Source organism: Nocardioides sp. (assembly GCF_030149505.1).
Taxonomy (GTDB): Bacteria; Actinomycetota; Actinomycetes; order Propionibacteriales; family Nocardioidaceae; genus Nocardioides.
The window spans coordinates 1-57,671 of the sequence record NZ_JASBRN010000067.1 but is presented as its reverse complement, the minus strand read 5'-3'; the positions used below and the strand labels follow the sequence as shown (position 1 = coordinate 57,671).

Annotated in this window: 53 protein-coding genes and 2 pseudogenes (1 of these 55 running past the window's edge); 13 read left to right on the top strand and 42 right to left on the bottom strand. The window is 68.8% G+C overall.

What is annotated here, in order from left to right; genetic code table 11:
* The 6 genes in view from Q1V71_RS14795 to Q1V71_RS14770 are tightly spaced (at most 57 nt apart) and all read right to left on the bottom strand, a layout consistent with a single transcriptional unit that may run on beyond the window.
* On the bottom strand, positions 1-124 hold the start of the coding sequence (locus Q1V71_RS14795; protein ID WP_300644714.1) for a DUF3322 and DUF2220 domain-containing protein. Its footprint begins 1,064 nt before the window's first position; only the first 124 of its 1,188 coding nucleotides appear in the window; it begins with the start codon at positions 122-124; its stop codon lies off the left edge, out of view.
* Positions 117-3,485: an ATP-binding protein gene (locus tag Q1V71_RS14790; protein WP_300644713.1), complete on the bottom strand. Its 3,369-nt coding sequence runs from the start codon at positions 3,483-3,485 to the stop codon at positions 117-119. The genes Q1V71_RS14795 and Q1V71_RS14790 overlap by 8 nt, the downstream gene beginning before the upstream one ends.
* Positions 3,478-4,059 carry a DUF4194 domain-containing protein gene (locus Q1V71_RS14785; protein ID WP_300644712.1) on the bottom strand — a complete coding sequence of 194 codons (582 nt, stop codon included), beginning with the start codon at positions 4,057-4,059 and terminating at the stop codon, positions 3,478-3,480. Before Q1V71_RS14785 ends, Q1V71_RS14790 begins: the two co-directional genes overlap by 8 nt.
* 25 nt (positions 4,060-4,084) lie before the next feature.
* On the bottom strand, positions 4,085-5,515 hold the full coding sequence (locus Q1V71_RS14780; protein WP_300644711.1) for a DUF3375 domain-containing protein: 1,431 nt from the start codon (positions 5,513-5,515) through the stop codon (positions 4,085-4,087).
* A gap of 57 nt (positions 5,516-5,572) precedes the next feature.
* Positions 5,573-5,980 carry a Fic family protein gene (locus Q1V71_RS14775; RefSeq protein WP_300644710.1) on the bottom strand — a complete coding sequence of 136 codons (408 nt, stop codon included), beginning with the start codon at positions 5,978-5,980 and terminating at the stop codon, positions 5,573-5,575.
* Positions 5,977-6,162 (bottom strand): hypothetical protein, encoded by a 186-nt coding sequence (locus tag Q1V71_RS14770; protein WP_300644709.1) that lies wholly within the window; start codon positions 6,160-6,162, stop codon positions 5,977-5,979. The genes Q1V71_RS14775 and Q1V71_RS14770 overlap by 4 nt, the downstream gene beginning before the upstream one ends.
* A gap of 47 nt (positions 6,163-6,209) precedes the next feature.
* Between Q1V71_RS14770 and Q1V71_RS14765 the strand changes: the two genes are divergently transcribed.
* Entirely contained in the window at positions 6,210-7,226 is a 1,017-nt protein-coding gene (locus Q1V71_RS14765) for a TIGR03617 family F420-dependent LLM class oxidoreductase (RefSeq protein ID WP_300644707.1), read from the top strand.
* A gap of 102 nt (positions 7,227-7,328) precedes the next feature.
* Positions 7,329-7,937, top strand: coding sequence for a Fic family protein (locus tag Q1V71_RS14760; protein ID WP_367280154.1), 609 nt, complete (start codon positions 7,329-7,331; stop codon positions 7,935-7,937).
* A gap of 54 nt (positions 7,938-7,991) precedes the next feature.
* Here the strand turns inward: Q1V71_RS14760 and Q1V71_RS14755 are convergent, their stop codons facing one another.
* The 12 genes from Q1V71_RS14755 to Q1V71_RS14700 form a co-directional block, all read right to left on the bottom strand.
* The gene (locus Q1V71_RS14755; protein WP_300644706.1) at positions 7,992-8,237 is read right to left on the bottom strand and encodes a hypothetical protein; all 246 of its coding nucleotides are present in this window, start codon (positions 8,235-8,237) and stop codon (positions 7,992-7,994) included.
* 92 nt (positions 8,238-8,329) lie between these two features.
* Complete coding sequence (locus Q1V71_RS14750) at positions 8,330-8,782, bottom strand: hypothetical protein (protein WP_179532147.1); 453 nt, start codon at positions 8,780-8,782, stop codon at positions 8,330-8,332.
* Positions 8,783-8,877: 95 nt separating this feature from the next.
* On the bottom strand, positions 8,878-9,333 hold the full coding sequence (locus tag Q1V71_RS14745; protein ID WP_300644705.1) for a hypothetical protein: 456 nt from the start codon (positions 9,331-9,333) through the stop codon (positions 8,878-8,880).
* A 38-nt stretch (positions 9,334-9,371) separates the two neighbouring features.
* A complete protein-coding gene (locus Q1V71_RS14740) occupies positions 9,372-10,775 on the bottom strand; it encodes an MCE family protein (protein ID WP_300644704.1) in 1,404 nt (467 codons plus the stop codon).
* Positions 10,772-11,923 (bottom strand): MCE family protein, encoded by a 1,152-nt coding sequence (locus Q1V71_RS14735; protein ID WP_300644729.1) that lies wholly within the window; start codon positions 11,921-11,923, stop codon positions 10,772-10,774. Before Q1V71_RS14735 ends, Q1V71_RS14740 begins: the two co-directional genes overlap by 4 nt.
* An 11-nt stretch (positions 11,924-11,934) precedes the next feature.
* Complete coding sequence (locus Q1V71_RS14730; protein WP_300644728.1) at positions 11,935-13,083, bottom strand: MCE family protein; 1,149 nt, start codon at positions 13,081-13,083, stop codon at positions 11,935-11,937.
* Positions 13,084-13,085: 2 nt separating this feature from the next.
* Positions 13,086-14,063, bottom strand: coding sequence for an MCE family protein (locus Q1V71_RS14725; protein ID WP_300387679.1), 978 nt, complete (start codon positions 14,061-14,063; stop codon positions 13,086-13,088).
* A complete protein-coding gene (locus Q1V71_RS14720) occupies positions 14,060-15,064 on the bottom strand; it encodes an MCE family protein (protein WP_300387663.1) in 1,005 nt (334 codons plus the stop codon). The genes Q1V71_RS14725 and Q1V71_RS14720 overlap by 4 nt, the downstream gene beginning before the upstream one ends.
* Positions 15,065-15,096: 32 nt before the next feature.
* Entirely contained in the window at positions 15,097-16,473 is a 1,377-nt protein-coding gene (locus Q1V71_RS14715; RefSeq protein WP_300387661.1) for an MCE family protein, read from the bottom strand.
* A complete protein-coding gene (locus tag Q1V71_RS14710; protein ID WP_300387659.1) occupies positions 16,470-17,324 on the bottom strand; it encodes an ABC transporter permease in 855 nt (284 codons plus the stop codon). Before Q1V71_RS14710 ends, Q1V71_RS14715 begins: the two co-directional genes overlap by 4 nt.
* Before the next feature lie 3 nt (positions 17,325-17,327).
* Entirely contained in the window at positions 17,328-18,050 is a 723-nt protein-coding gene (locus Q1V71_RS14705) for an ABC transporter permease (protein ID WP_179533243.1), read from the bottom strand.
* 180 nt (positions 18,051-18,230) lie between these two features.
* Entirely contained in the window at positions 18,231-19,274 is a 1,044-nt protein-coding gene (locus Q1V71_RS14700) for an alpha/beta hydrolase (RefSeq protein WP_300644703.1), read from the bottom strand.
* A gap of 259 nt (positions 19,275-19,533) precedes the next feature.
* On the opposite strand from Q1V71_RS14700, the gene Q1V71_RS14695 reads away from it, so the two are divergent.
* Positions 19,534-20,532 (top strand): diiron oxygenase, encoded by a 999-nt coding sequence (locus Q1V71_RS14695; protein WP_179532157.1) that lies wholly within the window; start codon positions 19,534-19,536, stop codon positions 20,530-20,532.
* A gap of 4 nt (positions 20,533-20,536) precedes the next feature.
* Positions 20,537-22,126 carry an FAD-dependent oxidoreductase gene (locus Q1V71_RS14690; protein ID WP_300387655.1) on the top strand — a complete coding sequence of 530 codons (1,590 nt, stop codon included), beginning with the start codon at positions 20,537-20,539 and terminating at the stop codon, positions 22,124-22,126.
* Positions 22,127-22,269: 143 nt separating this feature from the next.
* On the opposite strand, the gene Q1V71_RS14685 is transcribed toward Q1V71_RS14690, so the two are convergent.
* The 3 genes from Q1V71_RS14685 to Q1V71_RS14675 all read right to left on the bottom strand — a co-directional run bounded on the left by Q1V71_RS14685 (position 22,270) and on the right by Q1V71_RS14675 (position 25,592).
* Complete coding sequence (locus tag Q1V71_RS14685) at positions 22,270-23,055, bottom strand: MerR family transcriptional regulator (RefSeq protein WP_300387653.1); 786 nt, start codon at positions 23,053-23,055, stop codon at positions 22,270-22,272.
* 147 nt (positions 23,056-23,202) lie between these two features.
* Positions 23,203-24,045 carry an SDR family oxidoreductase gene (locus tag Q1V71_RS14680; RefSeq protein ID WP_300387651.1) on the bottom strand — a complete coding sequence of 281 codons (843 nt, stop codon included), beginning with the start codon at positions 24,043-24,045 and terminating at the stop codon, positions 23,203-23,205.
* 44 nt (positions 24,046-24,089) lie between these two features.
* On the bottom strand, positions 24,090-25,592 hold the full coding sequence (locus Q1V71_RS14675) for an NAD(P)/FAD-dependent oxidoreductase (RefSeq protein ID WP_300387649.1): 1,503 nt from the start codon (positions 25,590-25,592) through the stop codon (positions 24,090-24,092).
* 167 nt (positions 25,593-25,759) lie between these two features.
* On the opposite strand from Q1V71_RS14675, the gene Q1V71_RS14670 reads away from it, so the two are divergent.
* Positions 25,760-26,761 carry a TIGR03617 family F420-dependent LLM class oxidoreductase gene (locus tag Q1V71_RS14670; RefSeq protein WP_300644702.1) on the top strand — a complete coding sequence of 334 codons (1,002 nt, stop codon included), beginning with the start codon at positions 25,760-25,762 and terminating at the stop codon, positions 26,759-26,761.
* Positions 26,762-26,930: 169 nt separating this feature from the next.
* Positions 26,931-29,462 carry a cytochrome P450/oxidoreductase gene (locus Q1V71_RS14665; protein WP_300644701.1) on the top strand — a complete coding sequence of 844 codons (2,532 nt, stop codon included), beginning with the start codon at positions 26,931-26,933 and terminating at the stop codon, positions 29,460-29,462.
* A 157-nt stretch (positions 29,463-29,619) separates the two neighbouring features.
* On the opposite strand, the gene Q1V71_RS14660 is transcribed toward Q1V71_RS14665, so the two are convergent.
* From Q1V71_RS14660 to Q1V71_RS14650, 3 genes are all read right to left on the bottom strand, one after another.
* The gene (locus Q1V71_RS14660) at positions 29,620-30,180 is read right to left on the bottom strand and encodes a TetR family transcriptional regulator (RefSeq protein ID WP_300644700.1); all 561 of its coding nucleotides are present in this window, start codon (positions 30,178-30,180) and stop codon (positions 29,620-29,622) included.
* A 183-nt stretch (positions 30,181-30,363) separates the two neighbouring features.
* Positions 30,364-30,747 (bottom strand): type II toxin-antitoxin system VapC family toxin, encoded by a 384-nt coding sequence (locus Q1V71_RS14655; RefSeq protein WP_300644699.1) that lies wholly within the window; start codon positions 30,745-30,747, stop codon positions 30,364-30,366.
* Positions 30,744-30,992, bottom strand: coding sequence for a type II toxin-antitoxin system Phd/YefM family antitoxin (locus tag Q1V71_RS14650; protein WP_300644698.1), 249 nt, complete (start codon positions 30,990-30,992; stop codon positions 30,744-30,746). The genes Q1V71_RS14655 and Q1V71_RS14650 overlap by 4 nt, the downstream gene beginning before the upstream one ends.
* A gap of 115 nt (positions 30,993-31,107) precedes the next feature.
* Here Q1V71_RS14650 and Q1V71_RS14645 point away from each other — a divergent pair, with 115 nt between their 5' ends.
* Both Q1V71_RS14645 and Q1V71_RS14640 read left to right on the top strand, forming a co-directional pair.
* The gene (locus tag Q1V71_RS14645) at positions 31,108-31,908 is read left to right on the top strand and encodes a pyrimidine reductase family protein (protein ID WP_300644726.1); all 801 of its coding nucleotides are present in this window, start codon (positions 31,108-31,110) and stop codon (positions 31,906-31,908) included.
* A complete protein-coding gene (locus Q1V71_RS14640) occupies positions 31,905-32,807 on the top strand; it encodes a dihydropteroate synthase (protein WP_300644697.1) in 903 nt (300 codons plus the stop codon). The genes Q1V71_RS14645 and Q1V71_RS14640 overlap by 4 nt, the downstream gene beginning before the upstream one ends.
* 128 nt (positions 32,808-32,935) lie before the next feature.
* Here Q1V71_RS14640 and Q1V71_RS14635 read toward each other — a convergent pair whose 3' ends face one another.
* The 3 genes from Q1V71_RS14635 to Q1V71_RS14625 all read right to left on the bottom strand — a co-directional run bounded on the left by Q1V71_RS14635 (position 32,936) and on the right by Q1V71_RS14625 (position 36,282).
* Positions 32,936-33,145: a hypothetical protein gene (locus Q1V71_RS14635; protein WP_300644696.1), complete on the bottom strand. Its 210-nt coding sequence runs from the start codon at positions 33,143-33,145 to the stop codon at positions 32,936-32,938.
* Positions 33,146-33,631: 486 nt separating this feature from the next.
* Positions 33,632-34,909 carry a hypothetical protein gene (locus tag Q1V71_RS14630; RefSeq protein WP_300644695.1) on the bottom strand — a complete coding sequence of 426 codons (1,278 nt, stop codon included), beginning with the start codon at positions 34,907-34,909 and terminating at the stop codon, positions 33,632-33,634.
* 302 nt (positions 34,910-35,211) lie between these two features.
* Entirely contained in the window at positions 35,212-36,282 is a 1,071-nt protein-coding gene (locus Q1V71_RS14625) for a DUF222 domain-containing protein (RefSeq protein ID WP_300644693.1), read from the bottom strand.
* A gap of 84 nt (positions 36,283-36,366) precedes the next feature.
* On the opposite strand from Q1V71_RS14625, the gene Q1V71_RS14620 reads away from it, so the two are divergent.
* Positions 36,367-37,902: a glycosyl hydrolase family 28-related protein gene (locus Q1V71_RS14620; RefSeq protein WP_300644692.1), complete on the top strand. Its 1,536-nt coding sequence runs from the start codon at positions 36,367-36,369 to the stop codon at positions 37,900-37,902.
* Between the two features lie 1,127 nt (positions 37,903-39,029).
* Here Q1V71_RS14620 and Q1V71_RS14615 read toward each other — a convergent pair.
* Both Q1V71_RS14615 and Q1V71_RS14610 read right to left on the bottom strand, forming a co-directional pair.
* Positions 39,030-39,170 (bottom strand): hypothetical protein, encoded by a 141-nt coding sequence (locus Q1V71_RS14615; RefSeq protein ID WP_300644690.1) that lies wholly within the window; start codon positions 39,168-39,170, stop codon positions 39,030-39,032.
* Positions 39,171-39,226: 56 nt separating this feature from the next.
* Positions 39,227-39,436 carry a hypothetical protein gene (locus Q1V71_RS14610; protein WP_300644688.1) on the bottom strand — a complete coding sequence of 70 codons (210 nt, stop codon included), beginning with the start codon at positions 39,434-39,436 and terminating at the stop codon, positions 39,227-39,229.
* 102 nt (positions 39,437-39,538) lie between these two features.
* Here Q1V71_RS14610 and Q1V71_RS14605 point away from each other — a divergent pair, with 102 nt between their 5' ends.
* Complete coding sequence (locus tag Q1V71_RS14605; RefSeq protein ID WP_300644687.1) at positions 39,539-40,903, top strand: metallophosphoesterase; 1,365 nt, start codon at positions 39,539-39,541, stop codon at positions 40,901-40,903.
* A 12-nt stretch (positions 40,904-40,915) separates the two neighbouring features.
* On the opposite strand, the gene Q1V71_RS14600 is transcribed toward Q1V71_RS14605, so the two are convergent.
* Complete coding sequence (locus Q1V71_RS14600; RefSeq protein ID WP_300644686.1) at positions 40,916-41,512, bottom strand: hypothetical protein; 597 nt, start codon at positions 41,510-41,512, stop codon at positions 40,916-40,918.
* A gap of 235 nt (positions 41,513-41,747) precedes the next feature.
* Here Q1V71_RS14600 and Q1V71_RS14595 point away from each other — a divergent pair, with 235 nt between their 5' ends.
* Complete coding sequence (locus Q1V71_RS14595; protein WP_300644684.1) at positions 41,748-42,578, top strand: SGNH/GDSL hydrolase family protein; 831 nt, start codon at positions 41,748-41,750, stop codon at positions 42,576-42,578.
* Positions 42,579-42,897: 319 nt separating this feature from the next.
* Here the strand turns inward: Q1V71_RS14595 and Q1V71_RS14590 are convergent, their stop codons facing one another.
* From Q1V71_RS14590 to Q1V71_RS14575, 4 genes are all read right to left on the bottom strand, one after another.
* Positions 42,898-43,425 carry an NUDIX hydrolase gene (locus Q1V71_RS14590; protein ID WP_300644683.1) on the bottom strand — a complete coding sequence of 176 codons (528 nt, stop codon included), beginning with the start codon at positions 43,423-43,425 and terminating at the stop codon, positions 42,898-42,900.
* Complete coding sequence (locus Q1V71_RS14585) at positions 43,422-44,570, bottom strand: hypothetical protein (protein ID WP_300644681.1); 1,149 nt, start codon at positions 44,568-44,570, stop codon at positions 43,422-43,424. The genes Q1V71_RS14590 and Q1V71_RS14585 overlap by 4 nt, the downstream gene beginning before the upstream one ends.
* A gap of 24 nt (positions 44,571-44,594) precedes the next feature.
* Positions 44,595-46,532 (bottom strand): reprolysin-like metallopeptidase, encoded by a 1,938-nt coding sequence (locus tag Q1V71_RS14580; RefSeq protein ID WP_300644680.1) that lies wholly within the window; start codon positions 46,530-46,532, stop codon positions 44,595-44,597.
* A gap of 575 nt (positions 46,533-47,107) precedes the next feature.
* Positions 47,108-47,794: a dihydrofolate reductase family protein gene (locus Q1V71_RS14575; protein WP_300644678.1), complete on the bottom strand. Its 687-nt coding sequence runs from the start codon at positions 47,792-47,794 to the stop codon at positions 47,108-47,110.
* A 168-nt stretch (positions 47,795-47,962) separates the two neighbouring features.
* Between Q1V71_RS14575 and Q1V71_RS14570 the strand changes: the two genes are divergently transcribed.
* Positions 47,963-49,549 carry a sugar transferase gene (locus Q1V71_RS14570; protein ID WP_300644677.1) on the top strand — a complete coding sequence of 529 codons (1,587 nt, stop codon included), beginning with the start codon at positions 47,963-47,965 and terminating at the stop codon, positions 49,547-49,549.
* A 122-nt stretch (positions 49,550-49,671) separates the two neighbouring features.
* A pseudogene (locus Q1V71_RS14565) lies at positions 49,672-49,865 on the top strand (ISL3 family transposase); the annotation flags it as partial.
* Between the two features lie 228 nt (positions 49,866-50,093).
* Here the strand turns inward: Q1V71_RS14565 and Q1V71_RS14560 are convergent.
* The 8 genes and pseudogenes from Q1V71_RS14560 to Q1V71_RS14525 all read right to left on the bottom strand — a co-directional run.
* On the bottom strand, positions 50,094-51,317 hold the full coding sequence (locus tag Q1V71_RS14560; RefSeq protein ID WP_300644676.1) for a polysaccharide pyruvyl transferase family protein: 1,224 nt from the start codon (positions 51,315-51,317) through the stop codon (positions 50,094-50,096).
* Complete coding sequence (locus tag Q1V71_RS14555) at positions 51,287-52,168, bottom strand: glycosyltransferase family 2 protein (RefSeq protein ID WP_300644675.1); 882 nt, start codon at positions 52,166-52,168, stop codon at positions 51,287-51,289. The genes Q1V71_RS14560 and Q1V71_RS14555 overlap by 31 nt, the downstream gene beginning before the upstream one ends.
* Positions 52,165-52,905 carry a WecB/TagA/CpsF family glycosyltransferase gene (locus tag Q1V71_RS14550; RefSeq protein WP_300644674.1) on the bottom strand — a complete coding sequence of 247 codons (741 nt, stop codon included), beginning with the start codon at positions 52,903-52,905 and terminating at the stop codon, positions 52,165-52,167. The genes Q1V71_RS14555 and Q1V71_RS14550 overlap by 4 nt, the downstream gene beginning before the upstream one ends.
* A complete protein-coding gene (locus Q1V71_RS14545) occupies positions 52,898-53,974 on the bottom strand; it encodes a hypothetical protein (protein WP_300644673.1) in 1,077 nt (358 codons plus the stop codon). Before Q1V71_RS14545 ends, Q1V71_RS14550 begins: the two co-directional genes overlap by 8 nt.
* 3 nt (positions 53,975-53,977) lie before the next feature.
* Entirely contained in the window at positions 53,978-55,435 is a 1,458-nt protein-coding gene (locus tag Q1V71_RS14540) for a lipopolysaccharide biosynthesis protein (RefSeq protein ID WP_300644672.1), read from the bottom strand.
* Entirely contained in the window at positions 55,425-56,219 is a 795-nt protein-coding gene (locus tag Q1V71_RS14535) for a glycosyltransferase (RefSeq protein WP_300644671.1), read from the bottom strand. The genes Q1V71_RS14540 and Q1V71_RS14535 overlap by 11 nt, the downstream gene beginning before the upstream one ends.
* Before the next feature lie 221 nt (positions 56,220-56,440).
* Entirely contained in the window at positions 56,441-57,070 is a 630-nt protein-coding gene (locus tag Q1V71_RS14530; protein ID WP_300644670.1) for a nitroreductase family protein, read from the bottom strand.
* A gap of 466 nt (positions 57,071-57,536) precedes the next feature.
* Positions 57,537-57,671 (bottom strand): annotated as a pseudogene (locus Q1V71_RS14525) (ISL3 family transposase); the annotation flags it as partial.

The following is a 57,671-nucleotide window of genomic DNA, read 5'->3' as shown; positions in this document are numbered from 1 at the left end:
CGTACGCCGTCAGCAGCGCGCCCGAGAGCCAACGCGGCCGGAGCCGGGCTGCGACGTCCTCGGCCGTCGACCACGCGCCCTCCCCCCGCGCACCGACCGGGCGGACGGCTCCCCGCTCACCCATGGGCGGCAGCCCGCTGGGCGCGGTACTCCTCGATCGTCAACGTCTGGACCCGTGAGTCCCGCCCGTCACGGTTGTCGACGAACCCGATCGCCGCGACGTAGGGCTCGATCACGTGCACCTTCTGCAACGGCGTGACGATCAGTAGCTGCAGCCCCAGCCGGGCGAACAACGACAGCGCATAGCGGGTGGAGAGGTCCGAGCCGCGGCCGAACGCCTCGTCGATCACGGCGAACCGGAAGTCGCGGGAAGCCGTCGTGCCCCACTCGAGCTTGAACTGGTAGGCCAGGGAGGCCGCCAGGATCGTGTAGGCCAGCTTCTCCTTCTGCCCCCCGGACTTCCCGTCGGAGTCGCGGTAGTGCTCGTGCTCCTCGCCGGTCTCGCGGTCCAGCTCGGCGGCGGAGAAGGTGTGCCACGTGCGGACGTCGGTGACTCGGCGGGTCCAGGCACGGTCGGCCTCGGTGTGTCCGTCACGACCGCGGAAGCGGTCGACGATCCGCTTGACCTCGAGGAACCGCTGCTCGGAGTACTGGTCGGCGTCACCGTCCAGCGCACCGCGCGTCACCGCGCGCAGGGCGTCGCGGAACTGGCGCACGTCGGAGTTGGTCGTCGGCTCCACCACCAGCCGGATGAACCGGCCCGGCGAGTAGTCGATGGCACCCAGCGACTCGTTGATCCGCTCCACGCGGTCACGGATGTCGTCTGCCTCCCGGCGCAGCCACGCGCTCAGCCCGGCGAGGTCGCGGATCGCGTTGGTGTTGAGCTGCTGCTTGAACTCGGCCTCGAAACGAGGCAGGTCATCGCGGCGTACCCGATCGTGGAGAGCGCGGAACTCCCCAGCGGCAGCGATCGAGGCGTCCATCTCGGTCGTCACCGCCGGCCACTGTGCCTTGATCGCCGTCATCTGGAGCTGGGCGGTGGTCGCCACCCCGTTCATCTGCTGCTGCAGGCGCTCCATCGTCGAGGTCAGGTCACCGGCCAGCTCGGCGGCCAGGCGGTCGCACGACTCGGGGTCGGTCACGTCCCCCGCCCGCACCGCGAGCGCGTCGTACTCCTCACGGGCCAGCCCCACCAGCTCCTCACCGGCAGCGGCCAGCACCTCGCGAGCCGCCGCCACTCCCCGGTCCGCGCGGTCGATCTCGGACTCCGTCACGCGGATCCGGCCGTCGGCGTCCGAGCGGGCCTCCTCGAGCGCGACGATCTCCCGCGCCAGGTCGGACAGCGCGCGGTCCAGCTCGGCCAACCTGGAGGACCCGTCGAGGAGCCGCTGCCGCTCCTCGGCCGCCTCCTCGGCCTGCCGACTCGGCGTGAGGACGTCGAGGTCGGTCCAGGTGTCGAACTGGGCCAGGTTGCTCAAGGCTTGAGCACGGCGGCGTACGCCGTCGCGCTCGACCTCCACCTCGTCGACCGCTCGCTCGGCGACAACGACCTCGCTCCGCAGCCGTTCGAGCTCGGCTTCGAGGGCTTCGACCTTGCGGGCGTTGGAGCGGCCGAGGATCCACGACCGCGGGTCGTCGACCCGGCTGCGATCGTCCTTCTCGTGTCGGCTCCCCGCGCGCACCTGTCCCTCGCGGGTGACGGCTCGGTCGGCCTCCACCAGCTCCGCCACGGTCTCGACGCAGCGGTGGTCGGCTCGCCGACCGAGCTCGCCGGCGAGGAACGTCGCGAACGGCCCCGGCTCGACGACCAGGGTGTCCCGCAGTCGCAGGTGCTCTTCTCCGGCGTCGGGCTGCAACCGGACCTGGCGCTCCGGGACCCGGTGGTAGACCACCCTGGCTCGCAGGTGGTGCTCGTTCACCCAGCGCGCCACCTCGCGGTAGTGCCGCTGCGGCACGAGCAACGAGAGCCCGAAGCCGCGCAGCACCCGCTCGGCCGCACCCCGCCAGGCCGCATGCTCCTCGGCGACGTCGACCAGCTCACCGACGAACGGCACCTCGTCCTCGTCCAGGCCGAGCCCGGCACAGAGTCGGGCGCGCAGGGCCAGGCTCTCCCGAGGCAGGCTGGTGCGGCGTCCCGCGAGGCTGGCGAGGTCGGCGTCGAGCTCGTCGGCCTGCTCGTGCAGGCGGGAGCGGTGCCCCATCGCCTCGGCGAACGCGGCGTCCAGCTCGCGCTGGCGAGGCGTGGTCCGGTCGTAAGCGGCGCGCGCCTGGACCGACCGGGCGTGGAACCCGTCGGCGTCGGCCACCGGCTCGAGCCCGGCCTCGGCCAGCAGCGCGGCGTACCGCTCCAGACGGGTCCGGCGCTGCTCGACCAGCCCCTGGAGCTCCTTGACCTGCTGCTCGAGGTCGGCGACCCGGTCGCCGCCGGCGGCAGCGCGTTCGCCGATCAACCGCTCCTGGCGGGCGCGAGCTGCGCCTAGCCCCTCGACGGTCCCGGCCCGCTCGGCGCGCACGGACTCCAGGTCCGCGGCCAGGGCGGCGCGCAGCGCCTCGAGCAGGGTCAGCCGGCGTTCGGTGAAGAACAGCCCCACGGCGTCACGTTGCCGCCGGGTCGCCTCGCGCTCGGCTGCCAGGGCGGCGTGCTTGTCGCAGTTGACCAGCAGCGGCTCCAGGGCAGCGAGCTGGTCGCGAGCACGACGCACCGCGTCGTGGGCCCGAGTGAGGTCCTCGACATGGGCAACGATCCCGGCGATCCGCTCACCGGGGTCCGAAGGCTCGAGCATGTGGGTGCGGACGAAGTCGTTGAGGTTGCCGACCGACTTCATCGACACCGTCTGGTGGAACAGCTCCATCGCCTGCTCGGAGGCGATGCCGAGCAGGCGTCGGACCTGGGTGCCGTACGCCGGGAAGTCCTTGTCGACGCGAGCGCCCGACTCCCGCAGCCGCTTGCGCAGCGCGGTGAGGTCGGAGCCGAAGCCCGCGAAGTCGGTCTCGATGCCCAGCTCACGCTCGGCGGTGACGAAGAACCGCTCCGGCTGCCCCGCCCGGTCCCGCTGGGTGAAGACCTGGGCCAGGGTGACGGGCTCGTCCACGTCGTCGTTGGCGAAGACGCCGAGGATGACGGAGTAGGAGCGGTGGTCGCGCAGCCCGACCGGCCGGGAGGTCCCGCTGCTCTCGATCCGCTCGGACTTGTAGTGGCCCTCGACGTAGGAGCGCAGCGAGCGCTCCTTGGACTCCGCGCCCGCGGCCTTGTTGTAAGCGATGCGGTGGGCCGGCAGCAGCAGCGTGGTCACCGCGTCCACGAGCGTGGACTTGCCGCTGCCGATGTCGCCGGTGAGCAACGTGTTCTCCCCGTCGAGGCGCAGCGTCCAGACCCGGCCGTGGAAGGTTCCCCAGTTGAGCACCTCCACCCGGTGCAGGCGCCATCCCACGCGCGCCGCCGAGGAACCACCGAGCTCCAGGGCGGAGAACAGCGCGTCACTCATCGCGACCCGCCCCCGCGGACGCGCGGTAGTCCTCGAGTCGCCCCGCGAAGTCGGCCAACGTCTGCGCGTCGACGTAGGCCTTGAGGATGCGGCGCACCTCGAAGGTGTCGCGCTGTCCCCGCAGCCGCCTCAGGAACCCCAGGTCGACGACCTTGGTGATGGTGGCGTCGACCTGGTCGAGCTGCCGGGCCTGGTTGGAGGAGTCGGCGAGGAAGAGCGAGACCATCTCGGCGATCTGCTCGCGGGTCAGGATCAGTCGCGCCTCCTGGCCGGTGGACTCCCACTCGACCATCCGCTTGCGCAGCAGGACGAGCATCAGGCTGACGGGGTAGGAGAGGCTGCGCCGGTTGACCAACCGTGGCAACCCGTCGTCCTCGTCGCGCGCCCGCAGGTAGGCGTAGCCCTCGGTCTCGTCGACCACGACGTCGACACCGATGGTGTCGAAGTGGTCGCGGACCGGCGCACCGTGACGCAGCAGCGTCTGCCAGGCGGCCTCGTGGGTCTCGCGGTACACGACGCCGCGCATCAGCGTGATCACCGCGACCGAGGTGGCGGTCTCCTGCTCCGACCTCATGCGGCACCTCCTCCTGACTCGCGACTCACGAGCGGCTCACCGTCGCCTCCGGCATCCGCACCGTCCGCTCTCCCAGTCGCGGGTCCTGCCACGACACCATCACCGTGCGGGACTCGTCGAGGTCGACGCGCAGGTCCTCCTCGCTGAGCGCGAGGTAGCCGACGAGCTCGGCCAGCCCGTCGCGCAACGGGTAGAGCTCGACGACCTCGTGCAACAGTGCGGAGCTGCGCGGGGGCACGACGGTGCGGACCTGCTCGGCCAGCCGTGCGGTGTCGACGAAGGTCTGGGCGAACAGGCCGCTGGTGTCGAGGTCGCTGACGTCCCCGGAGGTGACGGTGGAGTCGACAGCGCTGGGCGGCCGTACGTCGTAGAGCGGCCGCTCGAAGGGCAGGTTGACCGCCACGCGGGTCTCGTCCAGCTCCAGCCCGCTGCTCGGTGGAGCGCCGCGGACGGCCAGGGCGGCCGTCTCGATCTGGCGCACGATCTCGAGGACCCGCCGGTTCTCGACCCAGACCTGGTCGTCGAGGAAGCGCCGCAGCTGCTCCGACAGCGACCGCACGACCGTTTGCGTGCGCTCGGCGGCGTCGTACCAGTCGTGGTGCACCCGCCGGACCCGCGGGTCGACAGTGATCTCCTCCAACGCGCGCACCTGCTCCAGCAGGTCGGCGAGCTCCTCCTGGCGGTCCTGGGAGAGCAGGAAGTCGTAGAACGCCTGGAAGCTGCGGCCCTGGTCGGAGCCGGCGATGTCGGCCCGGTCGGTGACCAGGCTGGCCAACAGCTCGCCCTTGCCGGCGTCCCAGGTCGCGATCCGCTCCCGGGCGGCGCGGTCGAGCGCCCGGAAGTTCTCCTCCACCTCGCGGAAGTCGGCGAGCAGCTCACGGGCGGTGCTGGAGAAGAACTGGTACCGCTCGCGCAGAGCGGCGCCCTCCATCACCTGCACGCGGCCGGCCTCGACATCGGCGATCTGGGCGTCGATCTCCTCGCGGCGGCGGCGCAGCTCGGCGAGTCGGGTCTCGGGGTCGGCCTCGGCACCGTGGACCATCTGACGTAGCAGGTCGACCAGCAGGTGCAGCCGGGACTCGGTGCCGATGCTGGGACGGGCGCGCAGGGTGCTGACCCAGGCATAGGCCTTCTCCAGGGCGGGCGTGGCGTCGTAGTGCACCTCGTCGCTGCCGGCGGGATAGAACCGTCGCAGCCAGGCGGAGTCCGGCGCGGCCCAGTCGTCGAGGTAGGTGACCGGCGCGGCGGCGTACCCCTCACCCTCGGGCAGCCGGGCGTTGACGACGTGCAGCAGCTCGTCGCGGGCCTCGACGAGCTCGGACTGCGATCGGGCGCCCGCGTTGTCCTCGACGAAGTGGCGTCCCAGGAAGGCCAGCACCAGTGGGGCGTTGCGGGCCCGGAGCAGACGCCAGGCAGGGCTCGTATCAGCCAGCATCCGGATCTCGTCGAGCTCCACGCGCACCTCCTGTTCGCGCACGAGGGTAGTGCCGGCCTCCGACAGGCCCGGGGCCCGTCAGCCTGTCCGCCCGCGCCCCAGCTCGTAGGTCACCTCGAACCACTCCGCGACGTCCGCGATCTCGAGGCTGTGGTCCAGCCCGACTGCCCGGACGAACATGTTCGCGTGCACCGTCGGCACGTAGCCGAGGTCCACGCCGTTGAAGTCGAGGAAGGCGACGGCGGCAGCCCACGCGGTGCGCTTGTTGCCGTTCTCGAAGACCTGCCTCGCGGCCATCCCGTGCAGCAGCGACGCTGCCTTGTCGAAGATGCGGGGGAACGCCTCGAAGTCGCCGTACCCCGACCAGGGCCGCTCCAGAGCTGCGTCGAGACCTGCCGCGTCGAGCAGCGCGTGGTTCTCGCCGGTGTCGGCGCAGAGCACCTTGTTGTACTCGACGACGAGTCCGGCGGTCAGCCGCCGACTCACCGGGCCAGGCGCTCGAGGAGCTCGGCGTCCCGCTTACGGATCTTGTCCAGCGCAGCCATCGCCGTGGCGTGATCGACGTCCACGACCTCGTCGCGCTCCTGGCGCGCCTGGTCGCGGACCTCGTCGTCGCTCGCCCGGTGGCTCATGCCCTCCACGGTACGCCGCAGCAGGACGAGCAGCATCCGGCTTTCCACAGCCCCATCCGTCGCCCCTCTGCCACCATCACCCCGTGCTCCTCGACATCCAGCTCGATGCCCGCCCCGACGCCGCCGCCGCCCGCGCGGCCGAGCTCGCCACGACGGGGGTGGAGGGCCTGTTCACCTTCGAGGGCCCCCACGATGTCTTCTTCCCCCTGGTCGCGGCCGCGACGGCGGGCGTCGACGTCGACCTGATGACCAACGTGGCGATCGCGACGCCGCGCAGCCCGATGCACCTGGCGCACGCGGCGTACGACCTCCAGCTGCTCAGCAAGGGGCGGTTCCGGCTGGGGCTCGGCAGCCAGATCAAGCCGCACGTGGAGAACCGGTACGGCGCCACCTGGTCGCGCCCGGCGGCGCGGATGCGCGAGGCGGTGCTGGCGACCAAGGCGATCCTCACGGCGTGGCAGGACGGCACGCGGCTGGACTTCCGCGGGGAGTTCACCAAGCACACGCTGATGCCCCCCACCTTCGTCCCCGGGCCGAACCCGCACGGCGTCCCGCCCGTGCTCATGGGCGCGCTCGGCCCGCTGATGACGCGCACCGCCGCGCAGGTCGCCGACGGGCTGCTGGTCATGCCGTTCCACTCCCACACCCACATCCGGCAGAACACCCTGCCCGCGGTCGAGGAGGGCCTGCGCGAGCGCGAGACCCCGAGCGAGCTCGCGATCTACCCCCAGGCGATCCTCGCGATGGGCCGCACGCCCGAGGAGCAGGAGCGCGCCGACCTCGGGGTGCGCGGGCTGCTGGCCTTCTACGGCTCGACCCCGGCGTACCGGCCCGTCCTCGACGCCGAGGGCTGGGGCGACCTCCAGCCCGAGCTCAACGCCCTGTCGAAGACCGGCGCGATCATGGAGATGATCGCCAAGGTCGACGAGCGGATGCTCGAGACCCTCGCGGTGCGCGGCACCCCCGAGGAGTGCGCGGCCGAGCTGCACCGGCGCTTCGGCGACCTCACCGACCGGGTCTGCACCTACTTCCCCGGCTACGACCCGGGCGTCGAGCAGGTCCGCGACCTGGTTACTGCTCTGGGCACGGTCACGGCGTGAGCATGATGTGTCACGTCACGTGACACATCCCCAGGACGCGTTAAGTTTTCTCGCGCTTTCTAACACGATGAGGGAAGGCGTCGAGGGAGCCAGGGCGCCGACCTGATCCGCGAGAAGCTGGCGGAGTGGGAGCGGTTCGTCCACGCCGACGACGACCTCGACCCGTTGGTGCGCATGGCCGTCGCGCACCACCAGTTCGAAGCCATCCACCCGTTCTATGACGGCAACGGACGCACGGGCCGCGTCATCAACATCCTCATGCTCATCGAGGCCGGCCTGCTCGAGGACCCCATCCTCTACCTCTCACGCGCCATCATCGCCCGCAAGAACGACTACTGCCGATTGTTCAGGGCCGTCACAGCAGACGGTGCCTGGATCGAGTGGATCCTGTACATGCTCGATGTTGTGCACGACGCCGCCACGTCGACCACCCGGAAGATCTCCGCCATCCGCACCTGTCAGGACGACATCGCCGAGCGGGCCAGGACTGCAACACCGGGCGGCCGCGACGCTCAGTTCCTGGCGGTGCTGTTCGAACAGCCCTACTGCCGCATCAACACCGTCGCCGAGCGCTGCGACGTCTCGCGACAGACGGCCTCGACCTGGCTGCACGCCCTGGTGACCGCCGGCCTGCTTCGTGACACCAAGGTCGGCAGGGAGCTCCTGTTCGTCAACCACGAGCTGCTGGACGTCCTCACTAGACCCGACTGAGTTCGCCTGAGCACAGGACGCGCCGGTGACGCGCACCACCTCTGCGACAAACTGCTAGGGATTGTCGTCAGCGACGACGTCTGTTCTCCTTCCGTCGTACCCGCTCCCTCTCTCTCGGCGTAGGTGGTCGTCGTGCGCATCCTCGACACGGTCGTCGACGCCGTCGTCAGGCCCGCCGTCCAGCCCGCCGTCCAGCAGGCGCAGGTCTCGGTCCCCATGCAGCGCCAGGTCCAGGCGCTGCACCTCTACCAGCGCGGTCACCATCGCGAGCATCTGGGTCGTCGCCATCGTCGGCGCCATCGCCCTCGACCTCCGCCCACCCGACGGTCGAGCGGGCGAGCGCACCCGTGACACCACCCGCGAGTCGTCCCGGCTGAGTCTGTCGCCGTGGCTCAGATCGGTTCCACACCTGCCACGAGCCACTGTCCGTCGGTCCAGACGAGTCTGATCTCGACCGTGCTGACGTCCAGCCTGGGCGCCACCAGCTGCGAGCTGCGAGTCGTCTGGTTGAGATAGAGAAGGACCGTGGCCTCCTCGCCCTCGATCGTCTCCAGCCCGGAGGCCAGTACCTCGGTCGTGAGCACGGCGCGGTACCTCCTGGCCCTCGGTTCGACTGTCGACCCGGTGTACTCGGCGTACTCCCGAGCGAAGCTCGGCGTGAGAAAGGCCCGGGCTGCTTCGACGTCCTCGTCCAGCCGGGCGTGGTCATAGCTCAAGATCGCCGCGGCAGCCTGCTCCGCGACCTCCAGAGCGTCCTGGCGTCGGTCCTCGCGCGTGGACGCCTCGACGGCAGTCCGCGCCAGGAGACCGGTGCCGACGCACGCCAGAGCCAGCAGGAGTGTCACCACCACTCGCCACGTGGACAGGACCTGAGCCTGTCTGGGCCCCGGGCCGGGCATGTCGCGGACCTCCTTCTCGGAGTCGTGCTGAGCCACTCGCTTCACGTGACCGTCGCAATCTCGTCCAGGAGCCACTCGCCCTCGATGCGCTGCAAGGCGAGCCGCAGCCTGAACCGGCGTTCCTCACCCTGCTGTGCCGAACGGTTGTCCACCCTGACGTCCATCGCCACCAGCACCATCACGGAGTCGTCACCAGTGGAGTCGCCGAGCGCTGTCGCCACGACCTCGCCGGCCGACCGCGCCTTCTCACGCCTGATGATGGGTCGCAGCTGCTTCACCGCTTCGCCGAAGCTCGAACGGAAGTTCTCGGTTCCCAGGGCCAGCAGAGCGTCGAAGCTGCCGTCGAGCTCTCGGTAGTCGTACGTGGTGAAGGTCTGGGCAGCCCTGCGGGCAGCCTCGAGCGCGGCGTCACGGTCGTCGGAGTCGTGGGTGGAGGAACGCAGGCTGAGGCCACTCCACGCTGCGACGACCATGCAGGACCCCACCACCAGCACCACCAGGACCACCAGCGGTCGAGCACGCAGCCTGGGCGACCTCACGAGGACCCCCGCCGGGACAGGGAGCCGACCAACAGGTCCTGCCAGCTGACGGCCTGGCTCTCCGGTGCATCCATCCTCCCCAGGACGAGCAGGGGACCGTCGGGACCGCTGACGACCCCCGTCCGCTGGTTGAGCACCACGGACCCGGGGAGAGAGGCGTAGGTGCTCTTCTCCGAGCGGCCACCGTCCTCGTAGGACCGAGTCGGTACGTCGTCGGGGCCGAGCTTGCCCAGGCGTGGGTTGTCCACCTTCTGGGTTGCCGGGTCGTAGGTGTCGCCGGGGAGCTTCGGGACGTTCTGCGATCCACGCACCGTGGTGCTGCTGCCAGGCGGCTCGGCACAGTAGGCGTTCAGGTTCGCGCGCTTGTCCGGGTTGCCCAGCTGCTCGACCGGCTCGGCCTGCACGGACTTGACCGTGCCGGAGTACCCCTCCGAGGTGCACACGCCGCTGGAGTAGTCCAAGGCCACGTCGAAGTGCACGAAGCCGTCGCCCTGCACCACGTTGAAGGTGTCCTGGATGAGCCGGGGAAAGGCGACGAGGAAGACCCGCACGCCGTCCAGGCGCGCCTCGACGATGTCGCCGACGGTCAGCAGGTCCTGCATGAGCAACGGTAGCTGCTGGTCGTTGTCCTTCACCAGGTCGATGACGTCGGGGAGGGTGGCCGACGTCTCCCGGATGAGTGACCGGACCGAGTCATCGGCGGCTGCGACCTCGTCGGTCACCAGCTCCAGGTCCCGGGCCCACGCCTCGAGGGCGCGTGAGGTGTCTCGTTGGGTACCGAGGACGGTGCGGCCGTTACTGAGGACCTCACGCGTGTCAGGCAGCGCGATGGTGAGGTCTTCGACGATGTTGTCGGTCTCCTCCACGATGGTCCTGAGCTCTGGGCCGAGCCCGCCCAGACCCTTGCCGACCTCGGCCACCACCGTCCGCAGCGCCCGCCTGTCCACCGACTCGACGAGCTCCTGCACGCTGAGCAGGACCCCGTCGAGACGCGGCGGGATGTCGGTCTCCCCACGCTCGATGACATCGCCGTCGGCCAGGAACGGTTCGCCGACCTGGTTCGGCTGCAGGTCGACGTACTGCTCCCCGATCGCGGAGCGGTTCTCCACCACGGCTCGCACATCGCGGGGGACCTCGCTGTCCGGCTCGAGCGCCATCACGATCGAGACCCCGTCGTCGGTCAGCTCCACAGCGTCCACCCGGCCGACCGCCACGCCCCGGTAGGTCACCTCCGCGTTGGGGAAGATGCCTCCGGCGTGGGCGGTGGTGGCCCGCACCTGGATGGGACGGTTCCACAGGTAGCGATCCAGCCCGACGTACTGGACGCCCACGATGGTGGTACCGAGCGAGGCGATCACCAGGAACACCAGGAGACGCAGGCGGTAACGACCATGGCTCATCGCCCCAGACCTCCAAGCCCTTCGAGCAGCTCGCGCCCGCCCATGACGTCGGGAGGCGGACTCGACTGCTTCGTGCGACCCGCTGATTCGGGTACCGGAGTGAGGGGTCCCCGCACACAGTTGGGGCCGAACTGGCCGCACTGGATGCGTGGCTCAGGGTCACCCAGCGCTGGTCCGGGCCCGAAGCCATCGCGCAGCAGCGCGGCGAGGTCGATCTCCAGCTCGCCCGACAGTTGCACGTAGTCCCCGGCGATCCCGCCGTAGATGTTGCGGGCGAACGGGTAGGTCAACAACGTGTCCAGGGTGTCGAAGAACGACGGTGCTGCCTTGGCGATCTCAGTGAGGATCGGGTCCAGCAGGCGCAGGTTGGCCACCGTGTCGGCCTTCGTGCGCCCGATGACCCGGCTCGCCACCTGACCGAGGCCGTCGAGCTCGGCGAGGGCTTGGGTCAGGGCGCGCCGCTGTCCCGCCAGCGCCTCGATGCCCGAGGGCAGCTCATCGAGGGCGCTCTCGACCACCACGCGGTCGGCGGCCACGGTCCTGCTGAACTGGTCCAGTCCGTCGATGGCGCGCACGATGTCGCCCCGGCGGCGGTTGAGGGTGGCCACCACGGCGTCCAGGTCGCGCAGCCCGGTCCGCACCGTCTTCTCGCGGCCTTGCAGCGCCAAGTTCAGCTCGCGGGTCACGACCTCCAGCTGGCCGATCCCGCCGCCGTTGAGTAGGGCCGATGCCCCGCTGAGAAGTGTCTCCACCTCCACCCCGGCGCCCGTCCTGGACAGAGGAATGACCTCCCCCTCCCTCATCGCATCTGGCGGACCGTCTCCAGGACTCTCGAGCTCGATGTACTTCTCGCCCAACAGGCTGGTCTGCTCGATGCTGGCCGTGGCCTGTCGAGGGATCTCCGCGTCCGGTTCGATCGTCAGGACCGCTCGGGCGGCGTAGTCATCGGCGAGCTCGACGGAGCTGACCACTCCCACCTTGACGCCGTCGAGCTTCACCGTCGCCAGCGGGACCAGGTCCAGGACGTCGTCGAAGACCGCGGAGATCTCGTAGCCGTCCTGGACCCGCGACCCCGGTAGCCCCACGTCCTGGAGCTGGGGGGCCCGTGAGCATCCGCTGGTGGTCAGCGCGGCCACGACGGCGACCATCAGCCATCGTCTCATCGTCGTCCTCCCGAGCCTTCGACGACTCCGTCACCGAGCTCGGCGCCCTCACCGAGGGGCTGGGGCAGCCCCTGGAGCAACGGTTCCACCGGATCGACGAGCGTGTTGACGATGGGGCACAGCCGACCCAGGCCGTTGCTGGAGATGAGCTGGCAGAGCACCAGGCTCGGGTCCGTCGTCAGGGTGCCGTTGACGGCGATGCGCGCGGTGAGCGCGGACGTCTGCGGGTCAAAGGTCCCGATGAAGTTCTGCAGTGTCACCGGCGCGAGGTTGAGTGTCTCGCGCAGGGCCTGCTCCTCCTTGAGAATGGTGCGGGTGACATCCAGGAGACCAGCCGTGTTGCGCGTCAGCGCCGGACCGCTGTCCCGCACGAGCGAGCGGACCTCCTGCATCGCGACGGCAAGTCCATCCACCGTTCCCACCAGAGCGTCACGTTGCGCCGCCAGGCTGCCGGAGACTGCCTCCAGCGTGGAGGCCAGTCGGCGCACCGGGGCATCACTGGCTGCCAACGCCCGGGTCAGTTGAGCAAGATTGGTGAGGGTCGAGGCGAGGTCATCGCCGGTCCCCGAGGCAGTCTCGACGGCGCGGCTGAACTCGGTCACGGTGTCGTTGAGTCGCGAACCGTTGCCCTTCAACGTCCGTGAACCCGCCTGGAGGAGATCGTTGAGGGCTCCGTCCCGGTTCGCCCCACGCGGGCCGAGTGCTGTGGACAGGTCCTGCACCTCTTGCAGGACCTCGTCGACCTCCACCGGGACAGCAGTGCGTTCCAAGGGGATCTCGCTGTCCGGCTCGAGCGCCGGGCCACCGCTGTAGACGGGCGTCAGCTCCAGCCGACGGTCGCTGACCAGCGTGGGGGCGACCACGACCGCCCGGGCCTGGGCCGGGATACGCAGGTCGTCGTCGACGGTGAAGCTCACCTGGACCGCAGTCCCTTGGGGCTCGAGGCCGGTGATCTCGCCGACCTTGACCCCCAGCACACTCACCTGGCTGCCCACGTACAGGCCGACGGTCCGTGGGAAGACGGCTCGGTACTCGGCGCCGCTGCCGGTGACGGCGGGGGCGGCTGCCACAGCTCCGGCGGTCGCGAGAACACCCACGACCAGCCACACGGCGATCCTGCGGCCTCGCGCCCACCGCTCCTCCATGCTCACCGGACGGCTCCATCCTGCTGGGGGGGGTCGGGGACGACCTGGGGGGTCAGGCCGAAGAGGGCGGCGTCGAACCAGCGACCGTTGCCCAGCACGGTCGTGTAGTAGCGCAACAGCGGGGCGTACAAACGCACGCTCTCCTCCAGGTCGCCCTTGTTGCGTCGCAGCGTGGCAACCGTGGTCTGCAGCTCCTGCAGCGCAGGGCTGAGGTCTTCACGGGTGGCCCTCACCGTGGCTGTGATCTCCTGGGCAAGGCGCTGCGTGGCGTCGAGGAGTCTCTCGATGGCCAGGCGTCGCTGCTCCAAGACCGACAAGAAGGCGCCGGCGTCGCGGACCAAGGCGCTGATGGTCTGCGAGCGATCCGCCAAGATCCGGGTGACGGAAGCAGACTTGCGTACGAGGTTCTGCAGCTCCTGGTCGCGCCGTGAGACCACGCGGGACAACGACGCCACACCGTCGAGCGCCTGCCGGGTCTGGGGCGAGGCCCCATTCAGCACCTCGGTGACGGCACGGAACGAGGATGCAAGGGCATCAGTGTCGATGTCCTGCACGCGCCGGGTGAGTCCACCGAGAACGGCTTGGAGGTCGAAGGGCACCTCGGTGCGCTCGATCGGCACCCTGTCGCCCTCGAGCTCGCCGGTTCCTGCGGACGTCAAGGCGATGTACTCGGTGCCCAGCAGCGTCTCGACCTTCAGGGCAGCGCGGGTGGCGCCGCCCAGCTCGACGCCGTCGTCGACCTCGAGCGAGACGGCCACCACCTCGTCGGCGAGAGCGAGGTCCTTGACCGTTCCAACCTTCACCCCGGAGATCCTGACGGGGTCGCCTGTCTTCAATCCGGCAGCATGAGCCAGCTCCACGACGATCTCTCTCTTCCCGAAGAGACCATTGATCCGGCCAGCCGACAGACCAGCACCCACCATGAGGGCGAGCGCCATGATGCCGACCAGACCGAACAGCGGCAGGCTCCTTCTCCTCATGGCCGACACAGCGCTTCGTTGTTGCGGAGTCCAGGGGCTGTGATGGACGGCGTGTTCGGCAGTGTCAAGGTGATGTCCAGTTGGCAGACGAAGAAGTTGAGGTAGCCGCCGTAGCTCGCGGCCCGCGTGAACGAGTTGAGCTTGATCGGGAGCAGGTCCACCAGCTCCTGCAATTGGTCCTTGGTGTCGGCGAAGGCCGATGCTGCCGCACGCAGCGACGCGATGTCTCGAGTGAGGGGAGGACGTGCCTCTTGGAGCAGGTCCGCAGTGGACGTGCTCAGGTCCGCGATCCCGTCGAGGACCCCCCCGATCACGACGCGGTCCTCTGCGAGGCCGGAGGACAATCGGCCCAGCTGGTCGACCAGGGCACGCAGGCCGTCACCGCGATCGTCCACGGTGTCCAGCACCACGTTCAGGTTGTCGATCACGCGGCCGATCACCACGTCGCGCTCAGCGAGATCTTGGGTCAGGGTGGCTGTGTTGGCGACCAGCGACGCGACGGTTCCGCCCTCACCCTGCAGCGTGCGCACCACCTGGAGGGCCAACTGGTTCACCTGCTCCGGGTCGAGGACGTTGAAGATCGGTCGGAAACCGTCGAGCAGGACGGTCAGGTCGAGGGCCGCCTTGGTCCTGCCCAGCGGGATGGTCCCGCCCGGCTGCAGCAGGTCGTCAGCCGCGGTGCCTGGCGTGACGACCAGGCTCAGGTATCGGGCTCCGACCAGATCGCGGTAGCGCAGCTCGGCGCGCGTCTGCAGGGGCAACTGCACTGATTCATCGACCGTGAACTCGACCACGGCACGTTGGTCGGCGTCGAGCACCACGTCGTGGACCCGGCCCACCCGGACGCCGGACATCCTCACCTCGTCGCCGGGAACCACCCGGGTGGCGTCGGCGAACACGGCACGGTAGGGAACTGGGTCTCTCGGATTGGTGCCGGCGATGGTGGAGAACAGGATGCCCGTCGTCCCCAAGGTCAGGGCGAGGAAGCCGATCAGTCCCAAGGTCGATGCCGGCGGTCTCCGGAAGCGGGGTCTCACTGGTCCTCCTTCGTCCTCAGGCCGGAGGTGACGTTCGCCACCATGTCGAAGAAGGGCGAGAGCAGGCCGTCGCTGGTCTCTGCGCTGCTCTCGGGCAGTGGGAGGTCGAGGCTGTCGAGAAGGCCTTGAGGAAGATCGAGCCCGGGGAGAGGATCGCGCTCGCCGTCCTGCTCCTGCTCCTGCTCCTGCTGCTGCCCCGTATCAAGCGGAGTAGCGGGGAGTCCGAGCAGTCCGCGATAGGAACCGATCAACGCCAACGCCGGCGCGGGGATGTCCGCGTTGGGTGTGCCCCCGATCGCCTCGTCGGTCACGACCGGACACGATGGCCCGAAGGCCTTGAGCTCCTCCAGCAGCTTGGCCTGCAGGGGCTCGTTGGGAGCGAAGCCTCGGGGATACACGCCGCGGGTCTGGCCGAGACGCAGCCGTCCGCGGATGACGAACGGGCCGTCGTCACCCCCGAAGACGTCGTAGATGCGCTGGATGGCCAGCTTGGCGCCGTTGAAGACGCAGTCGAACTCCGGGGAGTACTCCTCCAGCAGCGCCAACGTCGGACGAAGACTCTCCATCAGACCTACCAGCGTCTCCTCGTTCTCCTCCAGCAGGACCCGCACCCGCCCGGAGACGTCGCTGGTTCCGCGGAGCGCGGCCGCCACATCGCCGATCTCGTCCCGCACGGTGCTGATCGTGGTGACCGCGTCCCCGGTGATGCCGAGCAGACGCGGAGCCACTCGTGCGTAGACGGCCGCCACGTCAGCCAGCAGCGTGAGATCCGCCTCGAGATCGGGAAGGAACGTGCGGGCGCTGCCGGCGTACGCGGCCACCGAGTCCAGGGTCCTGCCCAGGTCGGCTCCGTTGCCGGCGAGGGCGAAGGCGAGGCTCGACGTCGCAGCGTTGAGATCCGCCGGCCTGACGGTGCGCAGGAGCGGGTCGAGGGAGTCGAACACCTCTTGGAGGCGGACCGAACGACGAGTCATGTCCTGGGCGATGACCGTGCCGGCGCGGATGGAGTCGTCGGCGCCCTGGGGCACGAGCTCGACGTACTTCTCACCGAACAGGGTCTTGGGCACCAGCCTGGCTGTGACGTCGGCGGGCACCTTCGCGGCGAGCTCCCGGTCGAGGGCGACGGACAGCAGGACATCACCCTCCGCGGTGGGTGACAGCTCCTTGACCTCGCCCACCCGAACGCCGTTGACCTTGACGTCCGCCTGCCGGTCCAGCTGCTCCTCGGCCCTCTCCAGTCGGACCTCCACCATGACGGTGTCGGCGAAGACCTTCTGGTAGCTGGCGAACGTCAGGCCGACTCCGGCGACACCCATGGACAGAGCCAGAAGTCCGAGCAGCGGGTAGCGGATCGAGCCTCGGGAGTTGCTCATCCGGCGATCCTGACGGTGGTCGTCGATCCCCAGATGGCCATGCTGAGAAGGAAGTCGAGCACGACGATGGCGACGATGGCGAAGCGGACCGAGCGTCCCACGGACATCCCCACGCCCGCAGGTCCACCTGAGGCGGTGAAGCCGTACCAACAGTGCACGAGGATGACCATCACCGCGAAGACCAGGACCTTAAAGACCGACCAGGCGATGTCCTCGGGCGGAAGGAACAGGTGGAAGTAGTGGTCATAGGTTCCCTCGGACTGGCCGTAGACCAGCGTCACCACCGATCGTGTGCTCAGGTACGACGCGAGGAGGCCAACAAAGTACAGCGGGACCACCGCCAGCATCCCGGCCCACACGCGGGAGGCGACGAGGAACGGGATCGGGGAGACTGCCATCACCTCGAGAGCGTCGATCTCCTCCGAGATCCTCATCGCTCCGAGCTGCGCGGTGAACCCGCAGCCCACCGTCGCCGAGAGTGCGACGCCGGCGACCAGCGGCGAGATCTCCCGGGTGTTGAAGTAGGCCGAGATGAAGCCCGTCAGGGCGGAGGCTCCGATCTGCTCCAGCCCCTCGTAGCCTTGGAGACCGACCTCGATGCCGGTGAAGAAGGACATCGCCACCACGACACCCACGCTCCCGCCCAGAGCCGCCAGAGCGCCTCTGCCCAGTGCGACGTCTCCCACCAGGCGGAGGGTCTCCATGCGATAGCGCGTGATGGAGAGGGGCATGGCACGCACGACCGCCCAGGTGAAGGATGTCAGTCTTCCCAGCTCGTCCAGTCCTCCGATCGCTCGGCGTGCGACTCGGGGGATGCCTGGTCTCGAGCGAGCAGGAGTAGCGCTGACCATGGGTCATCGACCTCTCGGGGGCACGATCTCGGTGTACACGGCTGTGATCAGGAAATTGACGGAGAACAGCAACAGGAAGGTCTGCACCACCGCGGCGTTGACCGCATCACCGACGCCCTGGGGCCCCCCACTGGCGGTGAGGCCCTTGTAGGAAGCCACCACACCCGCGATCAGGCCGAAGATCGCCGCCTTGAGAGCTCCGACGTAGAGGTCGCTGGACTGAGCCAGCGTGGCGAATCCGGCGAAGTACGAGCCTGCGCTGCTGCCCTGTAGTCCTACACTGAAGAAGTACCCGCCCACGATGCCGACGAAGGCAACGAAGCCGTTGAGCAGCACCGCCACCGTGATGGCCGCGAGCACCCGGGGCACCACCAGGCGTTGGACGGGGTCGATCCCGAGGACTTCGAGGGCATCGATCTCCTCTCGGACCCTTCGGGCTCCCAGGTCGGAGCAGATCGCGGTCCCGGCCGCACCGGCGACGAGGAGCGCGGTGGCGATCGGCGCCGCCTCCCGGATGATGGCCAATGCGGAGGCTGCACCGGTGTAGGACTGCGCCCCCAGCTGTCTGGTGAGGCTGCCCAGTTGCAGGGCGATGACCGCACCGAAGGGGATGGCCACCAAGGCGGTGGGCAGGGTGGTGACTCGCGCCACGAACCACGTCTGGTCGACGTACTCCCGTGCGGCGAAGGGGCGTCGGAAGGTGGCACGGGCGACGTCCACGAACATGGCGAACAGCCCTCCGGCGCCGGCGAGCGGCGCCAGCACGAGGTGCGTCACCGGTCCCACCGCGCCGGCTCGACGCCACGGAGCGTGGCAGTCATCGCCGCCGAGACCAGGCCAGGTCCCCCCACGGGGCCCGCCAGCAGCGGGACCGTCCCCCACCGGCGAGCGTCCATCGGCTCGCCGTCATCGCGCGACAAGGTGGTCACCGGCCTCGTCCGCCGCCGGCCTGCGGCTGACGTGTCGACAGATCGCGTCGGCCACCTCGTCGGCTCGCTCCAGGGTGAGCATGTGCCCCGCGCCCTCGAAGGTCGTCAGCTCGGCCTGGGGCAGTGCCTTCGCGATCCGCATGCTGTGGGACACCGGCGTCAGCCGGTCCTCGGTTCCGACCAGGATCGTGGTGGGGGTGTCCATCAGTGCGCGCAGACCGGGAGTGCCGTCATGCAGCGCCAACCCGGCGTAGAACGCCGAGACGACCCCGAGCGGAACGTCCTGGACCACCGCTAGCATCTCGTCCACGAGATGGGCAGGGGCTCCTCGTCCGAAGCACAGCGCTCGGATGGCGAGCCACAGCTCTGGGGCGAGAGCGTCGTGTCGTTCTGCCCAGGACTCGAGGCGACCGAGCATCGCCATGACACTGGGTCCCAGGACGCGTACGCCGACTCCCAAGGGGCCTGGGAGGCCGAAGTCCGACCTGGACAACTCCCCGGCGCTGGAGCTGACGATCACGACTCCGTCCACGCGCTCGGCCACGAGAGCAGGCCGTTGCTCAGCCAGGTGCATGAGGGTCATGCCCCCCATCGAGTGACCCGCGAGCACCAGCCGCCCCTCCGGCGCCACCGTGTCAACGACGGCGGCGAGATCCGCCCCGAGCTGGTCGAGCGTGCAACTCTCCGCGAGGCCACGGTCCGACCGGCCGTGGCCGCGATGGTCGTAGGCGACGACACGTGCATGCTGACTGAGCACGGCGATCTGTCGTGACCACAGGCGCGACGACAGGGTCCACCCGTGCAGCAGCACGACAGTGACGGGGGCGTGAGGATCACCCCACTCGTTGACCGCCAGCCGCGCTCCGTCGGGCGCGTGGACGAAGGACTGCCTCACAGGACGACCAGCGCCGTGGCTCACGAGATCCCTGTCCGGCTGCGTCCTGGCCCGGAGCACCTTGCCGCGCGCCGCACGATGTGCCACCGCGATCCCCAAGCCGGCGAGAGCCACCTGCGTCTTCACGTGTGCCGTCCCTTCCTTGCAACCTCGTGCGCCCGTCAGAACGTGACGACTTCTAGTGCGACGCCAAAAGGTGTCACACGCCTGGAGAGACGTCAATCACCTCCCACAAACTAGTCAGCATTGTGCGTGACAGTATTTAGCGGTACGTTCGAACACGTCATAGACCTGTCCCCAGAGGAGGAAGACCATGTCAACTCACGAGTTGGCCAACCACGCCCCCGGCTCTTCGTCACCTGAGAGCGGGCGCGGTCTCACGCCCATGAGTCTCAACGAGGCACTCAGCACTGAGGTCACCCAGGAGAACTACGAGGACGTGCTGCGCACGCTGAGCCAGGCCTCGGTGGACCGCCACTTCGATGCCTTCGCGGACATCCCGTGGGACGACGAGGACTTCCAGGTCAGGCAGGACGACGAGCGATGGGTCCTGCCTGCCGCGGTGGACCCGCTCGGCGGCCACGAGTGGTACCTCAAGCAGCCGCTGGAGCGGCAGATCGAGATCGGACTCTGGCGCCAGGCGAACATCCTCAAGGTCGGCCTTCAGTTCGAGAACGTGCTCATCCGGTCCATCATGCAGTACGTCTTCGCACTGCCCAACGGCTCGGTGGAGTACCGGTACCTGATGCACGAGGCCACCGAAGAGTGCCACCACACGCAGATGTTCCAAGAGGTCGTCAACCGCATCGGCGCCGACGTCGACGGCATGCCGTGGATCCTGCGGAAGCTGGCACCGGTCCTGCCGATGCTGGTCACGCGGTATCCGGTGGTCTTCTTCTTGGGCGTGCTTGCGGGCGAGGAGCCGATCGACCACACGCAGAAGTCGATCTTCAGGGCTGGCGCCGAGCTCCCGCCCGTCCTGTCACGCGTCATGGAGATCCATATCGCTGAGGAAGCCCGCCACATCTCCTTCGCTCACGAGGCCGTGCGCCTTCGTGCACCCCACCTCAGCCGGAAGGCGCGGCACATCACGGCGGCCCTTCTGCCGCTCATCATGCGGTTCCTCGGCGACGCCATCCTCGTCCCGCCCAAGGCTTTCCGGGATCGCTTCGACATCCCCGACCACGTGATGAAGGAGCTGTACTGGCAGGCGCCGGAGTCCCGGGAGCGACTGCGCGACCTCTTCGCCGACGTGCGGATGCTGGCCGAGGACAGTGGCCTCATGACGCCGGTGTCTCGCCGGTTGTGGCGCTGGTGCAAGATCGACGGCCGGCCGTCACGTTTCCGCAGCGAGCCTGCGGTCGTCTTCCGCCGAGCGGCGTGAGCCGGTGACCCACGTCATCACCCAGGCGTGCTGTGGAGATGCCGCTTGCGTCTTCGCCTGCCCGGTCAACGCCATCCAGCCGAACCCTGATGACGAGCTGTTCGAGTCGGCCGAGATGCTGTACATCGACCCCAAGACCTGTGTGGACTGCGGCGCGTGCGTCGCGGCGTGCCCGGTCGGAGCGATCACTCGCGACACCAGGCTCCCGGTCGACCAGTTGCCCTTCGTGGAGATCAACCGGCTCTTCCACGAGGTGCATCCGGCCACCCAGCGGCGAGTCCAAGCCATCGTCCCCACATTGATCCGGCTGAACCCCCCGAACAAGCCGTTGCGTGTGGCCATCGTGGGCTCTGGCCCCGCAGGTCTCTACGCTGCGGACGAGCTGCTCAAGCAGGAGGGGGTGGAGGTCGCCGTCTACGACCGTCTGAGCGTCCCCTACGGACTGGTCAGATCGGGGGTGGCACCGGATCACCAGATGACCAAGGCGGTCGACAAGCTCTTCCGCGACATCGAGGACCTGCCGGGGTTTCACTACGCCTTGGGCGTGGACGTGGGCACCTCGGTGCACCACGAGGAGTTGGCGGCGCGCTACTCCGCGGTCATCTACGCCACCGGGGCGTCGCAGGACCGTGTCCTGCAGGTACCCGGTGCCGATCTCCCGGGCGTGAGCAGCGCGACTCGCTTCGTCGCCTGGTACAACGGCCACCCTGACCATGGCGATGCCCACGTCGATCTGAGCCATCGCCGGGTGGTGATCGTCGGCAACGGCAACGTCGCGATCGATGCGGCGCGCATCCTCACGACCGATCCGGACGCGTTGGCCCGCACCGACATCGCTGACCATGCCTTGGCCGCCCTTCGCCAGAGCAAGGTCGAAGAGGTCGTGGTGCTGGGGCGCAGAGGGCCGGAGCACGCGGCGTTCACGCTGCCCGAGCTGGTGGGCCTCATGGCTCGACGCGATCTCGAGGTCGTCGTCGCCGGCGATATCCCGCCTGCCCCGGAGTGGGCCGACGTGCAGCTTCGCCACAAGCTTGACCTGCTGCGGAGCCTGCCGACCGAATATCAGGCCGCGCCGAGCTCCAGGCGGATCGTGCTTCGGTTCTGGTCCTCGCCGCACCGGTTCGTCGGCCAAGACCAGGTGGAGGAGGTCGAGATCCGCAGCGCCGGCCCCGGATCACCGCCCGGTGGCACATCCGATCACCTGCCCGCCGGTCTGGTCCTCTCCTCCATCGGCTACCAGGGCTCGCCGATCGCGAGTCTCCCCTTCGACCCGGACCGAGGCGTCGTGCCGCATGTGCGCGGCCGGGTCGAGGGTCTGCCAGGGGCCTACGTCGTCGGATGGATCAAGCGCGGACCTCGCGGGTTCATCGGCACCAACAAGACGTGTGCGCGCGAGACGGTCAACAGCGTGCTCGAGGATGCGACGTCAGGCGTTCTCGAACCCGTGTCGCCTGCAGGGGACTTGGGTCAGCTGCTCCGCCAGTGGCATCCCGACTCCGTGGATCTTCCGGCATGGCGTCGCATCGACGAGGCAGAGATCGCACACGGCCTGTCAGCAGGGCGGCCGCGTGTGAAGCTGACGAGCGCGATCTGAGCGGGATCGCGGGGACGACGGGCACGCTTCGGCAGCGCGCCCGTCGTCCCCGTCCCTGTCGTGGTCAGTCATAGGCGACAGAGCGAGGGGCTTCCCCCGTCCACAGTCGGTGCCGCCGACCGAGACCCGGAACCCCGGTTCTGCTAGTTGCTGGCGCCGAGATCGGCCCTCAGCAGCCGCTGCACCACATCGTGGGCACCCGACCCCAGCTCCTCGCTGAGCGCCGAGCTGACCTCCTGGGTCATCGCACCCTGGAAGGCGCTGAGGAAGGCCTGGACGGCCAGCGGCTGCAGCCGCGCGTGGATCCCGGTGATCCGATTCCAGTCCTCCTCGGGCATGCCAGCCTCGACGAACTGGCTCCAGACGCTGTCGCGGAACAGCTGGACGAAGCATGCCGCGACCTCGCGCGCTGAGTTGACGACGACTTCGCCGGCTGCGGCGACCCCCTGAGGCGTCAGGCCCACTTTCATTGCCTCGGCTGCGGCCGTCAGCAGCCCCGGGGCCGTGACCGTGACGTTCCCGTCGGGATCGAACTCCGCCCCGACCAGGTCCGCGAACTCGGTCAACGACTCGAGCGTGGCGCTGGCTCCGAACAGGCTCAGGATCTGTTCTGGGGTGTAGGTCGTCGTCGGCTCGGCATCCCAGGGAGCCAACAGCCCGCGAATGATGTGCAACATGGCCTCGCCGGCGTCATCGGGCACTCCGGAGAGGATCTGCTCGATGCTGGACAGGCTGAAGCCAGCGGACTGCATCTCCCTGATGAAGGTCAACCGTGCCAGATGTGACCCGTTGTAGTAGCCGACGCGGCCTTGCATGATCGGCGAGGGCAACAAGCCCCGGGAGGCGTGCGATCGGAGAGTCCGTACCGTCATGCCCGATGCGAGCGCCAATGCGTCGATGGTCATCAGGCCGTTGCTGCCACTCTTCACGTCAGCCATTGTAGGGACGGCGGAGATGTCCGGCCCACCGCGGGCCTGGCAGCGAGCGACACCGACTCCCCAGCAGACTGAGCGCCGGGGCTGACTGTCGCGCGCGGCACCGTGGTCGTCGCGAACCCGACATGCGGCTCCTCGCGATCACGTCAGCTCGCGCCGTGCTCCGAGCACGAGGGCTTGCTGGTAAAGCGGTGCGGGCAGCCGCGACAACAGATCGATCACCTTGGCGTCGGGGCCGACGGTGACCCTGCGGCGATCGCGTCGGACAGCCGTGAGGATGGCGCTCGCCGCCTTCTCGGGCGAGGTCATGGAGATGCTCTGGAACCGCCCATGCGTCGACTCCAGGTCAGCGGCGGCACCCAACGACTCGTGGAGGCGTGCATTCTTGACGATGTTCGTCTTGATGCCGCCAGGATGGACCGTGGTCGCCGATACGGGATGCCGCGCGACCTTCAGTTCCATGTACAACGCGTCGGTGAAGCCTCGGACGCCGAACTTGGCGGCGTTGTAGGCGGACTGCGTCGGCACCGAGATCAACCCGAAGACGCTGGAGACGTTCACGACGTGCCCCTCGCCCGACCTGATCAAGTGGGGCAGGAACGCCTTGGTCCCGTGGACGACGCCCCAGAAGTTGATCCCCATCAACCAGTCCATGTCCTCCCACGTCATGGCTTCCACCGTCGAGCCCAGAGCGACTCCGGCGTTGTTGAAGATCAGGTTGGCCTTGCCGTGCGCTCCCACGACGGACTCGGCCCAGGCCGACATCTCTGCTCGGTTCGCCACGTCCACGACATCGCTGGTCACCAGAGCCGTGCCCTCCGCCGTGCCCTCGCGACACAGCGCTTGGGTCTGCGCAAGCCCCGCCGCGTCGACGTCGGACAACGCCAGGGCGCAACCCCGTCGGGACAGGTCGACAGCCAGTGCACGGCCGATCCCCGACGCGGCGCCCGTGATTGCCGCCACCTTGCCATCGAAAGTCCTCATCACAACGTCCTTTCTGCGCGCCGGCGAGCCCAGCGCCAGAGGTGTCAGGAGGCGCGCGCCACTGCCGTGGCGGACGACTCGGACTGGGTGGTGTAGGCAGCAACATCGAACTTGCGTGTCCGCCAGCGCAGCTCGAAGCTGAAGCCCGGCCACAGGGTGGAGTTCTTGCCGTTCGCGTCGAGGTACCACGACCCGCATCCACCGGTCGTCCACACCGTGCCCTCCATCCGATCCTCGATCTCGCGATTGAAGTCGTCCTCGACCTCTCGACGCACGTCGATGCTCGAGAGGCGCGATCGATCGACGGTCCGCAGCGCATCGAGAACGAACGCGACCTGGGACTCGATGTAGAAGACCACCGACGTGTGACCCGGTCCCGTGTTCGGTCCGACCAGGAGGAAGAAGTTCGGAAAGCCGCTCACCGAGGTCCCCAGATAGGCCTGAGGACTTCCCTTCCACCGTTCGGACAGCGTCTCCCCTGCTCGACCGCGAATCCGATCGGAGATCGAGGTGTCGGTGACGTGGAAGCCGGTCCCGAAAATGAGGGTGTCGATGGCGTGCTCTCGACCGTCCCGGGTGGTGATGCTGTGGGGGTTGATCCGCTCGACGGACTCGGTGACCACGGAGACGTTGGGCCGGGTGAGCGCCGGGTAGTAGTCGTTCGCGATCAGGATCCGCTTGCAGCCGATCTTGTAGTCCGGTGTCAGCTTGCGGCGGAGCTCGGGGTCCTTGACCTTCCAGTGCATGTGGGCAAGGGCCAGCTTCTCGACCGCTCGTAGCAGTCCAGGTCGGTGAACGAGCCCCGGCAGCATGGCCTCCTGCCGCCAGTAGACCGCGATCCGCACTGCCTTCTGCAAGGCAGGGACCGTGTTGTACAGCCGCTTCTGGAGCTCCGGGACGTTCCGGTCCGGACGCGGGAGGATCCACGGCGGCGTACGTTGGAAGACGGTGAGCTCACGGGCCGCTTCCGCCACGTGCGGGACGAACTGCACCGCGGAGGCCCCCGTGCCCAAGACCGCCACGCGCTCGCCGCTCAGGTCGTGGTCGTGGTTCCACTGGGCGCTGTGGAACATCGTGCCCTGGAAGTCCTCGATCCCGGGAACGTCCGGGTAGGACGGCTCGCTGAGAGGCCCGGCACCCGAGATCAGGAACTGGCTCCGGATAGTTCCGGCGCGCGTCTCGATCTCCCACTCCTGGTCGTCTTCCATCCACGTCGCCCCGAGGACCTCCGCGTCGAACACGATGTGGGGCATCACGCCGAACCGCACAGCGGTGTCACGCAGGTAGCGGTGCAACTCGGCTTGCTGCGAGAAGGCTCGGCTCCACCGCGGGTTGGGAGCGAACGAGAAGGAGTACAGGTTCGAGGGGACGTCGCAGGCACAGCCCGGGTAGTCGTTGTCGCGCCACGTACCTCCCACGTCGTGCGACTTCTCCAGCACGATGAAGTCGTGTCGGCCTTCCTGCTTCAGGCGCACGGCGGTGGCCAAGCCGGCGAAGCCGCTGCCGATGATGGTCACACGGCTGCGCGGGGGCAGTTCGGTAGGCATCTGATCTCCGTCCTCGACTTATGACGCGAGACAACGTACCACAAAACAACGTCACATGATTCGGGGGTATCTAGTGGGGTGTCGGTCATCGGCGTCGACCGCTTGGACGCGCCGGTCGCCGTCCGTTCGGCGTCGCGGCAGCGTCCGTCTCCTGCCACCATCACCCCGTGCTCCTCGACATCCAGCTCGACGCCCGCCCCGACGCCGCCGCCCGCGCGGCCGAGCTCGCCACGACCGGCGTGGAGGGACTGTTCACCTTCGAGGGCCCGCACGACGTGTTCTTCCCGCTGGTCGCGGCCGCGACGGCGGGCGTCGACGTCGACCTGATGACCAACGTCGCGATCGCGACGCCGCGCAGCCCGATGCACCTGGCGCACGCGGCGTACGACCTGCAGCTGCTCAGCAAGGGCCGGTTCCGGCTGGGGCTGGGCAGCCAGATCAAGCCCCACGTGGAGAACCGGTACGGCGCCACCTGGTCGCGCCCGGCGGCGCGGATGCGCGAGGCGGTGCTGGCGACCAAGGCGATCCTCACGGCGTGGCAGGACGGCACCCGGCTGGACTTCCGCGGGGAGTTCACCCGGCACACGCTCATGCCGCCGACGTTCGTCCCCGGCCCGAACCCGCACGGGCTCCCGCCGGTGCTGATGGGCGCGCTCGGCCCACTCATGACTCGCACCGCCGCCCAGGTCGCCGACGGCCTGCTGGTCATGCCGTTCCACTCCCACAAGCACATCCGCACCAACACGCTGCCCGCGGTCGAGGAGGGCTTGCGCGAGCGCGAGACCCCCGGCGAGCTCAAGGTCTACCCCCAGGCGATCCTCGCGATGGGCCGCACGCCCGAGGAGCAGGAGCGCGCCGACCTCGGGGTGCGCGGACTGTTGGCCTTCTACGGCTCGACCCCGGCGTACCGGCCGGTCCTCGACGCCGAGGGCTGGGGCGACCTGCAGCCCGAGCTGAACGCGCTGTCCAAGACCGGCGACATCATGGCGATGATCGGCAAGGTCGATGAGCGGATGCTCGAGACCCTCGCCGTCCGAGGCACCCCGGAGGAGTGCGCCGCGGAGCTGCAGCGCCGGTTCGGCGACGTCGCCGAGCGCGTGTGCGCCTACTTCCCCGGTTACGACCCGGGCGTCCAGCAGGTCCGGGACCTCGTCACCGCCCTCGCCTGACACACAGCCGTCGGTCGAGGAAGGACGAAGTCCTGTCTCGAGACCACGGCCGAACGCAGAAGGTGACGCGCACCACCTCGGCGACAAACAGAAAGGGATTGTCGTCAGCGGCGACGTCTGTTCTACTTTCGTCGTACTCGCTCCCTCTCTCCCCGCGTAGGTGGTCGTCGTGCGCATCCTCGATTCGGTGGTCGGCTCCGTCCGGCCCGCCGTCCAGCAGGCCGTCCAGCAGGCCCAGAAGACCGTGCCGATGCAGCGCCAGGTCCAGGCGCTGCACCTCTACCAGCGCGGCAAGCGCCTGGTGGTCGGTGACGACCAGCCGCGCTTCACCGAGGCGCCGGTCCCGGACGTCGACGACCTCGACCTGACCGAGATCGACACGAGCAACCCGTTCCTGTGGCGCCAGGGCAAGTGGGAGTCCTACTTCCGCCGGTTGCGCGACGAGGCGCCGGTGCACTTCCGCGCCGAGAGCCCGTTCGGGCCGTTCTGGTCGGTGACGAGGTACGACGACATCGTCACCGTCGACAAGGACTTCGAGACCTTCTCCGCCGAGCCGCAGATCGTGCTCGGCGCGCCCCCGGAGGGCCTCGACCTCGAGATGTTCATCGCGCTGGACCCGCCGCGTCACGACGACCGCCGCGCGGCGGTCCAGGACGTCGTGGCCCCGAAGAACCTCGAGGAGATGGAGGCCCTCATCCGCGAGCGGGTGGGGGAGGTCCTCGACTCCCTGCCCGTCGGGGAGCCGTTCGACTGGGTCGATCGGGTCAGCATCGAGCTGACCTCGCGGATGCTCGCGACCCTGCTCGACTTCCCCTACGACCAGCGCCGCAAGCTCGCGGAGTGGACCGACATGATGGCCGGCAGCGCCGGGGCCACCGGCGGCGAACCCGACGTCGACCAGATCTACCGCTCGGCTGCCGAGGTCGCCCGCGCCTTCAGTCAGCTCTGGCACGACAAGGCCGCCCGGCTCGCGGCCGGCGAGCAGCCCGGCTACGACCTCATCACGCTCATGCAGCTCTCCGAGGACAGCAAGGACATCATCGACCGGCCGATGGAGTTCCTCGGCGACCTGACTCTCCTGGTCGTCGGCGGCAACGACACCACCCGCAACTCCATGAGCGGCGGCGTGCTGGCGCTCAACCAGTTCCCCGACCAGTTCGACCGGCTGCGCGCCGAGCCGTCGCTGGTGCCGAAGATGATCCACGAGGTCCTGCGCTGGCAGACCCCGCTGGCCTACATGCGCCGCGTCGCCACGAAGGACACCGTCCTCAACGGGCAGTTCATCCGCAAGGGCGACAAGGTGGTGATGTGGTACGCCGCCGCCAACCGCGACGAGCGCCGCTTCGAGGACCCCGACCGCTTCGTCATCGACCGCCGCAACGCCCGCCATCACCTCGCCTTCGGCATCGGCACCCACCGCTGCATGGGCAGCCGGCTCGCCGAGCTCCAGCTGCGCATCCTCTGGGAGGAGCTGCTCGCCCGCTTCGACGACATCGAGGTCATGGCCGAGCCCGAGCGGGTCCAGTCCAACTTCGTCCGCGGCTACAGCCGGATGATGGTCCGCGTCACCCCGAAGGGCGCCGAGCGCCCCGAGCCCGGCCCCTACCGACAGATGTGGCTCGACCGCCGCGCCGCCGAGGAGGCGGCCGCCGAGACCTCACCGCTGGTCGAGCAGGCGAGCTCCGGCGAGCCGTCGTCGAGACCCGGTGAGCGACCCGCCCAGCCCGCCCCGCGCACACCCCGCCCCGGCACTGAGCTCCACACGGTGACCCTCGCCCACCGCCGTACGCCGGCAGAGGGCGTCGTCGAGCTGACGCTGGCCTCCCCCGACGGCTCGGCCCTGCCCGCGTGGCAGCCCGGCGCCCACGTCGACCTGCTGCTCGAGGACGGCCTGACCCGGCAGTACTCCCTCTGCGGCGACCCCGCGACCCCCTCCGAGTGGAAGGTCGCGGTCCTGCTCGAGCGCGACGGCCGCGGCGGCTCGGCCTTCGTGCACGACAAGCTCGCCGAGGGCACGACCCTGCAGGTCCGGGGCCCCCGCAACCACTTCGCGCTGGAGGAGTCGCCGCGGTACCAGTTCATCGCCGGCGGCATCGGCATCACCCCGATCCTGGCGATGGTGCGGGCCGCGCAGGCGAGCGGTGCGGACTGGCAGCTGTTGTACGGCGGGCGCTCCCGCGCCTCGATGGCCTACCTCGACGAGCTCCGTGAGCTCGGCGGCGCCGACCGCGTGACGATCTGGCCGCAGGACGAGCACGGTCTCCTCGACCTCGACTCCGTGCTCGGCACCCCGCGCGAGGACACCCACGTCTACGTCTGCGGCCCCGGCCCGCTGCTCGACGCCGTCCAGTCCCGCTGCGCCACCTGGCCCGAGGGCGCCCTGCACCTGGAGCGGTTCGAGGCCGCCACGGTCGAGGCCCCCGAGGACGCCCTGGCGACCTTCGAGGTCGAGTGCGTGCAGTCGGGCGTGACGCTGACCGTCACCGAGGACCGGACGGTCTTCGACGTCCTCGAGGAGGCCGGCGTCGACGTGCTCGGCTCGTGCCTGGAGGGCATCTGCGGCACGTGCGAGGCCGACGTCGTCGAGGGCGTCCCCGACCACCGCGACTCGGTGCTCAACAGCGAGGAGCGGGCCTGCGGGAGGACGATGATGACCTGCGTCTCCCGCTCGATGACCCCGCGCCTGGTCCTCGACCTCTGAGGCTGGCGCCGATCGAGCAGGAGCTGGGTGGTCGAGCAGCCGGAGCGCCAGCGAGGGCGTCGTCGAGACCGCGCGAGCTGCCTCTGGTCGGCGACTACGGCCGCACCCCACCGCCGGGCGAGGTGCGAGCGAAGCGAGCCACGAGACCCGCCCAGCGCTAGGCCTGGAGGAACGCCCGCGCCGCCACACCGATCCGCTCGACCGCCTCGTCGAGCTCCACGGTCGGCTGCACGACGTGGCTGACGGTGAGCCGCACGAGCGTGTCCACCATCGCCTCGCTCGCCACGTCCCCCAGCAGCGCCGTGACGGCCTCGGTGACCTGCCCGAGCACGGCATCGGGGTGCACGGTCAGCAGCGCCAGCAGCCCGGCGTCCTGCCCTGGCTGCAGCACTGCTTGCAGCACCGGGTTGGCCCGCCCCAGCTGCAGCACCCCTCGCACGGCCGCCGGGATGCCCTGCTCGAGGTCGGGGTGCGCCGCCAGCTCCTCGCTCGCCTTCGCGAGGAACCGTCCGACCTCCCGGTCGACGAGCGCCCGGCCCAGGTCGGCCTTGGCGCCGACCTCCTTGTAGATGCTCTGCCGCGGCACACCCGACCGCTTCGACACCTCGGTCATGCTCAGCGCGTCCCACCCGACCTCGGCCACGATCGAGGCCGAGGCGTCCAGCAGCCGCTCGAGCCGCAGCTCGCGCAGCTCGGCGTAGAAGGATGGCACGCTCACGCCACCCAGGCTACCGACAGCCAGGCCTCCACTGTCCCCACCTGCGACACATGAGCGCGCGAGCCCAGGCAGCACAGGTCGAGCTCCACCGGCGGTCGAGCAGGCGAGCGCCAGCGAGCCGTCGTCGAGACCCCTCCGCCACGGCCGCTCGCGAGGAGCGGCGAGACCACACCGGCGCCCTGCTCAGTCGACCGGCGCCACCACGTCGAACCCCAGCTCCCGAGCCGCCTCGGCCATCCGCTCGTCGTACGTCACGACCACACGGCATCCAAGGCGCAGGGCGGCCGCGAGGTGCAGGGCGTCCAGCGAGCGGAGGTGGTCGCCCGGCAGTGCCCCCGCCTCGCGGAAGGTGCCAGGCGTGACGTCGTGGAGCGTGATGCCTTCGAGCATCTCGGTGACGGATGACTGTGAGACACCCATGCGGCGAGCCGCCCGCCTGACCTCGGTCTCGAGGAGCAGGGTGCCGACGATCTGCGGATGCCCGTCGAGCCAGCGGACCAGCGCGCTCAACTCGGGCTCCTCGACCAGGAGCTTCACAGCCGCTGAGGAGTCGATGTACGAGCTCACCTGTCGCCGCGCAGGTCGTCGAGCACCTCACGCGTCGTGGCGCCCTCGATCCGCACCCTGGCGAGGCGACCGAACCCACCGGACCTCGTGGCCGGCTTCGCCACCGGCAGCTCCTCGGCCCCCACCGGCACGACCCGCGCCACCGGCTTGCCGTGCTTGGTCACCAGGAACGACTCCCCCGCCTCGACGTCACGCATCACCGCCGCATTGTCGTTGCGCAGCTCCCGCTGGGTGATGATCCGCATCCCCAGAGCGTAGCGCTGCGTAGCACTTCCTGCCACGCTCGATGATCGAGCAGCGAGCGGGCGTCGAGATCACCCCGCCGGGCATGAAGGCGGACCGTAGATTCGCAGGGTGCTGATGCTCCACGGCCCCCAGCCGGGCCCGGTCGACGACGACGCCCTCTCCGCGGTCTACCCGTGGCCCGACACGACCGACAAGCCCTACGTGCGGGCGATGATGGTCTGCACCCTCGACGGCGCCGCTGCGGGCGACGATGGCCTCTCCGGCTCAGTCTCCGGCGGCGCGGACCGGTCGGTGCTGCGCGCCGTACGCCGCTTCGCCGACGTGGTCCTGGTGGGCGGCGGCACGATGAAGGCCGAGGGCTACGGCCCGCTCAAGGCACGGCCCGAGGACGCCGACGTACGCCGCGACGCCGGCCAGGCCCCGGCCCCCGTCCTCGCGGTGGTCTCCGGCAGCCTCGACCTGCCGCTGGACCCGGGCGGGTTCACCGACTCCGACGTCACCCCCATCGTGTTCACGACCGAGTCCGCGGACCCGGCCCGCGTCGAGGACGTCCGGAAGCGCTGCGAGGTCGTGCAGCTGCCGGGCGAGAAGGTCGACGCCGAGCAGGTCGTGCAGCAGCTGCACCACCGTGGGCTGGGCCGGATCGTCTGCGAGGGCGGGCCGGGCCTGCTGCACCAGGTCACCCAGTCCGGGCTGCTCGACGAGGCCGACATCACGATCGCGCCGATGCTGGTCGGCACCGACAAGACGCCGAGCACGCCGATGGTCAGCGACCCCGGCACGATGACGCTGCAGCACGTGCTGACCGCCGAGGAGTTCCTGATGCTGCGCTACACCCGCACCACTGCCGGCACCGGCGACGCGGAGCCGACTGCCGACGACGTCCCCTCGGCCGAGCAGGGGGCCGCGTCGTGATCGACCTGCGCCGCCTGGCTGCCCTCGTCACCGAGCACGGCGACCTCCTCGACGCCTCGGTCGCGCCCTTCCGCCTCACGGTCGGCGGCACCTCGCGCGAGGTCGACACCGACACCGACCCGGCGATCATGGGCGTGCTGAACCTGTCCAAGGACAGCTGGTACCGCGAGTCGGTCGCCATCGGCACCGACAACGCCGTCCGGCTCGGCCGGCTCCAGGTCGCGCAGGGCGCGCACTTCATCGACGTGGGCGCGGAGACGATCCAGGAGTACGCCGACGACGTCGCCGCCGAGCAGCAGATCGAGCAGCTCGTGCCGGTGATCTCGGCGCTGACCGAGGACGGGATCGTCACCTCCGTCGAGGCGTACCACCCCAGCGTCGTGAAGGCCTCCTTCGAGGCCGGCGCCCGCGTCCTCAACCTCACCGGCTCAGCGCACGACGAGGAGATGTTCGCGCTCGCCGCGCAGTACGGCGCCAGCGTGATCCTCTGCCACGTCGGCGGCACCCACCCGCGCGACCTGGACCCCGACGCCGACCCCGGCTCGGACCCGATCGCCCACATGACCCCGCAGTTCGAGGCCCGGATGAAGGCCGCCCGCGACGCCGGCGTCCCCTCGCTCGCGCTCGACCCGGGCATCGGCTTCGGGTTCCGCTGGGCCCCGACGATGGACCAGCGGTTGGCCTACCAGACCCAGGTGCTGCTGGAGACCTTCCGACTCCGCGCCCTCGGGCTGCCGCTGTGCCACGCGCTCCCGAGCGCCCGCCACGTCTTCGGCGAGGAGGTCCGCTCCGCGGAGCACTTCTTCGCCACCCTCGCCCACCTCGGCCGCACCGGCATCTACCGCGTCCACGAGGTCGCCCGCACCCGCGCCGCCCTCAAGACCCTCCACACCGTCTGACGAAAACGAACGGCAAGGGGCTCTACGGGCCGCTCTGAACTCGAGGCCGTCGGTTGTCGAGCAACGAGGAACGTCGGCGACGGCGGGCCGCGAGTCACCGTCCTAGGATGCTCGGACGATGGCTCGGCTCAGTCCTGTTCGCGCTCTCGGTAGGCCCTGACGCTGAGCACGCAGGTGATGACTGCAGCAAGAAGAACGATCGCCGTGATGAGCAAGAATTCAGCCAGGTCGAGAGTCCCACGGAACAGGCCCCAAGCCACCGGTGGTACGAACCCGACGCCGGCGACGAGCGCGACGTTGCTGATGGGCGTAGGCGGCGACGAGCGACGAGCCTTCACTTTCGTGAACTTACCAAGCATCGACAGCCATGCCCCACGAGCAGATTGACCCGCCGGCCACCGCTGCCGCTACTGGCCCGGCAGTACCCGCAGAGAAATAGCTCATCACCGCGATACCACCGCAACCGATCACGACCTTGCTCGGCTTCTTGAGCGCCTTGGAGCTGACTCGCAGACCTTCGCGGCTTCGGTAGGTCGGCGCAACGCGCAGATCGACGCCCTGTGGAAACGCTAGTCACCCGTCTAGCGGGCTCGCAGCCGCCTTGTGTGCCATCCGCTGGTCCACGAAGAGACCGGAGCCGCGCTCAGTCCTCGGCGAAGTTCCCCGCCTGGCACACCCGGCACCAGACGTCGTCGCAGGCGACGACGGACGCGACGACAGCGATCGGCTCGGCTCCGGCGGTGGTCATGGGCGCGACTCTGCCCCACCGACGGCCGTTTCAACCAGAGGCCCCCGGTGAGTCGCACCGCGCACCGGGTCGTGGTTCAGCGGGCGCGCACTCTCGTGCTCGCGGCCGACAGCGGCGAGAACCCGGCTCCGGTCTTGGCCTCGACCACGAACCGCCACGGGCCCACGGCGCCCACCGCGAAGTCCAGCCGCCGGGTCGAGGCGTCCGCGAAGCGCTGGACCCGTGCCTTCTCCCCCGAGCCGGAACGACCGATGGCTGTGATCCGAAAGCAGCACGGTGAAGCCCCGCCCCAGTCCGGGTCCCGCCAGGACACCATCACCGAGAGCGAGCCACCAGCCGACCCGGGCGACACCCCCGGGGCCGGCATCTGCCGGGGCCCTCCCGCGGTCCTGGCCGTCAGCGACGCGGGCAGTCCCGGTCCATCCGGACCGACCGACTGCACCGTGACGGTGTGCTCGGAGTCCGACGGGAGCCCGAGCAGCAGTGCCTTGTGCCCGTAGTTGTAGCGCTTCACCTTCACCTGCACCGGCTCGCCGTCGAGCGAGACCAGCCACGACGACGGAGTACCGGCGCCGGCGTTGAACCTCCAGCCCACCTGGAACCCTCCTGCACGGGGCTTCACGGTGAGCCGTGTCGGTGCGGGAAGCACGTCCTCGTAGTAGAAGGACAACCGCTTCGACCACGTCCCCGGCCCGTCGTTCGTGAGCGGACGGAGGCGGAAGGTCCCGAAGGACCGGCCATACGGGAAGGGCACCAGCAGCACCGGCTCGGTCGTCTCGTGGAACGAGGTCTCCTCCTGGTCCGGTGGGATCGAGGACATCATCAGCTCGACCTCGTAGCCGAGGACCTCCGCTTCGCTCGGCGGCAGGACCCAGCGCAGCTCGAGCAGGTCGTCCTCGGAGTGACTTATCGCCTCGAACGTCAGCTCGGGTGCGTCGCCCTTGGTGCCGGCAGCGCTGGCACGGGTCGTCATGCCCGACGTCCATGTCACCTCCAGGAGATAGCCCACGCGCGTGCCGTCAGGAACGTGCGACAGGTCGACGCTCTCCTCCCGGACGTAGGGGCCGCGCTCCGTCACGATGGAGTCGTCGTCGCCCAGCCAGACGTAGCTCATGAAGCGCACGACATCGGATGCTCGCTCCGGCGGCACCGCCCAGGTCGCGTTCAGCGTGCCGTCGGTGATCACCCACGACTTGATCGACGGGTCCGGCTCCGCCTCCGCATCCCGCGCGGTCAACGACGCGACGCCGTACGCCGCGCTCGGCCCGCCCAGGAGCAGCAGTGCCACCACGGCACCGAAGATGCGTCGCATGATCGTCACCCGGGAGTCCTCCTTCGGTCGTGCGGACCGCATGGGCGCGCTCCTGACCGGGCAACGAGGAGGTCTCCTCGGAGTCCCGCGACGGCTCAACCGGTCTGGACTGGATCGATCACGACACGCGACTCACGTCCGCCTGGTGAAGAGCACCCGGTTGTCCCCCGTGACCCGATGCTCGTACGCCGGGTCGTGCACCCGCCGGTGGTGACTGGGACACAGCAACCGGCCGCGCGCCAGGTCGGTCCGCCCGCCGGTCGACCAGGGATCGTCGTGGTGGGCGTGGCAGAACCACGCCGCCGTACGGCAGCCCTCCGCGGTGCACCCGCCGTCCCGCGCTCCTAACGCGATGACCTGCGCTGTGGTGAAGAAGCGCTGCTTCCGCCCTTGGTCGAGCACCTGGCCCTTCCCACCGAGCACGACGGGAACGATCCCGGCCTCGCAGGCGAGCCGGCGGGCCGTCTGGCGGCGACCCGGTCGCCGGTATCGAGCACCGCCGAGGCCAGCCCGCCCTGCAACGTCTCCAGCGTCATCGTCACCACGACCGTCGCGCCGGTGCCGCCGACCTTCGGCGCCTCGCGCCCGTCGAGCCGCTCCAGCAGCTCGCAGACTGCCCGGCCGAGCTCGTCCGCCGACGCACGCCGGACCGGGCCGCCGCCCGGCACAGCCCCATCGGCACAGTCGGCCCCCTGCGCCTCGGCGGCCGCGTCGGCCGCCGGCCGGTCATGCACGACCAGCGCCATCAGCATCTTGCGCAGCATCGCGGCGTGCAGCTCGGGGACGACGAACCGGCCGTGCACCCGCCCCGACCCGTCCGGTGTCAGCGTCAGCTTCGTGGCTCGCTCCGCGTCCTTCTCGGCCGCAGCCAGCTGCGCGGCTTCGTGGGCCTCCCCGACCTCGGGGGCGACGAGGGCGAGCACCCGGTCGCCCAGCACCCGGAGGTCGTCGGCGTCGTGGGACGCGGCGAGCTCGACCAGCGCCCGCTCCGCCTCGGCGATCACCCAGGTCGGCAGGTCCGAGGGCAGTTCCTCTAGTGCCCGCACGACCACCGTGGCCTGCTCGAGGTTGACCCCGCCCGCGGCCATCGCCCTGCGCACCAGCGCGAACCGCTCCAGCGCCTCGGCCAGGTGCACCGCACGACGCGCGGACCGTCGCGTGGTCCGCGTCGCGCGCGCCAGCCAGGTAGCGGTCGTGGTCGCACCCGTCGGCTCCTCGACCCGCACGTCCACCGCGTGTGCGACCACCCGGTGCTTGAGCTCGGCTACCTGTGCCTCGAGCGCCGACAGCGCCACGAGCGATCCGGCCACCGCCGCCTGGTCCAGCCCCAGCAGGGAGGCCTCACCGAGCTCGGCCAGGGCAGCACCCGCGACCGCGACACCGCGGTCCACGACGTGCTGCCCGAGAACTTCCATGTGGTCCAGACAACCAGCGAGCACCGACAGTTCTGGGCCGGATAGAGGGTGCTCCACAGGCCACCGGGACACCGTTACCCGACCGTGATCTGCGGCCCCCGTCATCCACAGGTCGGCTCTCGGGAACTCACGCAGAAATCTCGTCAGTCGGCCTCTTTCGTCGGGAAGGGGTCACTGCTCTACAACGTCAAGGACTACGGCGCTCTCGGCGACGGCAGCACTGACGACACCGCAGCCATCAACGCAGCCATTGCCGCTATGGCCGTCGTCAACGTATTCGGTGACACCACCGGCATCCTGTTCTTCCCGCCAGGGCGGTACGTCACCAGTGGTGGACATACCATCAACAGTCGCTGCACGGTTCAGGGCACGGGCAAGGACCAGGCGATCCTCTTCCGCAAGGCAGGCGCGACCGCCGACCTTCTGACCCTGGCCGCCGCAAAGTCCGGGGTGGCGCACCTGGGTATCGACGGGAACGTCACCAACGCCCCGTCCGGTGGAGACCTCATCGTCCTCAACGCGGGCTACACCACGGTCGTGGACTGCTTCCTCACTAAGTCGGCAGCGAACGGCGTCACCATCGGTAAGGCAGCCGGGGCGCTCGCCACTCACCTCTCTGACCTGATCATCCGACTCTGCAAGAACTACGGCATCCAGACCACCGCCTCCTCGTCTTCCACCGACGGCATGTGGTCCAACATCGACGTTGGACAGTGCGGCAAGTCCGGCATCCGCCTTGATGAGGGCTCTCAGAACCTCACCAACGTCCACTCGTGGGGCAACGGCATAGAGGACGCCACCGACGGCCACGGCTTCTACCTCAACTCTGGCAGCAACCAACTCGCTAACTGGCAGGCCGAGACCAACAACGTCCACGGCGTCTACGTGAATGGTTCCGGCAGCCGGGGCAACGTGCTCACGGGCGGCAAGTCCTGGGGCAACGCCGCCTGCGGACTCAGCATCTTGAACGCCCCCCAGGGCGCGCTGGTCGGCAACCAGTTCTTCCGCAACGGCGTCACCAACACCGGCACCAACAGCCTGTCCTTCTCCGGGATCCGAAACGATGGCGGCACCGAGTGGACCATCACCGGGAACATCGTGTGGGACGACACCACCGCCGTCTCTGCTGGCTCCTACGTTACCGCTCCGGCCATCCCCTACCCAGGCAGGGCGGGCGGTGCCCTAACCACTTCCTACGCCTACTCCGAAGCAGGGTCTGCCGACAACAACACCATCTCGGGAAACAACTTCCGTCGACAACGGGTACTTAGCGGGGCGCTTGGGCCATCAACCGGACTCGTCGGGAACAGCAACGTCGTCAGTGGCAACGACCTCGGCAGCGAGTCTCTACCTACGCGCTCGGTCGTCACGGGCGCCGTGCGAGCGCCCTCGAACTCGGACACGATCATCGTCTCGGCCTCGCAGGAGATCACCTCCGTGCTGGGCCACCGCCCCGGGCGCGTCGTTCGCATCATCTGGACGAACGCATCCCCTCAGCCGATCCGAGACAACGGCACAACCTTGAACCTCAACGGCGACTTCACGCCCACGACCAACGACACGCTGACGCTCGTAAGCGACGGCATCAACTGGTATGAACTGAGTCGCTCGGCGAACTGACGGCCCGAGCGTGATGGCAAGGAGGATCGGCAGCGCGACGTAGGGGTTGTTCAGGCCGCTGACCGACAGACTGTTGCTGGCGGCGATCCCGAGCAGCCCCAGCGCCGTTGCCGTGGGCACCTTGGCCCAGTGCATGGCGATCCACGGAACCGCGAACGCGACGACCAGTCCGATCAGCCCGGCGTCGAACAGGACTCGTAGCACGAAGGCGTGCATGATCACCGAGTAGCAGTTCCCGTCCCCAGTCGAGGAGAACAGTAGCTCGTAGTAGGACAGTCGGATGCACGATGCCTGAGACAGCGGTGTGATCGGCTCGGTGCCGATGAGCCACGACACCGCGTCCCAGTTGCGGGTCTCGAACCGGAACACGTCGAGGAAGTTCAGGCGGTCGATCTGGGTTGCTCCCCGGGACCGCTCGACGAAGACGAGGATCGGGACGGCGGCGATCACCGGCAGGGCATACAGCCCGGCGACAGACTTGGTGGCAGTCGTTGCCTTGGTCTGAGACAGGGCGTAGATCACCAGCACCGCGAAGGCCACCGCGCCGCTCCGAGAGCCCGAGAGGACCATCAGCGCGGCCAGCATGGCGAGCGCCAGGAATCGCTGCGTCTGCGTCAAGCTGCGGTAGATCACCAGGGTGAGCCCGCAGAACATGGCGATCTCGAAGTTGTTCTCGATCAGCAAGCCGGGGCGCTCCCGGGCCCCCAGGATCACGAAGGACAGCGATGCCTTCGCCAGCGCCATGCCGATCAGGGCGAGAATCACGCGTCGCAGCATCCGATCTTGCCCCCATCGCATTCCGGTGGCCAGCACGAACGCCACGAGGTACAGCAGCCATCGGTACGCCTGGAGGAAGTCCTCCATTGGCGCGCCATTGAAGTAGATAGGCACGGCTCGCGTCAGCGCGTACCCGCCGAGCAGCATCAGGGCTCGGAGGTGGCTAATGCGACTTCTCACGATCGCGGCAAGGATGAGCAAGATGATCCAGCCGTCGAGAAGGGTCGTCACCGGAAGCGGGCTGAACCCGCCGATGGTCACGACGCCGAGAGCGCCCGCGACCAGCAGGAAGGCGTAGAGCCCGCGACTCAGCAGGTTCGGCACCTCGCGCTCGGACACTGCGGGGCGGCTCAGAACGCCACTCGGAACAAGCCGATGACGAGAAGGGCGCACGCGAGGCCCAGCACCACCTTGGGCCACGGCTCTGGACCGAACTCGAAGGCCGCCCACAGCGCCACGACCGCTAGCAAGATCAACACGGCGTCCAACACCCGGCCAAGGGTAGCGGCGCCGAGCCGAGCCTGCCGCTCACTCGGGCGGGAGAGACTTACCCCCACCCCCGCCGCCACCCCCACGCCAGCGCCCCGACCCCGATCGCCCACACCCCGAGCACCGGGACGTCGCCCTGGTGCAACCCGTGCCCCCGGAAGTCAACGAGCACCCGCCCCATCGCCGCGGACGGCATGACGAGCAACATCAGGGTCAGCACGGTGAGGCACGCCCCGGCGACGAGCAGCACGAGGCGGTGGGCGGTCACGCGAACACCCTAGGGAGCCCCCACGAGCCCCGGACCGGGCAGCCGTCACTTCGGCCCAGGCAAACCCTCCGTGCTTCACTCGACCCCGTGCACGCTCGGGTCATGGGGACACGGCGGCTGCGCGCTGCCGTCCGGACCACCGCGACGGGCGCGGCGGCCGCCCTGCTGCTGACCCTGGCTCCCGGCGACCAGAGCACGACGGCCCAGGTCGCCCTCGCCGCCGAGACCAGCGCACGCGCCGCGGCCAACCCCGGTGACCGGCCGACGGTGAGGGGCCTGCCCAGGATCGACGGCGCCTACCGCTTCGTCTCCCACCCCGACTTCCTCAACCAGGACGTCGGCGACGTGCGGACCAGCTCGTTCTGGCGCCGGGGCATGCCCACCAGCACCAACGACAGCTACGAGGCCTCCCTCGACCACGTCATCGGCCAGATGCTCCGCCACGACCCGCAGTCGCTGCTGGTGGCCGGCGACATGGTCGAGGGCGCCTGGGGTCAGGACGTGACCGGGGCGGGCGTCTTCGGCCCCACCCGCACGGTCGACCAGCGACGCCGAGCCGTCCGCGAGGCCGCGAAGGTCTACCTCAAGCAGTGGCACGCACGGTTCGCAGAGCGAGGGCTCCCCGTCTACCCCGCGATCGGCGACCACGAGATCGGCGACGACCCGTGGCGCCCGACCGGCAACCCCGACCAGGACGCCTGGCTGCGGTTCAAAAGCAAGCACCTGTGGCTCTGGAAGGGCGTCGCGGCCCGTTGGCTCTACCCCGACGTCCGCGCCGCCGCCGCCCGAGCGGGCAGCGACCTGCGCCGGGTCGGCGCGGTCTCGCATCCGCCGCGCGGGCAGGCGCGGCACACGGCGTACGCGACCCGGCTCAGCCCGGACCTGCTGCTCGTCTCCGTCGACGTCTTCCGCCCGCGCCCCGGCGGCGGGGTCACCGTGCTCCTCGACGAGGACCAGCGCCGCTGGCTGTCCACGACCCTGCGCCGTGCGAAGAAGCAGCGCGTCCCGTGGGTGGTCGTGCAGGGCCACACCCCGGTGATGGGTCCGGTGCGCACGCGGTTCTCCTCGGCGCTGACGTACGGCGGCAGCGACCTGCTCGGCCTCATGCGCCGCCACGACGTCGACGTCTACCTCACTGGCGAGGTGCACGACCACACCGTCACCCGCCGCCGCGGGCTGGTGCAGGTCGCGCACGGCGGGCTGTTCTACCGCGGGGAGTCGTCGTACGTCGTCGGGCAGGCGACCCGCGACCGGCTGCTCCTGGAGACCCGCTACCTCGACGGCCGTCCCCGCTTCGGCGGCGGCAAGCTGTGGTCGACCGAGGGCGGCAACGGGCCGATGCGGGTCACCTACGACCGGCCCTCGCGGGTGGTCGGCGCCTACGTCCTCGAGCGCCGCGGCAGGCCCGCCGACGGCAACCGGGTCGCCGCGAAGCGCGGGATCTCCGGCATCCCGTTCCGCGGCTGAACGGGCGCACGCCTACGTCGGCTGCGTGACCCGGATCCCGATCGCGCACAGTGGCAGCGCCGCGAGCACCACCGACACCTGCCCTACCCAGTCGGGCGCGAGCGAGGAGCCGGCCGAGACGGCGACGTGGGCGAGGAGCATCGCCGGCACCCACCGCCCGATCACCTCGGGCCCGGCACGGAAGAGCGCGAGCGCCAGCAGCAGCTCGCCCACGTAGAACGCCGAGATCCAGATCGCCAGGAACGTGACCAGGCCGGCCTCGCCCGAGACGTCCTGGATCGCCGCGGCGTCGACCCCGTCGGTGAGCACGAGTGCCCGCAGGAACACCAGCAGCGCCGCGAACCCGGCCGTCCCGACGTACCCGACCGCCAGCACCGAGCAGGCCGCCATCGTCGTGCGGCGCCCCGGTCCACGCACCAGCACGATGATCGAGGGCAGTCCGAGGATCAGGCCGACGGAGGCCAGGAGGTACATCAGCGAGCCGCCCAGCCAACGCCCGCTCTCCTCCTGGACCGTCATCAACGTGTCGGCCGCGGTGTCACCGCCCTGGGTCAGCACGCTCGCGAGCAGCAACGCCATCGCCCCGGTCACCAGGGCAGCGGCACTCACGGGCAACCAGTCGTGGACCCTCACAAGCCGCACACTCTTCCAGTCAGGCTGCACCTGTCCACTCATCCCCCCGGATGGCCCCCCCCGGTCGCTGGTCGAGCAGGCGAGCGCCGGGTGCGCGCCCACCACCGCTGGTTGAGCAGGCGAGCGCCAGCGAGCCGTCGTCGAAACCGCGTGACCCGACCACTCACCGTTCCCCAAGCCCGGAGAGCCCCGCACCCCTACACTCGCGCCCGTGCGCCGTGCTCCCGGTACCTCAGCCTCGGCCGGCTTCTCCCTCGCCGGCTTCCTCGTCGTCCTGCTGGCCATCGTCGTGATCGGCGGCACCGCCGTCGGGTACGCGCGGTGGCAGTCCGACATCGCCGCCGCCACCGACACGGCCATCGATCCCGCGGGCTCGGACACCGCCGACGCGGCAGACGAGAGGGACGACGACCTCCCCGCCGCCCCGGACTCCCCCGACGAGCTGGTCGAGGAGCCTGAGGAGCCCGCCTACGAGGACCCGACCTTCGAGGTCCTCGAGCCCACCGAGAACCGCCCGCAGCCGGTCGTCCTGCTCGTGGGCGACGGGTACGCCGACGGCCGCGGCGCCTCGAACGCCGGCACCGCCTACTCCAGTCTCCTGGCGCGCGACCTCGGCTGGGACGTACGGCTGGCCACCGCGACCGGCGCCGGCTACGTCTCCGCACCCCCGACCCTGCTCGACCTGCTCGTCCAGTCCCCACCGGACCTCGCCCCCGACCTGGTCATCGTCCAGGGCGGCTACGGCGCCGACGCCCCCAACGACGGCGCCAAGGCCGCGGTCGAGGAGCTCCGGACGACGTTGGAGAGGCGGTACGGCGACGTGCCGGTCGTCGCCGTCACCGCCTTCGCCCCCGACGGCATCACCGAGCAGCTCGAGACCCGCGAGCGCACCATCGCCCGCGCCTGGCGCGAGGACCCCGACGTCCTGGTGCTGCGCCCCCAGCTCGACGGCTGGTCCGACCCCAGCCCGGACGACGCCGGCCACGAGCTCATCGCCACCGAGCTGGTCACCGCCCTCCGCACCGCCGGCCTCGCCCCCTGACGATCTGCGGCCTCGCCGGCGGTCGAGCAGGCGAGCGCCAGCAAGCCGTCGTCGAGACCCCGGCCACCTACCGCACGTGCCACCGCGACCAGCAGTGGCACGGCCACCCCTCGACCCCAGGAGCGGCGCACTGCTGCCGCGCCGGCTTCATCCCCGGCACCGCCTTCTTGACCCGGTCCGCGACGGGCACGGGATGCCGCACGTCGTGGCCGCACCGCGGGCACCGCTCGGAGGTCGTCACCCCGCCAGCATCGAGCCTGTAGGTAAAGAGCGATGACGCCCCGGTGTGAACGTCCGGGAACATCACCGCAGCACCGGCTCAGCCCGAGGACCCACCTGAGGCAGCCCACATCGCCAGTGCCGCGAGGCTGATGCCGTCCCGCACGACCCCTTCGGCGACCAGCCGCGGCAGCTCGGACGCCTCCACCCAGACGACCTCGTCGACTTCTCCGTCGCTCGGCCCGGGGCTGCCCTCGCCGATGACGACCTTGAAGACGTGGATCCTCGTGGGGACCAGGGAGGTGTCGAGGTCGAGCTCACCCAGCTTCCGCGCGGACACCGCAGCGTGCCCGGTCTCCTCCAGCAGCTCGCGGCGCGCGTCGTCCTCGGGATCCGCCCCCTCCCGCATGCCGCGCGGGAGCTCGAGTCGCGACTCCCCCACGGCAGGGCGCCAGACCCTGACCAACCCGACGGTGCCACCGCGCAACGCGACCATCACCACGCCGCCGGCATCGTCCCCGACGACCACGCGGTGCTGGGTCCAGGCGCGGCCGTGGTGCTCGACCTCGGCGCTCTCGACGGCGAGGAACGGCGGCGAGGACCGCCACACCTCTACGAAGTCGCTCACGACCTGCTCACCGACAACATCGCGTCGAGCCGGCTAGGCAGCACGTTCCTGATGACGGCGGGCGCGTCCCACGGCACCGCGAGCAGCACGCTGACGGCGAAGACCGACCACGCGAGCCACCCCGCCTGGTCACCGAGACCAGGCACGGCGATGAGCACGGCCAGGAGGGCGAAGACGATCGAGCGCGCCACCCCTCGCACCTCCTGCCACAGGCTGGCGACGCTGGTGGCGGCGTCGGCCCGGAAGGCGAGGGCGAGCAGGTGACGCCGTCGCCGGCCGTCGAAGAACGCCTCACGCTCCGCCGTGGTGGCGTGCACGATCTGCGCGAAGACCGGAGGCGGCGCGGTGGTGGCCGTCTCGAGCAGGTGCCCGGAGACCCGCATCATCTCCCGGCCCGGCGCCTGCGCGCCCGCTTGGCCGGTGTCGGTGAAGGTCACCCACTCCGCCCGGTGCTGGCGCGCCATCGCATCGAAGTACGCCGTGTTGTACGCGCTCCGCAGCCGCCGGAGCTCCTCGCGGACCGCCGGGTCGGTCGCGCTCGCGAGACCGCGATCGTAGGCGTCGAAGACCGCCGACCGGTCGCCCCGCGACGTCGACGCGATCAGCTCGTCGACCTCGGCCGCCTCCGAGGTCGACGAGAGGTCCAGGTCGACCCGGAACGCCGGCTTGGCGGTGCCGTCCGGCCAGGTCAGCAGCGGCTCGCTGCCGATCTGCCCGCGCTCGGAGGCACGGACCCACCGCGCCCACGCGGCCCGCAGGTCCGGGCCGATCCAGTCCTCAGCCGGAGTGGGCCCAGCCAGCTGCCAGCGGAAGCCCGGACCGCGGGCGACCTTCGCCTCGAGCGCCTCGGCGAGGGTCGGCTCGCGGTGCAGCACCGTCAGCGGCAGCCGCTGCGGCGAGGCCCCGAGCAGCGTCGCCAGCTCGCCCGGCTCCAGCTCGGTGAAGAAGCGGCTGTCGAGGAGCATCGCGTCGGTCACCAGGATCTCGCCGCCGACCAGGTGCGCCAGCCGCAGCGCGCCCACCAGCCGCGCCTCCACCTCGACGTCGGCCAGCTGGTGGTCGCTGTAGAGCCGACGGGTCGCCACCGAGTCCAGCTCCGCGACGAAGATCCTTGGCCGCGTGCTGGTCATGGCCAAGATTCCCATGCCACCGCGAGCCTCAGCCTCTGATCAGCGGATCTGGAACGGCTTGTCGCTCACGTCGTAGAAGTAGTTCCCACGCGCCTCGACCATCATCCACGCCGAGTCGGCAGTGATCCCCTCAGGGATCAGCACCTTCTTCTTGCCCTTGTTGCGGGTGTTGTTGGCCAGCACCGTCGACCAGGTCGCTCCGTCATCGGTCGACAGCAGGATCCGGACCTTCTTCGCCAGGTCACGCGTGCCGTTGACCGCCCAGCGCACCCCGACCGTGGAGCCGGCCGCGACGTCACGACCGGTCCGCTGCGACCGCACCAGGAACGGCCCGGCCGAGCGCCGGACTCGCAGCGCCACGTCGGCGTGCCCGGTGCCGCCACCGCCGGCAGACGCGTCCCGTGCCGTCAGGCGGAAGTGCATGGTCCGCCGACCGACGCCGGCACCTCCGCGGTAGACCTCGGTCGGCAGGAACTCCGAGTAGCAGTCCAGCACCCGGTCCCGCACCCGCGACCCACGGACCGCCGGGCAGCGGCCGGTCGCGGCGTTCGTGCGTCCGCGCAGCACCTGCTCGAGGTCGGGGAACCACCGCGTCGGCTCCGAGGAAGCGCTGTTCTGCCCCGGCGACGGGCTCTGGAGCGCTCCAGCACGCGTCACCCGGGCGTTGTCGCCGAACTGGCGGAAGAGTGGCCCGAGGACCTTGCGGTTGTCGAAGAGCGCCGTCCCCACCCCCGGGTCGTCCTGCTCCCAGGAGTAGGTCAGGGCGTCGCCGTCGGGGTCGGTCGCGGAGCCCGTCAACCGGAAGGGCGTCCGGATGGGGATGGTCTTGCGCTTCGGTGCGGTCGCGGTCGGCGGCTGGTTGCCCGACGCCGCCTCGGTACCCCCGGACCGCGGCTCACCACCACGGGCGATCTCGACCACGCTGGCCTCGACGCCCGGGCCACCCACCGCGGTGAGCTCGGGCCGATCGGACCGGTCACCGCCCTGGTCGGGGTTCAGCGAGCCGCTGTAGACGATCTGGAAGCCAGCATCCGACGGCCGTCCGATCCCTGCCGCCCGCGGCGACTGCTGTCCGAGGTAGGGGTCGTAGTCCCAGCGCGCGATCGGCACCCGGCTGCCGACGAGCGCCGAGATCGCGTCCTGCACGTCGTCCCGGTCGTACGCCGGGCCGCGAGTGAGCGTGATCGAGCGGCCGTCGAGCGTGAGCGTCACGGTGTCGCCGTCGGTGTCGAACCCGCTCAAGGAGACCTGCTGCACCTCGGTCACGTCCGGCAGGTCGCCGACGTCGCCGCTGACAAACCCACCGATCTCGCCGATCGTGTGCTGGGAGAAGTAGGGATCCGTGTGCGGCTGCAGGTCGTCGGCGCCGCAGATGCCGGCGTAGGCCATGATCGAGGACCCCGAGCCCGGCTCGACCGAGGCATTGGAGCCGTTCGCGCCGCAGAAGTCGCCTGCACCGTTGAAGGTGTGCTGCGCGGCGAACTGGTGCCCCAGCTCGTGCGCCACGTAGTCGACGTAGTAGAAGTCCCCCTGCGGCTCGGCCAGCCCGGTGCACCCGCCGGCGGCGTAGTCGCGCCCGGCGACACCGAGCCAGGCGACACCCCCACCGTTGACGCCCAGCATGACGTGGCCGACGTCGTACGCCGAGGCGCCGATCAGGTTGCCCAGCACCAGCCGCGCACGTCCGAGGGTGTCGATGTCGCAGCGGTCGAGCATCCCCGGCTGGTTCCCGACGCCGGGCTCGAAGCACGGGCTGGCACCGCACGGCCCGTCCGCGCCGGTCGCCTCCGCGTCGGTGTCGAGGTTCAGCTTCTCGGTGTCGTCGACGAGCAGGAACCGGACCCCGAGGTCGTCGTTGTAGATCTGGTTGAGCCGCGTCACCAGCGCCACCTTGGCCGCCAGCACGTTCTCGCTCCCGAAGTACGCCGCGTAAGTCGTGTCGTTCAGCAGCGCCAGCCGGTACGTCCGCCGCACCACCTCTCCGGAAGCTGAAGATGGTTGAGCAGAGAGGCGCGCCAGCGCCGAACGTCCGTCGAAACCATCGGAGACCAGCGGCTCCTGCAGGCCGACCGCCCCAGGCGTCGCCGGAGCGTCGTCGCCAGAAGCCGACACGACGTGCCGAGCACCCCCAGCACGACCGGCGGGTTCGACGACCCATGACCTACTCCCGCGCACCGAAGCCGAGACCCCGAGCGGCGTGACCGAGACCGCAACGGTCGAACTGGGGTCCTCGACGGCTCGCCCGACGTAGGACCTCAGCTCCGGGTGCTCAGCCGCGAGCACCGCCTCCATGACCGGGATCGGCTCGACCGTGAACTCGGTGATCCCACCATCAAGGTCCGGCAGTTCCAGCACATCTGCCCGCAGGTCCCGCCTGATCTCCCGCAGCGACAACCGGACGACCTCGTCGCCCTGCCCCGTCACTGATGGTCGAGCAGCCCGAGCGCCAGCGAGGGCGTCGTCGAGACCGAGTGAGGGAGAAGCGGCCTGCACCACCGCAGGCGCCACCACCGCAACAGCACACGCCGCCGCGAGGCCCGCCCGCAGGATGTTCACTGCCCCAGCGCCCAGCGCCCGAACAGCGTCCCCTCGTCCTCCAGCAGCATGGTGAGCCGCAGCGGCACGTCGATCGGCGCGCCTTCGGTGATCCGGGGGTAAGCACCGGCCACGAGGCGCGGCACGGTGGTCTCGGTCAGCTCGTCGACGCAGCCCTGGAAGACCAGGTCACGCAGGAGATGCGGCCCGCCCTCGCACAGCTGCGAGGTCCAGCCCCGCTCAGCAAGCGTCTGCTTCAGCAGCGGCAGGTCCACCCGGTGCGACCCGAGCTCGAGCACGTGGTCGGCGCCGAGGATCTCCTTGGCCGACTCCAGGCCGTCCGACCGGGAGCAGGTGGCCAGGTAGACCGAGCCCTCGGGCGCGCCCTGGAGGGACTGGGGTATCTGCGCCTTGCGGGACACCAGGACGATCGGGGTTCCCTTGATCGGCGAGTAGCGCTCCGCCTTGGCGGTGCCGGCGCCGACGATGACGACGTCGGCGAGCGTCCGCAGCATGGCGAAGACCCTCTGGTCGGCGGCGTTGTTGATGGAACCGGTGAGTGCGTCCTCGCCGGTCGACGACCCGTCGACGGTGCTCACCATGTTGACCCGGAGGAACGCCTCCCCGGCAGGCGGCGCATAGAGCGCGGCCAGGTCCTCGTCGCTGATGTTCTCGGTCGGCTCGGCGCCGGTCAGGACTCGCATCTCCACCTCATCACCGGAAGTCGTGGACACCAGCGTCTCAGGCGCGCGAACGCGCTCGCCTGCGACCCCCGGATGATGTGTCTGGACCAGACCGCAAGGGGCGCCTGCCGTGGTGCAATGAAGGCCTCTCACCCCTCAGGGTGTTCATCAAGGTGTAACGCCGAGGAGATGCAGATCAGCACGGCGAAACGTAAAGTGCGCTTCGCGCTTCAGATGCGGCGCGGACGGGATAAGCCACTCAGTGCGGAGGGGCAACGGCGAAACCCGCCCCTGGGCGGAGACATGGGATCAGCTGAAATGACGCTGTTGTCGGACACCACGACTCGCTGGGCTGCGGGCGCCCGCAGCCGCTACCTCCGGGCACTGCCGCTCACCGCCCTGGTCATCGACCTCACCATCATGCTCGTCGTGGGCCTGGTGGCCATCGTCGGGCGTCGCGAGTTGGCCATCTTCACCGCCTCGGCAGACGTCGAGAGCACGCTGACCTTCGCCGGCCCGCTGATGATCCTCGGCTGGGTGGCCACTATTGCAGTCGCTGGCGGCTACCGCACCGATGTCTTCGGCGCCGGCCTCGATGAGTACAAGCGGGTCTTCAACGCCAGCCTCCTCGCGGCAGGCCTCGCTGGGGTCGGGTGCTACCTCGCGAACTTCTCGCTCTCCCGAGGCTTCTTCCTCATGGCGTTCTTCCTCGGGGTCCCCGCCCTGTTGACAGGACGGCTGGTGCTCCGGCGCGCCATCCAGACGGCTCGCACCCGTGGAGTGCTGCGGCAGCGCGTCCTTATCGCCGGGTCCCGCTCCCATGTCGACGAGATCGCTGTGGTCCTGAGACGCGAATCCTGGCTCGGCTACCAAGTGGTGGGAGCGCTCACCCCAGAGTACGACCTCAGCGAGGAGACGGCGACCGGAGTCCCCGTCGTCGGCAACGCCAACGAGGTGACGGCACTAGCCGTAGTCATGGACGCCGACGTCATCTTCTTCGCCGGCGGATCAATCGGCGCCTCCAGTCAGCTCCGCAAGGCGCTATGGGACCTGGAGCGGCACAACATCCAGGTCGTGGTCGCTCCCTCCGTGAGCGACATCTCCGGCGAGCGGATCAAGATCCGTCCCGTGGGCGGTCTGCCGCTCATCCACATTGATCCCCCGACGTGGACTGACGCCTCCCGATGGGGCAAGCGCACCTTCGACGTGGTGGGCTCGAGCGCCCTCATCCTGGCGTTTACACCTCTCCTGGTCTTCGCAGCCCTGGGCGTGTGGCTCCATGACCGGGGGCCCGTCTTCTTCCATCAGACCCGCATCGGGCGCAACGGAGAGGAGTTCGCCTGCCGCAAGTTCCGCACCATGGTCGTTGACGCCGAAGCTCGCCTGACTGAACTCCACGCCCAAGTCGGGTACACGCAGGGGCTCTTCAAGATGGAGTGCGATCCCCGCGTCACGCGCCCCGGCCGCTGGCTCCGCCGCTACTCGATCGACGAGCTCCCGCAGCTGTTCAACGTCCTTACCGGCGAGATGAGCCTTGTAGGACCGCGACCGCCGCTCCCTATCGAAGTGGAGAAGTACGACGACAGCGCAAGCCGTCGACTGCATGTACGTCCCGGAATGACTGGCCTGTGGCAGGTGTCGGGGCGCTCGGATTTGCCCTGGGACGAAGCGATCCGCTTGGACCTCTACTACGTAGACAACTGGTCGATGCTTCAAGACCTTTCGATCCTGGGACGCACCTTAGGCGCCGTCTTAGGGAGTCGTGGCGCGTACTAGTCAGGCTTTCGCAGATGAGGGTGTAGCTGGGGGTCGCTGGTCGGACGGCCTAGGTGTGGTGAGAAGGATCGAGGTCTTTCGAACATGGAGGCTCTTACACGCTCATCTCGAAAGACCTCGACGTGCCTGACGCTACCCGCGTGGCGGCCTTCGCCTGCGCTGATCTGACACCTTCTGCCGCCTCAACGAACTAGGGCTGGTGGTGACCGCTCAACGCCTCGACCCCGACCGAGCGGTCCTGGCTTTTAAGGTCGTCGACTCTGAAGGTTCGCTCGAGCGGTGGTGTCGCCGCTGCGCCCGCGAAGGCGCCATCAGACCCGGGGCGATTCACTGCTAAGGGCCGTGGGACTCGATGAACTTCTGCTTGGTGCCGTGGGCAGCACAGAGGTCGCGGACGACAGTGCCCTGGCGGTAGGCCAAGGCGCTGCCGGTATTCAGCCGTTGGATGCCCGCGACCCGGATCGAGCCTCAGGACGCGCTCGTCGCCTTGACCCGATACTGTCGATCAAATCCATGACTGGAAGGTCGCTCGTACCGGGCATTCTCATTCGAAGTTGCCGCTCGCGAGGTGACGTACGCGCGCCAACTCTCTGTCCACGCGGGCCGACATCTCGTCTAGGGAATCAAGCGCGGCCTCCACGACCGCCGGAAGAGTGGCCACCTGGCCGCTCACGATCGGAACAGCGTTAACCTCCAGACCGAAGAACTTCATCAGCCCCTCTACCTTCCCCTGCGTCGAGATGAGGACTGGCACCGCTCCGGCACACAGCCCAATGACCCCAAGATGCATCCGTCCTGAGACGACGAGTGCGGCTCTTCGACACAGGTCGTAGACCTCGAAGGGCGACAGCAGCCCCTCGACCACCTCCACGGTTCCGGCCGGTAGCCGACCCGCGACAGCACGGCAGGCCGCGAGGTCGTCACCGCCGCCACGAATCACGTGGGGGAGGAGTGTGACTGAGTAGCCGCGAGACACCAAATCCGAGCACACATTGGCGTACGTCGATGTCATGTTCCCATCTCTGGCGACGAGCCCGCTGGCGTTCACGATGACCCGATCCCGCTGAGGAAGATCCTGCTCACTTGGATCCCCAAAGAGGGCGAACACGACATCGGAAACCTGCCTTGTAGATGAGATTCCGTCACGCACGATACGCGCGAGCGAGAACTCGTCTCGGACGCACATGATTACGCCGCTTTCGGAAGCGCGCCGAAGATGGTGCGTTGCACGGGCACTCGCGGTTCCATTCCAGCTGAAGCCGAGGACTCGGACGTCCAATCCTCGGCGCCGAGCGAGTTCAAGGGCCTGAGCGCGAGCGACGGACGCGTCCTCGTTGTACGCCCCGTCCATGATGTCGGCACCGACGAGCGCAACGCTGCGAGCGTGCCCTAACAGCCTCCAATAACGCCCCAGGTCGACGAGTGCCCTGAGGGAGCGGCGGTAGAACAGGTGGGGCATCTCGACCACCGATACCCTGTTTTCGACCGTACTCAGGATTCGGATATCGGCTCGCCTTCGCACGACGACAAGAACCTCGCCAGGCGTGTTTTTGATGAACGACGCCACCATGGCCTCGTCGCCAATGTTCCCGCCGCCTGGCGGGGCAAGGAGGACTGCCGGCGCGCTCGCGGTGTTCGCAGCCCCGGGACTGGCCGAGCGGGACGGGAGGAGCCGGGCGACAAGTAGCGCGATTGCGGCCGGCACGCTCAGTACCCGCAACACCATCGCCTTTGGACTCACCGACCGATCCTCCTTCTTCGAGACCACTCAACAACGCCGAACATGGCACTAATCACCGCCGCAACGTGCGGCACGGACCCCACCCCGCGCAGTGCGAAGCTCACTCCTCGCGCGAATTCGCCTGAGGCGAACGCTGAGCGCGCTAGGTGCACCATCACGAAGTCACCCCGGGCGCGGCGCCCCATTCCCGCCGCGTGACGCTTGTAGAATGGCAGACTGTCGCGCCAGTCGCGTCGCCGGGAAATGGATCCTGCGCTGTCCTGCGCGACGTTCACAAGTGGCCGATCCACGAAGACGTGGCCGTGGGCCTCATCGAAGACCCGAGAGACGAAGTCCCAGTCTTGGTGTTTCCGCAGACCTGGATCCCAGCCCACCGAAGCCGCTAGGTCCGTCCTGCAGACCAACGCTGAGGATTGGACGTAGCCGTAGCCGTGTCGGAGGCCGGGTCGGAGAACCAAATAGTCCAGCATCCGCTGCCCCGGCTCGAACGGTTGTTCAGGGAGGATGCGGTCGGCCTTACCGTTGGCACGGAACCGCACGGAGCTCCAGCCAATTTCGGCGTGAGCGTCCTCCATCGCTTGGACCATCTCGGCAGCCTTGTCCGGCTCCCACCAATCGTCGTCGTCCAGATAGGCCACGTAGATGGTCTCAACCAACTCAGTGCCGGCGGCTCTGGCGAAGCCTCCGCCGCGCCGGCCAGGTGTGATCACCAGGCGCTCGTCCTCGCGCAGCATCGACCTCACGGCATTCTGTGCGCTGGGGTCGTCGAGAACGACGATGACCTCTACGCGAACCGTCTGGTCGCGGACCGACGAGATCGCCCGCGACAGCTCGGGCCGCCCCACTGACGGAATGATGACGGTCAAAGAGGCAGTCATGAGCTTGCTCTCCTCTCGCGCAGCAAACGCCAAGTCGCGACAGGCAGTTTCAAGGGTTCGATCAAATACCGATAGGCCAGGCGCTTGGGGTCACGCACGAGCCGCCACATCCACTCCAGCCCTGAAGACCGCATCCACGCGGGAGCGAGTTGCTGGTAACCGACCAACTGATCCAGGGCACCGCCGACCAGCGCGATCTTCGACCGGGGGAAGAAGGCGCGAAACTTGGCCTCCAAGTGTTCCTGAAGGGGCATACCGAGACCCACGATCACAAGGTTGGCCTCCGCCGAAGGCCCCCCTATCGGGTGGCGGCCGGCGAGCAGCTCGGCGAGCCCATCGTACCCGTCGATCCCCTCGATCCCCGACGTCCCGACCTCGCGGTCGTGGAGCTGGCGACAGAACTCCGCGTTCACTGATGGCGATCCCCCGATCACAACGATCGGGGCGCGAGACGGGGGAAGAATCCTCAACCAGTCCGTCGAACCCACCTTCTGCACCCGTTTCCTGAACGCCAGCGACGCCAACCACGCGATCGGAGAACCATCAGCCAGACTCACCGCGGACTTGTCGTAGACCCGCCGGAAAACCGGGTCGACGCAGTACAGGTAGAGGCTGTGCAGGTTGCACCCGGTGATGGTGCCAGTCTTTGTCGGATCGTTCACCCAGGCAACAATCTCCTCGGCCGAGTACGGGTCGACAGGAAGGCGCCAGGGACCGAGGAACCTGCGTTCAACCACGTGCAGCCTCCACGAACTTCTCGTGCACAACGGCCAACTCGGCGCGGGCGGCCCGCAGCGGGTCCCCCCAGGCTGGAGTCTCGGATGCAAACGCGGCGAATTCTGTGAGATCCTCTGCGTTCGCCTCCTCGCGCGACCACTCCGGATGCAGCATTCCGGCCGCAGATAGGTGCGTGCGAGTCTTGCTGTCGCTGGCGCTCGCGAAACCGATCGGGATCGAGCCCTCGGTCACGGCGACGATGAGAGCATGGATCCGGTCACTCACCACGTACCGGGATTCGCGGTAGAGGGCGCGCACTGCCGCTTCCTGTTCTCCGTGACCGACCTGGCGTGGCCAATCGAGAACGCGTGATTCAGGCACGAGCTTCGACATACGACGCGCTAGGTCGGCGTCTCGCCTTACCTGAACCACGAAGACGACGACTAACTGGTGAGCGTGCGCGAAGCTGGAGATCACGTCAGCAGCAAACGCCAGATCCAAGGGCCTGTCAGGCCTCAAGGACACGGCAAGGATCTGGCGCTTGCGCGCGATCGACACCTCGCGCTCTTGCAAACCCTCGGCAAAGGCTAGGTCGCAGGACGGCCGACCCGGGAACCGAACGGTGGTCTCGGTGTCGCGCCATGCGTTAACCGCGGACATCCGAACGCTTTGCCGCACCAAGGTCTCACTCAGGCGGCTGCCGAGACCGACGGTCCGCTTCAGACAGACCCCGACCCGCAGAGCCGGACGGCCCCCCTTCAGTCGAGCTAGGGCCTGGATGGTCAGGAGGGGCACGAGGGAAAAGGCCGTCCTCATCTCTAGCCGCTGCTCACCGGGATTGAAGACCAGTACTCCTCTCCCTCGCAGCGTGTCGCGGAAGAGTCCGATCATCCACTTCCGCTTTGAGGTGTAGACCTTCACGTCACCGCCCACGCTCGCGAGGGTTGAGGCGACGAAAGTCTCCGATGCGGCTCCCATAAAGACGTGTATACGCCCGCATTCGGCCGACCAGCGCGCCAGCACCCTTCGCAGGACGACGTCTCCGATGTTGTCATCCTGCCCGCGACACAGATAGTAAATCTCTGACATATGTCAAACCTTTGCGGTAGTCGTGGGGCGTGCGATCTTCCACAGCTGGATGAAGTCTTCTCTGTAGGGGCCGATGGCAGCTATAGCCAAACTTATGCACGCCAGATAGACGGCCGCGCCCACAGCGAGGGTCGCGGCGGCTCCGTCTACCGAAACCGAGCTCACCCCCACTGCCGCGAGACCGGCTGCGACGCAGACCGACAACGATCGGAGGACAGCCGTCGCGAAGTACCGAATCGAATAGCCGCACCGGGTCGACAGCCACCACATGGCGAACGGGACGGACAACACGGAGACCGTCGAGAAGGCTATCGCGACGCCGGTGGCACCGCTGGGAGCCGCAGCCACGACGGCTACAAGCAGCAGACCACGGCTCCATAAGGTGTACCGCAGGTTCGCACCACTCCACGCTTGCCCCAAAAAGACCCAGTACAGCCCGTAGCCGACTGTTTGGCTGAAGCCAGCAATAGCCAGAATACCGGCCAAGCTCGCTGCGCGGTCCCATCCTGGGCCCAGCACGAAAGGGACGAGCGTTGTCGAGAAGCAAGCGATGAATACTAGGAGCGAACCGACTGTGTTCACCAGCGCCATCGATCCCACAATGTGGAATCTTTGAAAGCGGGCGGGATCGTCGCGAAGCCGGGAGAGCACCGGGAACGCGACCTTCGTAGCGGGCCCGTTCAACTGGCTAATGGGTAGGGAGATGATTTGGAACGCTCGGGAGTACTGGCCAACGGTCCCAGAACTTGCGAAGAGTCCGAGCGCCGCCGTGTCCGCGTTACGCGCGACGTAGTTGACGACCTGGATGCCGGCGAAGTTCGCGCCCACGCCTAGGAGGTCGCGACGACCCTCGACGCGCCACCTCCACGCGGGTAGCCATCGGCTGGCACATACCAGTCCGAGCATGGAACACACAAAGGTGACCGCCTGTTGCAGCCAGAGCGCCCACACGCCAGCGCCCATGCTGGCGGCCACAATCCCAGCCAGGCTCCCGAGTAGAACGCTAGTTACGTCAACGAGGCCTATCGCCCGGAAGCGGAGCTCGCGGGTCAGCCGGGCCCGGAATTGAGCTGCCGCGCCGTTCGCGATGAAAATGACCGTCGAAGCAACTAGCAGCCATTTGAGTTCAGGCATGCCGTAGAGCCACGAGATGGGTGCGGCCAGCAGGCAGGTGACGGCCGAAAGCACGGTGGCTGCCGCGACATTGAGCCAAAAAAGAAATGATTGCTGGTCTTCGGTAATTCTGCCCGCCTGAATCGCGGCCGAAGACAGCCCGAGCTCGCGCATCGCTTCCGCCAGACCAACGACGACTAGGCAGATGGCGAACACGCCGAACGCGGAGGGTGCGACCATACGCGATAAGGCGACAAGCGAAACCAACTGCACGGCGACCCGGAGCGCCTGGGTAAGAGCCGTGGAGATGAGACCGGAACGCGCAGCGCTACCCAGGCTAGTGGCCACTGAGTGCCTCCCGATAGACAGTCGCGTGCCTCATCGCCACAGTGTCCCAATCGCGTCCGGTCAGCCGTGGCGAGGAGCCCTCGTAGCGACCGCGGTCCCGCATCACGTCAAGGACGACTGACATCTTGAACGGGGGGTCGAAACACCTGACCCATTGCGGCCCGGCCTCTGCCGCGAGCCACTCGTTGACGGGGGTGCGCGGGACCACGACGCATCGGTCCAGCGACAGGGCAAGCATAAGGATCCCGGAGTTGTGCATAGTACGGTAGGGCAACACGAGAACCTCGGCTTCGCCGATCTCTTTCGCCAAGTCCGCGTCAGGAACAAATCCCAGATGGGCGGAAATCCGGTCGTCATCTCGACAGGCATCCTCGATCGTGCGGCGCCACCCTGACGTCGTCGGGTTGCCGACGATGCGAAGGCTTAGGTCGTCATGGGCCAAGGCAACAAACTCATGCAGCAGGATGTCGAGTCCCTTGTAGTCACGGATCATCCCCGCATACAGGATGCGCCCCGGCTTGATCGAGTCCCGGCTTACGGCGGGGTACCTGCCGCGATAGTGGCCGTGAGCGATAACCGTGGTCGGCACCGCCGATCTTGGAGCTCGCGTGAACGGATTAAGGGCGATGTAATGAGCAACTCGACCGTCCAGCCACTGCAAGAGCCTTACCTCGAGGGCACCGCCGGACTCGTGAGGAGTCTCGTTGTGAAGCGTTCGCACCACCGAGACCCGGCCGAAGCGGAGTTTAAGTAAAAGCGCAGCAAAAAGCGCGCGCTTAACCATGCGGGCCCGACGACTGCTCGCTCGCAGAAGGAACTCGGGCCAGTGTGCGTGAAAGATGTCATATCTGCGGAATAGGGCGTTCAACCACGAAAAGTAGAGGTAACGAACTGAAGGGTCCGCTCTGTCCGCAAGTTGGTCGACAAAGCGAGTGGTCCCGTCCGGACCGGGCATCGACACGAGAACGGTGATTCGCGGCACATCTCTAGCCGGAGTGGCAGCGGTCACTGGTTCAGAAAAACGGTCGCGGAGCTCCGACGAGGAGACACGGTCGCCCTTGCCATTGGAGCGGGGTAGCCGACCGCGAGCATCATCACGACGGTCTCGTGATCCGGGATTGTCACGTCCGCTCGGAGTCGCCGGTCCTGGCGGGCGTTCATGCTCCAGTTCAGGCAGCAGGCTCCCACACCCTGGGCATGAAGGGAGTACTGCAGCGTCATCGTGAAGAGACCAGCATCGATATAGCCCTGATTCCTCTCGCCGGGCGTCAGGAAGCAGCGGTTGTCGTAGGTGATAAGTCCGACCCATTGAGCCGTATCACCGAAACCGCGGTTTCCGTTCTGGTGCTTGAGGCATACGAGGAACTGCGGGTCGTCACGGTGAAACCACCGCGTTCGGGTCGCTTGTCGATTGCAGACACTTGGCGAGAACAGAGCATCGCTGACCGCACTCGCCAGCAATTCTCGCGGCACGGGACACTCCGAGAAGTTCCGTAGACTACTCCTCGACCGTAGCGCCCGACGGACGACGTCGCTGGCGTTGGGGTCCACCAACGGCTCGTAGTCCTCGATTCCGGCGACACCGTCTCCCTCGTGGAGCACTGCTGCGCCGGTCGCAGAGTTGATGCGGATCACCAGATCCTTGACCCACGGGGGCGGTTCGGACCAACTCGACGCGTAAACATTCGTGGCAGCACGCAATGACCGCAGAACTTGGTCGTCCGCTTCCGCGCTCATCACGTACCGCTCCACGTCCGCAGCGATCCGCTGCAGCACAGCCTGTCCGAACCAGGGACGAGGTTCTGGCAGCGCGAGACCCTTCTCGACTCGGTGGTAATCTTTAATGAGGCGAGCTTCAAGAACCTGAGGCTGCATGGATCTAAAAACGCCAGAGTTTGCACCGAAACGCACGCCGTCCGCCCAATACGAGAAAACAAGTTGGAAGAATAGACGCAGTCGCCTAGGCATCTTCATTTCACTCCCTCGATACAAGACTCCTGGCAAGGTCCTCGCCCATGGTAGGGCAGCGCGCGCCACCCGCCGCCCGTTCCGTGAGATTGTCGAGTGACATGACACGCACGCTGAGACCTTTATGGGCTCTTCACAGACCGGGGTGTAGTTGGGGTCTGAAGCCGCCGGTCTCGAGCAGGCTCCTGGCGATGTAGTTGGTCAGGTTGCGGAAGCCGAGGGCTGATCCGCGTAGGTGTTCGAGGCGGCCGTTGATGGCCTCGGTAGG

Bases quoted from the DNA above. Each gene is read 5' to 3' on its own strand.
- Q1V71_RS14790 (WP_300644713.1), bottom strand. From the start codon at position 3,485: ATGAGTGACGCGCTGTTCTCCGCCCTGGAGCTCGGTGGTTCCTCGGCG.
- Q1V71_RS14785 (WP_300644712.1), bottom strand. From the start codon at position 4,059: ATGAGGTCGGAGCAGGAGACCGCCACCTCGGTCGCGGTGATCACGCTG.
- Q1V71_RS14770 (WP_300644709.1), bottom strand. From the start codon at position 6,162: ATGCTGCTCGTCCTGCTGCGGCGTACCGTGGAGGGCATGAGCCACCGG.
- Q1V71_RS14755 (WP_300644706.1), bottom strand. From the start codon at position 8,237: ATGGCGCCGACGATGGCGACGACCCAGATGCTCGCGATGGTGACCGCG.
- Q1V71_RS14740 (WP_300644704.1), bottom strand. From the start codon at position 10,775: ATGAGCCATGGTCGTTACCGCCTGCGTCTCCTGGTGTTCCTGGTGATC.
- Q1V71_RS14735 (WP_300644729.1), bottom strand. From the start codon at position 11,923: ATGGTCGCCGTCGTGGCCGCGCTGACCACCAGCGGATGCTCACGGGCC.
- Q1V71_RS14730 (WP_300644728.1), bottom strand. From the start codon at position 13,083: ATGGAGGAGCGGTGGGCGCGAGGCCGCAGGATCGCCGTGTGGCTGGTC.
- Q1V71_RS14725 (WP_300387679.1), bottom strand. From the start codon at position 14,063: ATGAGGAGAAGGAGCCTGCCGCTGTTCGGTCTGGTCGGCATCATGGCG.
- Q1V71_RS14715 (WP_300387661.1), bottom strand. From the start codon at position 16,473: ATGAGCAACTCCCGAGGCTCGATCCGCTACCCGCTGCTCGGACTTCTG.
- Q1V71_RS14710 (WP_300387659.1), bottom strand. From the start codon at position 17,324: ATGGTCAGCGCTACTCCTGCTCGCTCGAGACCAGGCATCCCCCGAGTC.
- Q1V71_RS14705 (WP_179533243.1), bottom strand. From the start codon at position 18,050: ATGTTCGTGGACGTCGCCCGTGCCACCTTCCGACGCCCCTTCGCCGCA.
- Q1V71_RS14695 (WP_179532157.1), top strand. From the start codon at position 19,534: ATGAGTCTCAACGAGGCACTCAGCACTGAGGTCACCCAGGAGAACTAC.
- Q1V71_RS14680 (WP_300387651.1), bottom strand. From the start codon at position 24,045: ATGAGGACTTTCGATGGCAAGGTGGCGGCAATCACGGGCGCCGCGTCG.
- Q1V71_RS14675 (WP_300387649.1), bottom strand. From the start codon at position 25,592: ATGCCTACCGAACTGCCCCCGCGCAGCCGTGTGACCATCATCGGCAGC.
- Q1V71_RS14650 (WP_300644698.1), bottom strand. From the start codon at position 30,992: ATGCGGATCATCACCCAGCGGGAGCTGCGCAACGACAATGCGGCGGTG.
- Q1V71_RS14645 (WP_300644726.1), top strand. From the start codon at position 31,108: ATGCTCCACGGCCCCCAGCCGGGCCCGGTCGACGACGACGCCCTCTCC.
- Q1V71_RS14630 (WP_300644695.1), bottom strand. From the start codon at position 34,909: ATGCGGTCCGCACGACCGAAGGAGGACTCCCGGGTGACGATCATGCGA.
- Q1V71_RS14625 (WP_300644693.1), bottom strand. From the start codon at position 36,282: ATGGAAGTTCTCGGGCAGCACGTCGTGGACCGCGGTGTCGCGGTCGCG.
- Q1V71_RS14605 (WP_300644687.1), top strand. From the start codon at position 39,539: ATGGGGACACGGCGGCTGCGCGCTGCCGTCCGGACCACCGCGACGGGC.
- Q1V71_RS14585 (WP_300644681.1), bottom strand. From the start codon at position 44,570: ATGGGAATCTTGGCCATGACCAGCACGCGGCCAAGGATCTTCGTCGCG.
- Q1V71_RS14575 (WP_300644678.1), bottom strand. From the start codon at position 47,794: ATGCGAGTCCTGACCGGCGCCGAGCCGACCGAGAACATCAGCGACGAG.
- Q1V71_RS14570 (WP_300644677.1), top strand. From the start codon at position 47,963: ATGCAGATCAGCACGGCGAAACGTAAAGTGCGCTTCGCGCTTCAGATG.
- Q1V71_RS14555 (WP_300644675.1), bottom strand. From the start codon at position 52,168: ATGACTGCCTCTTTGACCGTCATCATTCCGTCAGTGGGGCGGCCCGAG.
- Q1V71_RS14545 (WP_300644673.1), bottom strand. From the start codon at position 53,974: ATGTCAGAGATTTACTATCTGTGTCGCGGGCAGGATGACAACATCGGA.
- Q1V71_RS14535 (WP_300644671.1), bottom strand. From the start codon at position 56,219: ATGGTTAAGCGCGCGCTTTTTGCTGCGCTTTTACTTAAACTCCGCTTC.